Below are 56,577 nucleotides of genomic sequence, written 5' to 3'. Positions count from 1 at the left end.
ACGCGAGAACGCGCCCTGGAACTCGCCCAGGCCCGGGGCCCACGCCAGGAAGCCTTCGCGGAACGGCTGCTCACCGACCCGACCGGCGTACGGGCGCGGGTGCGCGGGACCCTCGAACAGTGCGCCGTGGCCTTCTTCGACGCGGCCTGGGCGGACATCGCCCTGCGGCTCGCCACCGATCTGCGCCTCAAGAACGACCTGTTGCGGCGGCAGGGCCTCGGCCCCGCACTCGCCTCCGTCTCGGGCGCGATCACCCTGGCGCCCGACGGCGACCATATCGTCGTCGACAAGCTCCAGGACAAGGCGACCACCGCCCAGGGCTCCGGGGTCACCTTTGTCCCCAGCGTCTTCGGCCGCCCCCATCTGGTGGTGGTCCACGCCCCCGGATGGCAGCCCGTGGTGCAGTACCCCGTGGCGGAACCGGACCCGTCCCCACCGGTACCGCTGGACACCGTCACCCTCCGGCTGGACGCCCTCGCCCACCCGTTGCGGCTGCGACTGCTGCGCACCCTCGCCCGTGGCCCGCACACCACCGGCGAACTGGCCCACGCCTGGGAACTCACACCCCCCGAGGTGTCCCGCCATCTCGCCGTCCTGCGCCGATCGGGACTGCTCACGACCCGACGGGACGGGCGTTATGTCCGCTACACCCTCAACGTCCCCGATCTGACGGCGCTGGGCACCGACCTGCTGGCCGCCATCCTGCGCTGACCGACCGGCGTCCCGTTCAGCAACCGGCCGTCTGCCAACCGGCCGTTACTCCGCGCCGGTCGCCGCCTCGATCACCTGGTCAAGAACCTCCCGACTGGTCTCCAACTCGGCGATCAGCCGGTCGAGTCGGGCCCGGTGCTCGGTCAGGTCCGACATCAGCAGCGGCGTAGCCCGGCCGGACGGACCCCCGTCCTCGTCCCTGAGGCAGGGCAGCACCTGCTCGATCTTCGAACTGCACATCCCGGCGGCGAACAGCTCCTGGATGCGGATGACCCGATGCACCGCGCGCTCCGGATAGCGCCGATGCCCACCGGGGGAACGTTCGGCCGTCAACAGACCCTGCTGTTCGTAGTAGCGCAGCGAGCGCTCGCTCACCCCGGTATGACGCGCCAACGCCCCGATGGTGAGCCGGGGTTCGACGCGCTCCCCGCCGTCGGGCGGGACCTCGTCGACCGTGGTCTTGTCGGCCGTGGTCTTGTCGGGTGTGGCCTCGTCGGGTGTGGTCCTGCCTGGTGTGGCCGGCGGCGGGGTTGGGGTTGAATCTGACACCGGTGTCACCTCCTACCGTTCCGGCATGACCAACACCACGCTTTTCACCCCGTATTCCCTTGGCCCGCTGACCCTCCCGAACCGGCTGGTCATGGCCCCGATGACCCGCTACCGGGGAACGGAGGACGGCGAGCCGACCCCGATCGTCGCCACCTACTACCGGCAGCGCGCCAGCGCCGGACTGATCATCACCGAGGGGCTCTGGCCCAGCGTCCGTGGACAGAGCGGATGGCGCATCCCCGGCCTGGAGACCCCGGCCCACGCCGCCGCCTGGCGCCGCGTCACCGACGAGGTGCACGCGGCCGGCGGCCGGATCTTCGCCCAACTGATGCACGGCGGACGGCTCGGCCACCCAGGGGGACGGATCGACGGCTCACCACCGGCCGGCCCCTCCGCCGTCGCCGCGCCGGAACGTGTCACCCTGCGCGGCGGCGAACGGGAACTCGCGCCGGTGCCACGGGAGATGACGGAGGACGATCTCGACATCGCGGTCGCCGACTATGTCAACTCGGCCCGACTCGCCGTCGGCCCCGCCGGATTCGACGGGATCGAACTCCACGGCGCCAACAGCTATCTGCTGCACCAGTTCCTCGCCGACAACACCAATCTGCGCACCGGGGCCTATGGCGGCTCCCCGAAGAACCGGACGCGGTTCCCGCTGCGGGTGGTCCGCGCGGTGGCGGACGCGGTGGGCGGCGACCGCGTCGCGCTGCGCATCTCGCCGGGAAACCCGCAGTTCGGAATGGTGGAGGCCGACCCGGCGCCGGTCTACCGGCTGCTGGTCGACGAACTGCGGGAGATCGGCCTCGCCTATCTGCATCTGACCGACAACGACCGCTATCCGGCCCTCGACGACCTGGGCCCGCGCTGGTCCGGCACGCTGATCGCCAACGTGGGGGAGAACGGGCCGGCCACCACCAGGGAACAGGGCGACCGGCTGCTGGCCGCCGGCCGGGCCGACCTGGTCTCCTACGGGCGCGCGTTCCTGGCCAACCCGGACCTGCCGGCCCGCTTCGCCGCCGGTGCCGAACTGAACGCGATCGACACCGAGCGGCTTTACACCCGGGGGGCCGAGGGCTACACCGACTACCCCTCGTTGACGGATGCGGGCGCGGGCGCGGGTGCGGAGGCCGGTGCCGGGATCGACGCCGACCGGGAGGCGACGCCGGCCGGTTGAGGCGAGGACCCGGCCGTGGGCCCGGTGGCCGGCGGGGTCACAGGCGGGGGAGGGACGGAAGGGCGGGGCGGCGCCGGGGGGTGTAACGGCAGCGGCGGGAACGCCGGCGGGGGCGGGAAGCGTATCGCCCCGTCGCCGCCACCGGGCCCGGCCTCCCCGGCCCCGGCTCCGGCCCCACCGGAGGCCGACGGCGGCGCCTGCCCCTGGGACGGGTTGCCATCCGCCGGGCTGCCGCTGGCCGGGCTGCCGTTGGCCGGCGGCGCCTTGGGTACGAAACGGTTTCGTTCCGGTCCATCTGGCTCGGTGTCGTTGGCCGGGGGCGGCGTTCCGGGTACGAAACCGTTTCGTTCCGGTTCGTCCGAGGGCGGACTGCCCATCTCCGACGCTCCGCCGGCCTCCGGCAACTGCGATACGAAACCGTTTCGTTCGGCTTCCCCGTTCGGGGGCTGGCCCACCGCCGGCGGCCCGGTCGGTACGAAACCGTTTCGTTCCGGTTCGCTCGGTTCGGTGCCGCTGGTCGGGGGCGCCGCCTCGGATACGAAACCGTTTCGTTTCGCTCCTTCCGGCGACGGCGACGGCGACGGCGACGGCGACGGTGACGGTGATGGCGACGGTGGCCCGCCCGGCGCCTCCGACGGCTCCCCCGCCTCCGACGCGCCGCCCGCCGCTTCCAGGGAAGCGGCGGAACGCGGTCGCCGGGTCACCTTGGCCAGTTCCGCGTTGAACTGGGCGCCCGAGAGCAGCGCCAGGTTCGACACCCAGAGCCAGACCAGGAAGACCACGATGCCGGCCAGCGAGCCATAGAGCCGGTTGTAGGTGGTGACCTGCGAGGCGTAGAGCGCGAAGCCAGCCGAGGCAACCAGCCACAGGAACACCGCCAGCGCGCCGCCGGGCAGTCCCCGGTACGGCGGTCTGGCCCGGTCGGGGCCGGTGAGGAAGAGCATCAGCACCAGGGTCGCCACCAGGACCACCAGCAGTGGCCATTTGAGGACCGTCCACGCCGTGGTGCCGCCCTCGCCCATGCCCAGTATCCGGCCGATGGCCCGGACCGCGCCGCTGGTCAGGATCAGTGCGGCCGCGCTGGCCACCAGCAGGCCCAGCAGCCCGAGGGCGGTCAGCGTGGTGCGCGGGATCGCCCGCAGCGGGGGGCGCCGGTCGGCGACGCCGTGCATCGCGTGCAGGACCCGGCGGAAGATGCTCAGATAGTTGTACGCCGCGAGCACCGCGCTGGCCGCGCCGATCACCGTCAACAGCCAGACGCCCGAACCCGGTTCGGCCACATCGGTCAGGGCGTTGTAGACGTCCTCCCGAGAGTTGGCCGGAACCAGCGCGCTGACATGTCCGATCAGTTCGGGTCCTGCCGCTGGATGAGCGAAGTTGAGCAGTGAGAGCGCGACAAAGAGCGTGGGAAAGATCGCCAGCACCGAGTAGTAGGTGAGAGCGGCCGCCCAGTGGTCGATATCGTCCCGCCAGAGCGAGACCGGGGTGCGGCGGAGCGCCAGCCACCAACGGCGGCTCCCGCCCCGCGCGCCGTCCCGGTCGTGCGGATCGGCGTCCGGCCGGTCACGCGGATCGGCGTCCGCCCGGTCACGCGGATCGGCGCCGTCCCGGTCGTGCGGATCGGCGTCCGGCCGGTCCGGGGTGCGTGCCTCGGTCACCTGCCGGCCGCCTGGACCATCTGGACCAGCCAGATCGCGAGCCCGGCGGACACCACGATCAGCGCGGGGAGGCGGCGTTGCGACCAGTGGTCCTGGTGCGGTCCGCCGCTGCCGTCGGCGGAGCGGTGCGCCGCGTCGCCGCCGGGACAAACGCCGTGACCACCACCGCCGTGACCACCACCGCCATGACCGCCGCCGCCATGATCACCGTGACCCGGGGCGCCACGCCCCCCGCCCGGCCCGGCACGCCCGCCCAGGCCGCCGTCGCCGTGCCCGCTCAAGCGGCCACCGTGCTCATCCCAGCTGTGCATCCTTGCCCCTTACCGGTCCGCACCACTCCGCATCGGTTCCCACAGGCCCGTTGTCACTGCACCCGAGGCTCGTCGTCGTGAAGGTCGTCGTCCGGCAGTCGGACATCAACGATCGCGATGTTGACTTCGATCACCTCAAGGCCGGTCATGCGTTCAACGGCCACGATCACGTTCTCTCGCACCTCGCGGGCGAGATCGGCGATCGGCACGCCGTACTCCACCATGACATCGAGGTCGATGGCGGTCTGCCGTTGGCCGACCTCCACCTTGACACCACGGCTGACCTGGGCCCGGCCGCCCGGAACCCGGTCGCGGACGGCGCCCAGGGTGCGCGAGAGGGTGCCGCCGAGGGCGTGCACGCCGGGCACCTCGCGGGCCGCCATTCCGGCGATCTTCTCCACGACCCCGCCGGCGATCGAGGTGCGGCCCCGCGTCTCGGCCGGCTCCTGCGCACCGGACGAGCCCTCGCTGACGGTGGTCTCGCTCTCGCGCCCGGCGCCCTGTTGGGGGAGACGGCCCGCCTCGCTCTGCGCCTCCCCGCTCTTTCCCGCCCCGCTCTTCCCTCCAGGCCGATCCTCCGTGCGGTCGGTGGCGCTGTGGGAGGCTGTCTTGGTTGCCATGGCCTGCCTTTCGTTGCGTTGGCCCGCGACCAGGCGCGGTCGCGCTGACACCTGGTAGGACACCGGAGTACCGGAAACGTCACGCATGATCCGGAATCCCGTTGTCTTTCGGCCAAGGAGTCTGGCCAAGGAGCCTGGCCAAGGGGCTTTGGTCAGGCGCTGTGGACATGGTGCGCCCCGGGAGGCGATGGGTAAAGCCGGGACGGGAAGAGGTCCGGCGGCGTCAGGCAGCATGGAGGACGAGCAATGACCACCGAAGACGACTGAACAGACGACTGGGAGACGGTAAGGGTCATCGTGGACCACAAAGGAGCCATGGGTGACGGTTGAGGCCGATGACGCACTGTTGGCGGTGCGCGCCGGTGAGGGCGACGAGGCCGCGTTCGAGGTGTTGGTGCGGCGGCATGGGCCGCCGTTGCTGCGGCTGGCCGGGCAGTTGTTGGGCGGCCAGGAGGAGGCCGAGGACGCCGTGCAGGACGCGCTGGTCAGCGCGTGGCGGCGGCTGCCCGAGTTCCGTGGGGACGCGGCGTTCCGCAGTTGGATGTATCGGATCGTCACCAACCGCTGTCTCAATCTGTTGCGTTCCCGTCGGCCGGTCGCCCCGCTGGAGGCCGTTCCCGAGCCGGCCGCACCGGCCGCGCAGGCATCCCCGGAACGCACGGTGGAGAACCTCGCGGCTGTGCGGGCGCTGCGTGAGGCGCTGAGCGGGCTGTCGCCCGAGCAGCGTGCCTGTTGGGTGCTGCGGGAGTTCCACGGGCTGTCCTATGACGAGATAGCCGATGCGGTCGGCATCACTCGACAAGCCGTCCGGGGCCGGCTCTTCAGAGCCAGGCGCTACCTGATGGAGGCGATGGAAGCATGGCGCTAGACGGAGACGGCGCCTGGGACGAGGAGGACGGCGACCCGCCGCGACGCCGCCGCGACGGCGAGGACGGCCAGGACGGCCAACACGGCCAGGGCCGCCGCGACAGCCAGAACGGCCGCGACGGCCGGGAGGCGGCGCTGCATGAGGCCGGTCTCTGGCCGGATGCCGTGCCCGCCGATGACGAGGAACTGTTGGCCTGCGGGCGGTCCCTGATCGAGCTGTGGGAGGCATGGGACGAGGGCCGCGCCGCCCGGGACCCGCATGTGGTGGGCTGCCCCTACTGCGGCGCCGCGCTGGCCGAACTGCGCGCCCTGGGCGAGTTGGTGGCGCGGAGCCGCGCGGTGGAGGAACGGACGCCGGAGCCGCCGGGGCTGGCGTCGCGGGTGACCGCCCGGGTGATGGAGATCGTCCGCCTCGAACTGCGCCCGGGCCGGACGTTGCCGCTGGGCGAGCCCAACGAGGACGCCTGGATCGTGGAGGCGGCGGTCTCCCGGGTGTTCCGTTCCGCCGTCGAGGAGTTGGACGGGGTGCGGGCCGGGAGCTGTCGGATCGCCCCGATCAGCCGGACGCCGGTGGGCGACGGGCCGCCGCGTGGGCCGGTCGCGGTGCGGATCGAGGTGGTGGCCTCGCTGGCCTGGTCGGTGCCCGCGTTGGCCGAGGCGATCCGCCGCCGACTGGGCGTGGCGGCGGACGAGGAACTTGGCCTGGATGTGCGCACCATCGATGTTCATGTGCTGGATCTCACGGACGAACCGCCGCGTGGCGACAGGAGGTTGCGGTGACCCGCAACGGGTGGACAGAACGGCCGGGGCGCGTGCGCGCGCCGGGCACCGCTCGGGAGGTGACGTGATGAGCCGTGGCGAGACGGAGGCTCGGCTGCGGGAGGTGGTGGTGGCGGCGGTGCGGCGGGTGCCGGGGGTGGCGTTCCCGGCGTCGGGCATCGGCGGGTTGCTGCGCGGCGGGCGGCGACCGGTGGGCGAGGGTTCATCAGGCAGGGGTCCGTCGGGCAGGGGTTCGTCGGGCGGGGTGCGGGTCAGCGCGCTGCCGGGCGGTGGTTTCGCGATCAGGGTGGCGATCGCGGTGCACGGCGGCCATCGGGCGCTGGAGGTGACCCGCGCGGTGCGGCGCGCGGTGACGGCCGCGGTGGGGGACGAGTTCCCCGGCGGCCCGCTGGGCGTCACCGTCACGGTGACCAGCGTCGGTTGAGCCCTTCCATGGTCGGGGTCCGCGGTCACCGGGGCATCTCTCCTGACCGCTTTCGGCGGGGACGTCCGGCCGATGGCCGAGGTCCGAACGCACGCGGCTGGGGCGGCCACCACCGGTGAACGTGCCCGTTCGATAAACCGATCGGGCGTCGAATGAGACACGTATCACGCCACCCCGTTCGCGGCGGCGGCGGGCGTCGCGGGGGCGTCCGCCGCCGGCGCGCGGTTCCGGAGCGAACGCCGGCGCGGGCCGCTGGCCAGCGGGAACGGTGGACGGGACGCATGCCGCCGCCGTTCCGGAAGGGCCCTGAGCGGCGGTCATCGGACGGGCTAAACCCAGAGGCGCGGGGAGCGGGTCATGGGATGATTGGATCGTCCTAACGATTCCCGGAGAGGTGCATGACTCAGCTCGGCCAGCCCCCAACGGCCGTACCAGGTTCCGACGTTCGCCCGCCCAACGCATCCGAGATATCCACCGGAATCACCCCCGGGGTATCCACCGCCGCTCTCACCACCCCGCCCGCGCCCGCCGCTCAACTCTCCCGGCGCCGGCGAGCCGGACTGCTGATCGTTCTCATCCTCGGCAGCCTCTCCGCCCTCCCTCCGCTCTCCATCGACATGTACCTGCCGGCGCTCCCCGAGGTCGGCAACGCGCTGGGCACCGGCGCGGCCACCGTGCAACTCACGCTCACCGCCTGCCTGCTGGGCCTCGGGCTCGGGCAGTTGGTGGTCGGCCCGATGAGTGACCAGCTCGGCCGCCGCTGGCCGCTGATCGGCGGCATGAGCTGCTATGTCATCGCGTCCCTGGCCTGCGCCTTCGCGCCCAACGTCGAATCGTTGACGGCGTTCAGGTTTCTCCAGGGACTGGCCGGCTCGGCCGGTGTGGTGATCGCGCGCGCCGTGGTCCGCGACCTCTACTCGGGTGTCGCGATGGCCAGGTTCTTCTCCACCCTGATGCTGGTCTCCGGGGTGGCGCCCATCCTCGCGCCGGTCTTCGGCGGCCAGCTGATGCGGGTGACCGACTGGCGCGGGATCTTCCTCGTGCTCTCCGGCACCGGCCTGGTGCTGATCCTGGTGGTGCTCCGCTGGCTGCCCGAGACGCTGCCGCCCGAGCGGCGTCACAGCGGTGGCGTGCCGGCCGCGCTGCGCGCCATGGGCGGGCTCTTCAGGGACCGCGTCTTCATCGGCCATCTGCTGGTCGGCAGCCTGGTCTTCGCCGCGCTGTTCGCCTATGTGGCGGCCTCGCCCTTCGTGGTGCAGGAGATCTACGGTGCCTCGCCGCAGACCTACAGCATGCTCTTCATGGCCAACTCCATCTCGCTGGTGCTGATGAGCCAGGTCAACGGCAAGATCCTGGTCGGCCGGGTGCCCGTGCACCGCATCATGTCCACCGGGCTCGTCCTGGTCCTCCTCTCCGCGATCGCGCTGCTCGTCATGACCACCGGGCTGTTCGGCGAGGCGAGTCTGGTAGCGATCTCCATCGGCCTGTTCTGCCTGATGGGCGCGATGCCGCTGGTGCTGCCCAACGCCAACTCCGAGGGACTGGACCGCACTCCGCACGCGGCCGGCGCCGCCTCGGCGCTGCTCGGCGCCTCGCAGTTCTTCATCGGCGCCATCGCCTCCCCGCTGGTGGGCATCGCCGGCGAGGAGACGGCCGTTCCGATGGCCGTGGTGCAGGTCACCTCCGTGCTGCTGGCCATCGGCTGCTACCTGGCGCTCTGCCGGCCGAGGCGTTCCCCCGTCGGGCCTACACTTCCCGGGTGACCAGCACGTCCGACCAGTTGCGCGCCGCTCTCGACGGTCTGCTCGACGGCCTGCCGCCCAGCCGGGCGGCGGGCGCCGTCGAGCGGCTGATGGCCGGCTACCGAGGCACGACCCCCGGTCCCGCCCCCGTGCTCAGGGACCGCGCCGACGCGGCGGCCTACGCCGCCTACCGGATGCCGGCCACCTTCGAAGCGGTCTCGGCCGCCCTGGCCGAGCTGGCCGCCCGGCTGCCCGACTGGGCGCCGAGCGATCAGCTCGACCTCGGCGGCGGCACCGGGTCGGCGGTCTGGGCCGGCGCCGGCGTCTGGCCGGGGGAGCGGCCCGTCCAGGTCCTGGACCGGGCCGGGCCCGCGCTCGACCTCGGCCGCGAACTGGCCGGCGCGGCCGGCTCGCCGCCGCCGGTGCGCGGCGCCGACTGGCGACAGCACCGGATCGGCGAGGCCCTGCCCACCGCCGAGTTGATCACCGTCTCCTATGTGCTGGGCGAACTGCCCGCGGCGGAACGCACGGCCACGGTCGACGCGGTGGCCGCCGCCGGCCGCGCGGTGGTGCTCGTCGAGCCGGGCACCCCGGACGGGTATCTGCGCATCAGGGCCGCCAGGGACCAGCTGCTCGCCGCCGGCCTCACCGTGCTGGCGCCCTGTCCGCACGGCGCGACCTGTCCGATCGCCGTCGGCGACGACTGGTGCCATTTCGCCGCCCGGGTCAGCCGCTCGGCGCTCCACCGGCGCGTCAAGGGCGGGCAACTGCCCTACGAGGACGAGAAGTTCAGCTATGTCGCGGCGTTCAGGGATCCGCCGCCCCCGGCTTCGCCCGCCCCCCGGGTGGTGCGTCGCCCGCGCCTGCGCAAGGGGCAGGTCCTGCTGGACCTCTGCCGCCCGGACGGCGCCCTGACCGACGAGGTGATCACCAAACGGCGCGGACCGGCGGTCTACCGTCAGGCCCGCGACACCGCCTGGGGCGGCTCCTTCCCCGAGGCGTAGGGCCGGGCGCCGCCGTCCCGCCCGTGGCGGGGGTGCGGACGAGCCCGGCGAACACCGCCCGTCCGCACCCCGGCACGCCGTCAACGTGCCGTAGAACGTTGCGTCAATGTGCCGTCAACGTGTCGTCAGCATGACGTCAACGTTCCGTCAACGCAGCTCGGCCGTACAGCATTTGACGCTGCCGCCGCCCTTCAACAGCTCGCTGAGGTCGATCGGGATGGGCTCGTACCCCCGGGCGCGCAGAGGTTCGAGGAGGGACTGCGCGGCCTGGGGCAGCACCACATGGTGGCCGTCCGAGACCGCGTTGAGGCCCAGTGCCAGGGCGTCCGCCTCCTCGGCGAGGATCGCGTCGGGGAAGAGCCGCGCCAGCACCGCGCGGCTGCCGGCGGAGAACGCCCCCGGGTAGTACATGACGGCGTCGTCCCTTCGGTCGTCCAGCACGCACAGCGCCGTGTCGAGGTGGTAGAACCTCGGGTCGACCAGATCGAGCCCGATGACCGGGCGGCCGAAGTACTCCTGGGCCTCCTGCTGCGCCAGCGGGCTGCTGCGGAAGCCGTGCCCGGCCAGCAACCAGCTGGCCGTCACCGTGAAGTCGCCCTCTCCCTCGTTGGTGTGTTGAGCGCGTTGAAACTCTCCGTCGCCCCGGGCGCGATGCCAGTCCTCATGCACCCTGGCCTCGCCGAACCGCTCGGGGTGGGCGAATCGCGCGCCCAACACCCGGCCGTCCAGCACCAGCGCGCCGTTGGCGGCGAAGACCAGGTCCGGCAGTTCGGGGCGCGGCTCCAGCTCCGCCACCGAGTGGCCGAGCGAACGATAGAGGTCGCGCAGATCGCTCCACTGGGCCATGGCCAGTCGGGAATCGACCGGCTTGGTCAGATCCATCCATGGATTGATCGAATACGTGACACGGAAGTGCTCCGGCGGGCACATCAGATAGCGACGAGCTGTATACACCGAGGCTCCTTGAGGGTGTAAGGGGCGGTGCGCGGATGCGGTGTGCACAGTGTGCCCAGTCCCGGGGCGCGATCACCAGCGTTCCCCCGATTACCCATCCAGGGATGTGACAGGGCAGGATGAGCGCCAACCCGGTGGAATAAGACCGGGCCCCCGAGCGCTGGTGTGCATACGGGACGGAAGTGAGGCGGTAGGCACCTGATGACACGCGAGAGCAGATTTCCCCGCTGGATGCGTCGTGGTGGACGAGGTGCCGGCGATGGGGCCGCTGCCGCGCTGGCCCGTGAGGAGTCGCTGCTCGCCGTCGCCGAGGCGGGACTGCCGGTCGCCCCGGCCGCGCATCCGGAGGGGTTCGGCTGTTCCTGTGCCCGGATCGGCTGTCCGACGCCGGCGCGCCACCCCGTCTCGCTCACCTGGAACAACGAGGCGACCACCGACCGTGAACAGGTGCTGCGCTGGCTGCGGTCCGCCCCCGAGGCGAACTTCGTCACCGCGACCGGGCGGGTCCACGACGTGTTGGACGTACCGGTCCCCGCCGGTCAGGCCGCGCTGGAACGTTTGGCCGCCGAGGGCGTGGAGGTCGGGCCCGTGGCCGTGGCCGACCCCGATCGGATGCTCTTCTTCACCGCCACCCGGGGCACCCCGGACGACGAGGACGAGTGGTGGCCCTGCGAGCTGGACTGCCACCCCGAGACGATGGACGAGCACCCGGGGCTCCGCTGGCACTGTCGCGGCAGCTATGTGCTGCTGCCGCCCTCCCGGTTGAGCGAGGACGGCGCGGACGGCGTGCGCTGGCTGCGCGGCCCGGAGTATCCGCTGCCCGACCCGCTGGCCCTGCTGGAGACCCTCACCGACGCCTGCGCCAACCACCGCGAACCCGCCTGGCCCGCCGGCTGACCGACGCCCCGCACGGGACGGCCCCGGGCCCCGCACGGGACGAGGGCGGCGCCCCGGGGAGCACCACCCTCGTTCCTCCTGAAGCCGGCGTGAAGCCGGCGGATCCGGTGGCGGACCGGCCGGTTGTCCGGCTACTCGCCCAGCGCGTTGAAGACGCCCATATGCCGGGCCCGCAGGTCCACCGGGTCCTCGCCCGCGGGAACGTAGGCCGTGAAGTTGGCGTACCGCTGGAGCGTGACCGCGCGGTCGGCCGTGCCCTGCATCAGCGGCTTGACCATATCGTCCACCACCGGCGTCTCCCCCTCGGCCCAGGTCCGCTTCTCGTCCATCCGCATGGCGAACAGCACCAGCGCGCCGCCGTCCTCGGTGCGCACCGCGACCGTGGGGTACTCGTCCTCGGATGTCGTGGTGTCCGCGTAGTCGGTGTTCGACGCCACGCTCGCGTTGGCCTCCTCCCGGGCCGTCACCACGTCCGTGGTGTAACGGCCGCCGAGGAAGGGGCCGTTGGCGGTGTTCAGATAGTCCACGTAGGCGTCGCCCAGCTCGATGGGCGTCACGGAGAGCCCCGTCGACTCGCTGGCCACCTGGATGTCCTCCAGATAGCCGTCGTTGTCCGTCGCGAACTCCGGGATGGCGGACGGTTCGAGCGCCGACACATAGCGCACGTTCCAGGGCTCGTCGACGCTGTGCCGGGTGAAGGTGAGCAGCCAGTGGATCCCGCTGTCCACGATCTCGGTGTCCACGATGAAGAACTTGGGCCAGCCCGACTGCTGCGGGATGTGGTAGCGCGGATTCGCGTACTCGAACGGGACGAACGCGTCCTCGTCCTCCTCCTCGGGCGCCTCGGCGCCCTCCTCGGACTCCGTGCCCTCTTCGCCTTCTTCGCCCTCTTCCGGCTCCTCGCCCTCGGCGGTCTCCTCCTCGGCGGCCGACTCCTCCTCTTCCTGCCTGAGGGCCCCCTGGGCGATCAGCACGGCGCCGTTGATGTCGTCGAGCGCGCCGGTTTCCACCGTGGCGTTCAGCTCGGCGTCATAGGTCCTTCTGGCCTCGTTGCGGACCTCGAAGTAGTGCTCCAGGGCTTGTTCGGCCTCCGTCTCGGTGGCCGCCGGCACCACGGCTGTCTCGCCGCGCACCGTCATGCAGCCCGACAGGGACGTGACCGTCGCCAGGGCCACCAACAGCCCCGTCGTGGTCGTCGTCAGTCGTGCGCGCAGCCGCATTCTGGGCCCTCCCCGTCGTTTTTCGCTCCGGCCCACGCATCGTATCCGTGTGACGGGTCCGGCGGAGCAGCGGATGCGGGGGCGCGGCCCGTGGAAAGCCGGGGGGCGCCGTGGAAGGATGCCACCCATGGTGGGGACGGGGCGGACAGAGGGTTACCGGGCGGCGCTGGCGCGGTTGCGCGAGGCGCAGAAATCCGCCAAGGGGGTGTCGCTCTACTCCCGTTACGTCAACCGGCCGGTCGGCCGGCGGCTGGCGGCGGCGGCCTATCGGCTCGGCCTCACGCCCAACCAGGTCACCCTGCTCAGCGCGTTGAGCAGCGGCGCCGCGCTGGCCGCCGTGGCGCTGTGCGCGCCGTCCTGGACGCTTGGCGTCGCCGTCTGGGCGGGGCTCTTCCTGGGCTTCGCGCTGGACTCGGCCGACGGCCAACTGGCCAGGCTGCGGGGGGTGTCCAGCCCGGCCGGCGAATGGCTCGACCATGTGGTGGACTGCGCCAAGATCACCGCGCTGCACGGCGTGGTGCTGATCTCGTTCCACCGGTTCTTCGAACTCCCGGGCGACGGCTGGCTGTTGCTGCCGCTCGGGTTCCAACTGGCGGCCGTGGTGATCTTCTTCGGCGGTCTGCTGACCGACCAGCTCAAGCGCCGCGCCCCGCGCCCGGACGGGCCGCAGGCGCCGGTCTCCCGGGTGCGTGCGGTGGCGCTGCTGCCGGTCGACTACGGGGCGCTCTGCCTGCTGTTCCTGCTGCTCGGCGACGAACGGGCGTTCCGCCTCGGGTATGCCGCGTTCGCCCTGGCCTACGGCCTGTTCTGCGCGGCGTTCTCGGTGAAGTGGTTCCGCGAGCTGTCGGCGCTCAGCGCGTCCAGCGCGCCGCGCAGCTGAGTGCTGGAGGTGTGCACGGTGTAGGGGAAGTAGACGACGCGGACCCCGACCTCGGCGAAGTCGCGTTCCAACTTCTCGCCCTTGGCGGTGCCGCGCCAGTCGTCGCCCTTGAACAGCACGTCGAACCGGACCTGTTGCCAGGTGTCCAGCTTGTCGGGCACGGTCTCCACGAACGCCGCGTCCACATAGCGGATGCTGCGCACGATCTCCAGCCGCTCCACCAGCGGGATCACCGGCGGCCTGCCCTTGGCCAGCCGCGCCATCTCGTCGGAGACCACGCCGGCGACCAGGTAGTCGCAGTGGCCGCGCGCATGGCGAAGGATGTTGAGATGCCCCACATGGAAGAGGTCGTAGACCCCCGGTGCATAGCCAACGGTCTGCATACGCCCGAACCCCCCATGGCCGGTCGTGAAGCGGAACTCGCCTGTCGTTCCCCGTACTTGTGCCACTCGCCCTGTCCGTCCCCCGCCCCGCAGCCTAACCCGGACGGTCGGCCGGCCGGACCGGAATGGCGATACCCGCCGGCGATGGTCCAGGATGGCGGGCAACGCGGCCCGCGCGTCCGGGTCCTGACGCACAGTAGTGTTCTCCCTTGAGGCGCGGATAGGCTGGGCGCCACCGCTGCCGGGGGAGTTCTCCGCTGCCAGGGGAGGGCCCAGAGGGAGGACAGTCGTGCGCAATCCGCCGGGCTCTGGCGGCGAACGTCTGCTGCTGGTATCCACCAACTACGCGCCCGAGCAGGCCGGGATCGGGCCCTACGCCACCCAGCTCGCCGAGCACTGGGCGCACGAGCGGGGCGCCGAGGTCCATGTGCTCGCCGGCCTCCCGCACTATCCGGCCTGGCGCACCGACCCGGACTACCGGGGCCGTTGGCGGCTGGTCGACGATCACGCCGGGGTGCTGGTGCACCGCCGAAGACACTATGTGCCGGCGCGGCAGAGCGCGTTGCGGCGGGCCGCCTACGAGGGCACCATCCTGGGCCACGGGCTGCTGGCCCCGCCCCGGATCGCCCGCCCCGACGCCGTCGTCGCCCAGGTGCCCAGCCTCGCCGGCGGGTTGCTCGCCGCCCGCCTCGCCCGCCGCTACGGCGTCCCGTTCCTGCCCGTGGTGCAGGATCTGATGGGCGCGGCCGCCGCGCAGAGCGGTATCAGCGGCGGCGGGCGGGTGGCCGCCCTCGCCTCCTCCGTCGAGCGGCGGATGCTGGCCGGCGCCACCCTGGTCGGCGTGATCCACGAGAGCTTCCGCGAGCGGGTGCGCGCCCTCGGCGTGCCGGCGCACCGCATCCGGCTCACCCCCAACTGGTCGCATGTGCGCCCCCCTTCGCGCCCGCGCGCGGAGACCAGGGCGGCCCTCGGCTGGCCCGAGGGGCGGACGGTGCTGCTGCACTCCGGCAACATGGGCCTCAAACAGGGCCTCGACGTGCTGATCGAGGCCGCCGGGCTGGCGCCCGAACTGCTGGTGGTGCTGATGGGCGACGGCAGCGTCCGCGACCATCTCGAACGGTTGGCCGCGCCGCTGCCCAATGTGCGGCTGCTGGATCCGGCGCCGGCCGACGAGTTCCCCGAGATCCTGGCCGCCGCCGACGCGCTGCTGGTCACCCAGCGGGCCAGCGTCCTCGACATGAGCGTGCCGTCCAAGCTGACCTCCTACTTCGTGGCCGCCCGCCCCGTGATCGCCTCCGTGGCCGGCAACGGCGGCACCGCCCAGGAGCTGCGCAGATCGGCCGCCGGACGGCTGGTCCCACCCGAGGACCCCGCTCGACTGGTGGCCGCCGCACGGGAGTTGGCCGCCGATCCGGTGGCGGCCGACGCGCTGGGCGCGCGCGGCGCGGCCTATGCCGCCGGCCATCTCTCCCGCGCCGCCGGCCTGGGCCGGCTCTCCGCGCTGCTGGACGAGGCGCTGGCCGTCGGGGCGGCCGGCGTGGGCGCCGCGCGCCGGGCCGCGCCGCCGAAGGGAGCGCCGGCGTGAGCGCCGTCGGCGGCCAGGAGCCGCGTGCCGGCGCCCCGCACCAGCCGCACGACGAGCCCGATCTGCTGCGCGACCAGTTCCGCCAACTGCTGCGCTACCGCACGCTGATCATCTGCGGCATCCTCATCGGCCTGGCCGGCGGCGCCTGGCTCGGGCTGGCCGCCAACGAGAGCTACGTCGCCACCAGCGAGGTCACCGTCCGCACCCCGACGGCCGACCCGTTCGCCGCCGCCGCCATGGACCGGGTCGCCATGGGCTCCGAACGCCGCACCGCCGTCAGCGATATCGTCGCCGAGCGCGCCGCCCTGGCGTTGAACACCTCGGAGAGCCTGGGCCGGCTCAAACGCGGCCTCCAGGTCACCAACCCGCCCAACACCGAGGTGCTGCGCTTCGCCTACACCGCGAGCGACCCCGAGGTCGCCGCCCAGCGCGCCAACGCCTTTGTCGCCGCCTACCTCGCCAACCGGCAGGCCGACGCCGAGGACACCATCGCGCGCAACGTCGCCTCCCTCGAAGGCCAGCGGGAGCCCCTGCTGGAACGCCGCGACCAGCTCCAGGCCGAGTTGGAGACCCTGGTCGAGGGCGGCTCCGCCTACGATCTGGCCGTCGCCGACCTCTCCCAGGTGGTCGGCCGGATCTCCGAACTCAACTCCGACATCTCCGCCGCCCGCGCCCTGGACACCAGCGGCGGCCGGGTCATCACCGAGGCCACCCCGCCGGGCAGCCCGGCCGGCCCGGGGCTGCCGCTGCTGCTCGGCCTCGGCTATGTCGTCGGCATCGGCCTCGGCCTGCTCGCCGCCTGGGTGCGGCTGGTCTTCGACCCCACCGTCCGCTCCGCGGGCGATGTCACCCGCGCGCTGCGCGCCCCCGTCCTCGGCGTCCTGCCGCGCGCCGGGCGCGGCGACCCCGAACAGCTCCTCGCCGAGGGCCGCCTCGCCGAGGAGTACCGCTCCATCGCCTTCCGCCTCGCCTACGACGAGACGTTCGCCGGCCGCCGCCGGCTGCTGGTGCTGGCCCCGCGCGGCGGCATCGAGACGCCGCTCGCCGCCGCCGTCAACATCACAGCGGCCTTCGCCGAGATGGGCATGGACGCGCTGCTGGTCGAGGCCGATCTGCGCACCCCGACGCTGATCAACCAGCTCCGGCACGCCGACGGAGTCCGTCCCGGCTGGGCCCGCACCCCCGCGCGGCTGGACGGCGGCGGCTGGCCCGCCGGGCTGCGCGTCCCCATCGACGCCGGCGAGTCCGGCATCTTCGACCTGGTCCCCGGGCGGCGGGTGCGCAACGTGCCGCGCGCCCTGACCTCGCGCGCCGCCACCGATCTCATCAAGCACGCCGACGCCAAGGGCTCGGTCGTCGTGGTGCTCGCCCCGCCCGTCCTCTCCTACGCCGACGCCATCGCGCTCACCGACCGCGTCGACGGCGTGCTGGTCGTCTGCGACCCCAGCGAGGTGCGCCGCGAGGATCTGGCCCGGGTCCGTGAACTGGTCGTCGGCGCCGGCGGGTTGCTGCTCGGCGCGGTGCTCCACTCGTGGGGCAACGGCTCGGAGAACCCGCGCGGCCAGGCCGCCTCCCCCGATCTGCCGCCCCCCGCCCCCCAGCCGAGGTCCGGGGGCCCCACCGGCTCCCCCCGGGCCACCGGGCCCGACCACCATCGCGACCCCAACTCGGAGACCATGGGCCTGCGTGTCCTCGACCCCGCCGACCTGGAGGACGGCTCCTCCCGGTAGCGAGCCGCCCGCCGCGCCGCCGTCCCCTCCGCCGGCCGGGGCGGCGCGGCCATGCGGTGCCCGGAGAACACACCAGAAAGTGCCAAGAGAAAACAGACAGTGACCAGAGAAACCGGCGCGACCACCCCTTCGTCCGCGACCCCGCCCCCCGGACCCCCGAGAACCCCGAGAACGTCCTTCGCCTCCCTGGCGGCCGTGGCCGACCAGGGCGTCTCCGCGCTCACCAACATCGTCGTGGTGATCTTTGTCGCCCGCCAGTCGACGGCCGACGACTTCGCCTCCTTCGCCGTCGTCTACACCGTCATCGCGCTGCTGCTGGGCGCCACCGGCGCCTATGTCGGACAGCCGTTGGTGCTCCGCAAGGGCGCCGACTTCACCCTGCACCGGCACTGCCGCGAGGCCGCCGCCTTCACCCTCGTCGGCGCGGCCGCGCTCGGCGCCCCGCTCGCCCTGATCACCTTCGCCCTGCCGGGCGAGACGGCGGCCGGCTTCACCTCCGTCGCCCTGGTGCTGCCCGTCGTCCTCACCCAGGACGCGCTCCGTTACGCCTGCTCCCTGCTGTTGCTGCCGCAGCTCGCGCTCGCCGGCGACCTGCTGCGGCTGGCCGTCGTGGTGCCGGTCCTGGCCGCCCAGCCCTATGGCACCAGCCCGGGTCAACTCGTGCTGCTCTGGGGCCTGTCGGCGCTGCCGGCGCTGCTGCTGTGCGGCGGGGTGCTCGCCTGGCGCACCCGGGGCGTGCGGGGCGTGCGCCCCACCCGGCTGCTCGGCCACCGCCATCTGGGCCGCCGCTTCGTCATCGAGTTCGGCGTCGGCAACGCCGGCTCCCAACTGGCCATCGTCGGCCTCGGGTTGCTGGCCAACCCCCTCGCGGTCGGCGCGTTGCGCGGGGCCAGCACGCTCTTCGGACCGCTCAACGTGCTGCTCAACTCGGTCACCGCGTTCGGCCCGCCGCTGCTCAACCGCAAGCCGGGCGCGCACCGGCAGGCCCGCGCCGCGCTGGCCACCGGCGGGGTCCTGGCCGCCGTCGCCGTCTGCTGGGCGCTGCTGCTCACCGTGCTGCCGGCCGGCGTCGGTCGTGAACTCCTCGGCGACACCTGGGACTCCGTCTCCGGACTCCTCACCGCCACCGGCAGCCAGTACGCGTTCATAGCGCTGGGCACCTGTGCCCTGCTCCTGCTGCGGGTCCTCACCCCGCGCGCCACCCTGCCCATCCAGCTGATCTTCTCCGCGGTCTCGGTGCTCGCCCTGCTCATCGGCTATGCCGTCGGCGGCATCCTGGGCGCCGCCTGGGGCCTGGCCATCGGCTCGGCGGCCAAGGCCACCGCCTCCTGGCTGCGCGCGGCACTGGAACTGCGCACCGTGGTCAGGGCCTGATCCGCCCACCGGGGCACGTCCGCCGGCGGTCTGCGCGGCCGGGGGTGCGAGGCTGGGGGTGAACGGAGGTGGCCGCCATGCCTTCCCGAGAGCCCGACGCGACGCCGGACATCGAGGTCCCCGCTTCGCTGGTCGCCGCCCACGGCACCTACTTCGGGGACGCGGGCCTGGCCTGGCTGGCCGGGCTGCCGGCGCTGGCCCGCCGCTGCCTGCACCGCTGGGAGCTGCGGCTCGAAGGACCGGTCGGCAGCGGCGCGGTCGCGCTGGTGCTGCCGGTGCGGCGGCACGACGGAACGCCCGCCGTGCTCAAGCTCCAACCGGTCGACGAGGAGACCGTGGGCGAGCCGGGCGCCCTGCGGGTCTGGGACGGCGCGGGCGCGGTGCGGCTGCTCGCGCACGACCAGGACTCCGGCTCGATGCTGCTGGAACGACTCGACGCCGGCCGCTCGTTGGGCGGTGTCGCCGATGTGGACGCCGCCCTCACCGCCCTCGCCGAGCTGCTGCTGCGGCTCAACGCGCGTCCGGCGCCGGCCGGCACCCGGCGGCTCGCCGATATCGCGGCCGATCTGCTCGACCGGGCCGCGCGCGTCGGCCCGTCCGCGCTGATCGCGCGCTGTGCCGGGGCGTTGGCCGAGGTGGCGGCGGACGGCGCCGGCGACCGGCTGCTCCACTGGGACCTGCACTACGACAATGTGCTCGCGCCCCTTCCGGACGGTGACCACCGGGCTCCCTGGCTGGCCATCGACCCCAAACCGCTCGCCGGCGACCCGGCGTTCGAACTGCTGCCGGCCCTCCACAACCGCTGGGACGAGGCGCTGGCGGGCGGCGATGTCGACCGGGCGGTGCTGCGGCGGTTCGACCTGATGACCGAGGTGCTGGGGCTCGACCGGCCACGGGCCGTCGCCTGGACCCTGGCCCGCGTGCTGGAGAACCTGCTCTGGTCGGCGGAACGCGGCGAACGCGGCGCGCACGACGCCCCCGACGCCCGGGTCGCCGAGGTGCTGCTGAGGCATCGGGCCGGCATTGTCAGACCCCTGTCGTAGGGTCCGGCACATGAACAACTTCGTACTGGTGGCCGGCGCCTGGCTGGGCGCCTGGGCCTGGGACGACGTGGCGGCCGAGCTGCGGGCCGCCGGGCAGGAAGCGCATCCGTTGACGCTGCCGGGTCTCGCCGAGCGGCGCGCCGAGCCGGCCGGCCAGCAGGCGCATGTGCGGGCCGTCGTCGACGAGATCGAGCGCCGCGATCTGCGGAACGTCGTGCTCGTCGGCCACAGTTACTCGGGCGTCCCGGTGGGCCAGGCCGCCCGGCGGATCGGCGACCGGCTGTCCCGTGTCGTCTTTGTGGACGCCGATGTGCCGGTCGACGGCGTGCCGTTCGCCGACCCCGCCCGCGGCTTCGCCGCCGCCGTGCTCGACGCCGTCGCCGACAACGACGGCTGGTGGCCCCCGCCACCGCCGGAGGAGTTCGCCGGCCAGGGCCTCGGCGACGAGCGGATCTCCCGTCTCCTGGCCGGCGCCACCCCGCACCCGGGCGCCAGCCTCACCGAGCCGGCCGTCCTGGACGGCCCGTTGGCCGAGCTGCCCGCCAGCTATGCCAAATGCCTGCTCGACGGCGAGGAGCCACCTCCGGAGGTCGCCAGGCTGGTCGCCGACCGGCGCTGGCGGCTGGTCCGGATGGACACGGGCCACTGGCCGATGTTCTCCCGGCCACGCGAGTTGGCCCGCGTCCTGCTCGACGAGGCGGCCGTCGGCCGTGGCTAGGTGTTCTGGCCACGGCCGGCCCGGCTCAGGCTTCGTTCCCGCTGGTCGACGGGGGAGCGTCGGTCAACAGGGCGGCGAACTCCTCCGGGGCGGTGGCCCGATGCAGATCGCTGACCTGGGCATCCCCCACCTCGACCACCCGCCAGACGCCGTCGTCCCGCCGGGCGACATCCGTGGTGACAAAGCGGACGCCCAGGTCCCGCACCGGGCCCCTGAGCTGGTCGAGATCCGGGGTGACCATGGCATGGGCGTCGCTGTCCGGGTGCGGCGTCAGCAGACGCGGCTCGCCGTCCAGCCACCACACCCGCGCCTCCTCGCCGACGAACCGCTCGAACGCCCTGACCACCACCCCACCGGCCAGAAACTCCTCCTGCAGCTCCACCAGCCGGGCCACCACCCGCCGCAGCCCGGCCACATCCGTCAGCTCCGGCACAAAGCACGCCTCGTCCCACTCGTGCTTCCTGGACTTGACATAGTCCTTCACGATGCCGGGCCCGGCGGGCAGCGCCCTCGCCACCCGGGCCAGTTCCGCCGCCTCCGGCACGACGCCCGGCGCCGTCGGCAGCCAGCCGCTGGCCGGCGTCACGGCGGCGAACGTCCCGTACCAGCCGGGGAGTTGGTGCGCCGCGCGATAGTGCTCCGGCGGGACGAGCAGCCGGGCGTCGCGCGCCGCGAGGGCCAGGTCCAGCGCGGCATAGCCGTCGGTCGGGATCATCCAGCCGCGATACCAGGCCGCGCCGAGTCCGCGCGGCACCCGGGCGACGGCCCGCTCGGCGTCCCCGGCCAGCAGCGCGTCATGGTCGATCAGCGCGACCGTTCCGCCCGACGCGCGCACCTGACGGGCCTCGGGCGCGAAGTGCCCGTCCACCGCACGGGGGTTGAGCGGGTCAGCACAGAAGAGCACCGGTGTCGAAGACATGCCCCCACGCTACGCGGCCCGGGTCGCCCCCGCTGGCTCAGCGCAGTTCGGCGCGAGGATGGTGGCGGAAGGTGGTGACCAGCGCCAGACAGAGCACGGCGATGCCGATCCGTCCCGACGCCTGCAGCAGCGAACCGCGCAGCAGGATAAAGCTGTAGCCGGCGAGCACCGGCACCACCACCGCCAGCACATTGCCCGGCGACGGGTCGTCCAGCGTGCGGCGCACATAGCGGCGGTCGGTGCGGGCGGCCAGGTAGCCGATCCCGGCGAAGATCAGCGTCATGCCCAACGGGCCGAAGTCCAGCCAGAGTTCGGCCCACAGCGGGGAGGACAGGTTGGCGCTGTCGGTGCCCATCCAGCCGCCGACGAGGAAGCCGGTGTCCTCCGGCTTGTCGCCCCACACGCCGCGCGGCACGAAGAACAGCGCCGCGCCCGCCGACTGTTCGCCATAGGAGTGGCCATGGCCGTCCCCGGCGAAGGTGATGGTGTTGGCGAACATGTTGAGCTGGTCGTAGTCCTTGACCACCAGCGGCTCCAACACCGAGTCCGTCTCCAGCGGCCGGCGCCCCTCCTCGTCGTAACGGAAGCGGTCGGTGAACGGGAAGACCAGCAGCGCCACCGTCAGCCCCAGCGCCAACGCCGCCCGGTACATCACCGAACTGCGCGGAAAGACGGTGAACAGCAGCGCGAACAGCACCGTGAGGAACCAGTAACGCGGATTGGAGATCGGGTTGTTGACGATCGCGTTGACCACCAGCAGCCCCGCCCAGGGCAGCAGCACGGCCGGCCGGCGGCGCGCCGCCCGGGAGGTGACCAGCCAGCGGGTCAGGAACAGCAACGCCAACATCGCCGGCACCGTCCCGAAGCCGCGCAGCAAGGCGCTGCCCGCCTCCCCGCCGCCCTCGGCGCCGGCGCCGCCGGCGCCGCCCGTCGCCTCCGCCAGGCTGGCGCTGATCTCCTGCCGGCTGCTGAAGAAGACGGCGGGCCCGCCGAGTTGCACGATCAGCAGCCCGCTGGCCGCATAGGCGAACACCACCAGAAAGGCCAGCCGGCCCCGGTGGACCGTCGCCGGGCGCCGCCGCTCCCGCCCCGGCGGGCGCTGCCGCGCCAGCAGCGCGCCCAGGTCGAAGGCCACCATGCCGCAGAGCACCAGCGCCGTCGCCAGCTGGGTGTCCTCACGCGGCCCGAGCACCGGCGTCGGATCCCGCCCCAGTACGCTCTGCGCCAACGGCGCGATGCCCATGGCCAGATACCCGAAGAGCCAGAACGCGCCCTGCACCAGGCGCCGCCGCCCGGAGAGCACCATCGCGCACAGCCGCACACCGGCGTAGCAGGCCACCACCAGCTGCAGCCAGAACGTCGTGTCCCGTAGCCCGGGGCCCGGCTGCGCCGCCACGGCCAGGGGTAACGCGCCGACCACCGTGGCGATCAACGGAACCGAAAGCGGCCGGGAGAGCACCGCCCGCTGGGGCACCTCGATCGCCACCCGTCCCCCCTCCACCCGGGCCGCCCAGTCTATGCGGAGCCCGCTCCCCGGCCCCGGCCCGGCCATGGCGGCGGGGGATCACCCCATAGGAGACTGAAGACCCACCTTCCCACGGAATCGCACACAACCAGACGAGGTGTCGACGACCGCCATGACCGAACCGCACCGCCCCGAGCCGTTCGAGGAACCGACCGCCGAGCCGTCGGACCACGCCGAGCCGTTGGACCACGCCGCGCCCGACGACCCCCGACTCCCCGACGACCCCCGACTCCTGGACTACAACGGCTGGTTGTTCTGGCAGCGGGCCGACGAGGAGCGGAAGGCAGCCCAACTCGCCCGCCAACAGGCCATCCTCGCCGGCTGCCCCGGGGGCCGTATCGGGCCGCGCGCCTTCGTCTCCGAACTGGCCATGGTCAGCCCGACCAGCCTGCGCCTGGGCGCCGACTCCTATATCGCCGCCCACGCCTATGTGACGGGCACCATCCACGCCGGGGACGACTGCACCGTCAATCCGTTCACCGTGCTGCGCGGCACGGTCACCCTGGGCAACGGGGTGCGGATCGGGGCGCACAGCTCGATCCTCGGCTTCAACCACTCCATGGCCCCCGACCGGCCCGTCCATCGCCAGCCGACCAGCGAACGCGGCATCACCATCGGCGACGACGTGTGGATCGGCTCCAACGCCGTGCTGGTGGACGGGATCACCGTCGGCTCGCACGCCGTGATCGGCGCCGGCGCCGTGGTCACCAGGGACGTGCCGGACTGGGCCGTGGTCGGCGGCAACCCGGCCCGGTTCATCCGCGACCGCCGCACCCCCAGGGGCGCCCCGGCGCGCGACCGGCGCGCGAAGCTGGCCGGGCGCCTCGCCGAACTCGCCGACCGGGCCAGGGAACAGAGCGACGCCCTGATCGCCAGGAACTGGGAGCCGGCCGGGATCGCGCCCGACGGCACCCCGACCGGCCGCTACCTCGACGCCCCCGACGCGCCGCCGACCCTGCGGGCCCACGCCGACGCCGTGGAGATCTCCTTTCTGCTCCACGGCCGCCCCCCGGCCCAGCTGCCGGCCGGCGAGCACACGCGCCGCCTCCGGCAGGGCCAGGACCCGACGAGCGGGCTCACCCCGCCGCTCGACCACGAGGGCCGCCTCGGCCGTCCGGTCGCCGGACTCGGCTCGGACGGCGACGCCGACTACCACCTGCTGAGCCTCGGCTACGCCCTGGACCTGCTCGGCTCCCGATTCGCCCACCCGATCGGCGCACTCGCCGCGCTCGGCCCCGACGAACTCGCCGACGTGCTCGCCGCGTTGCCCTGGCGCGACGCCGGCTGGGCGGCCGGCGCCGGCGTCGACACCCTCGGCACGGCGCTGCTGTGGAACCGGGACCGGCCCGGGGCGCGACGCCAACTCGACGTCTACTTCGGCTGGTTGGTCACCCGCTGCCGCGTCGACAGCGGTCTCTGGAGCCCGCCGGGCGCGGCCGAGGGGCTGCTGCAACCGGTCAACGGCTACTACCGCGCCACCCGTGGCTCGTTCGCCCAGTTCGGCCTGCCCGTGCCGCACCCCGAGCGGGTGATCGACACGGTGCTCCGCCACGCCGCCGACCAGCGCCACTTCGGCCCGGGGCGCACCACGGCCTGCAACGACCTCGACGTGGCCCACCCGCTGTGGCTGGCCGGCCGCCAACTCCCCGACCACCGAAGGGAGGAGATCACCGGCTGGGCCGAGGAGCAGATCCACCAACTGTGCGCCCACTGGGTCGACGGCGAGGGCTTCCCGTTCCGCTTCCCCCCGCTGGCCGGCCCGCGCGACCGCTCCCAGCGCCCCGGCGCCCAGGGCACCGAGATGTGGCTGGCCACCCTCTGGTACCTCGCCGACCTGCTGAACCTCGCCGAATCCCTCGGCTACCGCCCCCGCGGCGTCCACCGCCCCGAGCCCGCGGTCACCCTGGACTGAGCCACCCGCCGGCCACCCTAGACCTGCTCCTGGCGGCGGCGGGCCTCCAGGACGGCCGGCATCTGGGATTCGAGGTGGTCGATAAAGGCCAGCAGGTGGTCGGCGGTGCTCTCGCCCATGGGGGTGAGGGAGTAGTTCACCTTGGGCGGCAGCACGGCCAGCACCTCGCGGTGTACGAAACCGTCTCGTTCCAGGGACTGGAGGGTCTGGGCGAGCATCTTCTCGCTGACTCCGTCGACCCGGCGGCGCAGGCTGTTGAAGCGGGCGGGGCCCTTGCGGAGACCGGCGAGGACGAGGGCGCCCCAGCGGCCGGTGACATGCTCCAGCACGCTCCGGGACGGGCACTCGCGGGCGAAGACGTCGAACGCGAAAGCCGCCGCCCGGCGCTCGTCCTCCGCCGCGTTCGGTTCCGTCATGCGCGTCTACCTCCCTGGACCCGTCCTGGACCCGTCCCCGCGTTCCCTGGCACCAGCCTACCGCCGGGCTGCACTGTGGAAAAGTTTGTGCTTTCTTTTGGTGCGTGTACTTTGGGGTGGCAACCAGAACCGGGCAACCAGAACCGGGCAGGCAGAACCGGATGACCAGGAAGAAGGACGTGGGCATGTTCGTTGTCACCGGAGCCACCGGCGGGCTCGGCCGCGCGACCGTCGAGGCGCTGTTGGCGCGCGGGGTGCCGGCCGAGCGGATCGCCGCCGTGGTGCGGAAGCCCGAGCGCGCGGCGGATCTCGCGGCCAGGGGCGTCCAGCTGCGGCAGGCCGACTACGACCGCCCCGAGACGCTGGCGCCGGCCTTCGCCGACGCGGAGCGGCTGCTGTTCGTCTCCTCGACCGGACCCGACGAGGCACGCGTCGCCCAGCACCGCGCCGTGGTGGCCGCCGCGACGGAGGCCGGGGTCGGCCTGCTCGCCTACACGTCCGTGCTCGCCGCCGACACCAGCCCGCTGGTGCTGGCCGAGGTGCACCGGATCACCGAACGGGTCATCGCCGAGAGCGGGTTGCCCTCGGTGCTGCTGCGCAACGGCTGGTACACGGAGAACCACGCCGCCGGCCTGCCACGGGCCGTGGAGAGCGGCGTGCTGGTCGGCAGCGCCGGCAAGGGCCGCGCCGCGTTCGCCGCCAGGGCGGACTTCGCCGAGGCCGCCGCCACCGTCCTGACCGGCGAGGACCAGGCGGGGAAGGTCTACGAACTCACCGGCGACACCGCCCACAGCCTGGCCGACCTGGCCGCCGAGGCGTCCGCCGCCGCCGGCCGGCCCGTCCGCTACGAGGACCTGACCCCCGAGCGGTACACCGAATTCCTCGGCTCCTTCGGGCTGCCCGACTTCGCCGTCGAGCTGGTCGTGGACGCCGATGTGCGCATCTCGGAGGGCGCCCTCGAAACCGTGACCGGGGACCTCGCCGAACTGCTGGGACGCCCCACCACGCCGCCGTCCGCCACCATCGCCGGGATACTGGCCGCGGCGGCCTGAGCCGGTCCCCCCGAAGACGACCCGACCAACCGACCGACCAACCGACCAGCTGAGGAGCCGAGACGTGGAGACGACCATGCGGATCGACATCTGGGGGGACGTCGTCTGCCCCTGGTGCTATATCGGCACCGCCCGCTTCGAGCGAGCCCTGGCCGGGTTCGAGCATCGGGAACGCGTCACGGTCGCCCACCGCTCCTTCGAACTGGACCCCACCCGGGTGCCGGGCGAGGTCGAGCCGAACGAGCGGATGCTGGCCCGGAAGTTCGGCCCCAGGGCCGCCGAAATGGAGGGCCAGGTCGCCGAGTTGGCGCGCGGCGAGGGGCTCGACTACCAGACCGACCGGTTGGTCGGCGGCACCAGGGACGTCCACCGGCTGCTGCACTTCGCCGACGAGCACGGGGCGCGCCACCAACTGCTCACCCTGCTCTACGAGGCCAACTTCGGCCGGGGCGAGAGCGTCTTCACCCCGGACGCGCTGGTGGCCGTCGCCGAGCGCGCCGGCCTGGACGCCGACGCGGCGCGCGCCGTCCTCGCCGACCCCGAGCGGTACCGGGACGCGGTCCTCGCCGACCAGCGGGAGGCGGCCCGACTCGGCGCGAACGGCGTGCCGTTCTTCGTGCTCGACGGGCGCTTCGCGGTCTCCGGCGGCCAGTCGGTCGCCACCTTCGAACAGGCGCTGCGCCGCGCCTGGGGCGACCGTCCCCTGGACACCCTCGGCGACACAGACGGCCCCCGCCGGCGGCGTCGCTCCGCCGCCGAGAGCTGACCCCCGCCCGCGCGTCCGTCGGCCGGGCGCGGCTACCGTGGGCGGTGCGGCGCCCGCCGTCAGGTTGGTGACCAGGGAGGGACGGTGGCCATGCCCCGGATCAGCGCGTTGTTCAGCTACCCGGTCAAGGGCTGCGCCGGGGTGCCGCTGAGCACCGCCGCGCTCACCCCGGCCGGAGTGCCGCACGACAGGTCCTGGATGGTGATCGACCCGTCCGGCACCTTCCGCAGCCAGCGCGCCGACCCCCGACTCGCCCTGGCCCGCCCCTCGGTGACCGCCGACGGCGCCCGGCTCACGCTCGGCGCCGACGGTCTTGAGCCGGTCACCCTCGATGTCGACGCCACCGGCCCGAGCCGACCGGTCTCGCTCTTCGGCCAGCCGTTCACCGGCATCGACCAGGGCTCGGACGCGGCCGACTGGTTCACCGAACTCCTCGGCCGCCCCAGCCGGTTGGTGCGGGTCCCGCCCGACCACCGGCGGGTCACCGACGGACGCACCCCCGGCACCTGCGGCTACGCCGACAGCGGCGCGGTGCTGGTGGCGAGCCTCGCCTCGCTCGCCGAGCTGAACGAGCGGATCGCCGCCGACGGCGGCCGACCGCTGCCGATGGACCGGTTCCGACCCAATGTGGTGCTCGACGGCCTGGACCGGCCGCACGACGAGGACGGCTACGGGGCGCTGGAGACGGAGACGGCCCGACTGGAGTTCGCCAAACCGGCGATCCGCTGCGCCGTCACGCTCGTCGACCAGCGCGCCGGCGTGCGCGCCGGCCCCGAGCCGCTGCGCACCCTCGCCCACTACCGGCGCGCGCCGGAGGGCGGCGTCGCGTTCGGCGTCAAGTTCTCCGTCACCCGGTGCGGCACCCTCGCCGTGGGGGACCGGCCCCGGATCACCGCGCTCGACGCCGCCGAGGTCTGAACCCGGCGAGGTCCGAACCCGGCGAGCCACGAAGCCGCGCCCGCTGCGATCATGGCCGGATGAGCGGAGCGAACAGGGACCGGCGGCTGGCCGAGGCGATCAGCGTCCGGGGGGCCGGCCGGCACGAGCTGGCGCGGGAACAACTGATCGCGCTGGCCGACGAGTTCCCCGACGATGTCGAGGTGGCCTTCCACACGGCGTGGGCGCATGACCTGCTGGGCCTGGAGGCAGCGGCGGTGCCCTTCTACGAACGTGCGCTCGGCCAGGAGGGACTGTCCCCGGCCGATCGTCAGGGCGCGTTGCTCGGCCTCGGCAGCACCTACCGGGTCCTCGGCCGGTACGAGACGGCCGTGGCCACCCTGCGGCGCGGCGTCGACGAGTTTCCCGACCACGCGGCGCTGCGCACGTTTCTCGCGATGGCCCTCTACAACACCGGCGAGCACCGGGAGGCCACCGGCCTGCTGCTCCATCTCCTCGCCGACACCAGCCAGGACCCGACGATCACCGACTACCGGCCGGCCATCGACTACTACGCCGACCACCTCGACGAGACCGGCGACTGAACCCCGGGGACCACCGTCCGACCGGCTCGTTAGGGTGGCCGGATGTCCGCCCCAGCGCCCGTGCTCCGCCCCGCCACCGCCGACGACCTGCCGGCCGTCGCCGAGATCTACGCCCACTACGTCGCCCATACCGTGGCCACCTTCGACGAGCGGCCGCCGCCCCTCGACACCTGGGGCACCCGGCTGACCCAGGCCGGCGAACGGGGGCTCCCGTTCCTGGTGGCCGACGCCGCGGGCGAGATCGCCGGCTATGCCCACGCGGGGCCCTGGCGGCCCAAGCCGGCCTATCGGCACACCGTCGAGGACAGCCTCTACCTCGCCCCGGGGCACACCGGGAACGGTCTGGGTAGTCTGCTGCTGGCGGCCCTGATCGACGGCGCGGCCCGGGCCGGGGCCCGGCAGATGGTGGCCGTGATCGCCGACACCGGCGGGCGGACCTCCGTCGGCCTGCACCGCCGCGCCGGGTTCGCCGACGCCGGCCGGCTGGTCGGCGTCGGTCACAAACACGGCCGCTGGGTCGACACCCTGTTGATGCAGCGCCCGCTCGCCGCCGACCGACCGGCACCCGGGCTCGACTGATCCGGTGCGTGCCACCGGGACGCGCCTGCCATGCTAGAGGGGCACAGTCGCACGCGAGGTGCGCATCGACTCCCCGGGGAAGAAGTACACGAGACATGGTGGAACAGGTTCGGCCACTGGCCGACGAGGTGGCCGCGGCGGTCTCCGCCGCGATGGAGAAGACCCTGCCGGCCGAGCTGGCCACGGCGGACCCGCTGGTGCGACCCTCCGACCGCGCGGACTTCCAGGCCAACGTCGCGCTGTCCATGGCCAAGCGCCTGGGGCAGAACCCACGTGAACTCGCCGGCGCGCTCCGTGACCATCTGCTCGCCAACGGTCAGGGCATCGCCTCGGTCGAGGTGTCGGGGCCCGGCTTCCTCAATATCGACCTCACCGACGCGGCCCTGCTGGAGCGGCTGGCCGTCCGGCTGACCGCGCCCCGCCTCGGCGTTCCCGCGTCACAGTCCGGCGAGTGCGCCGTGGTCGACTACTCGGCGCCCAACGTCGCCAAGGAGATGCACGTCGGGCATCTGCGGTCCACCCTGATCGGCGACGCGCTGGTGCGGGTCCTCGGCTATCTCGGCGCCCGGGTGGTGCGGCAGAACCACATCGGCGACTGGGGCACCCAGTTCGGCATGCTGATCGAGTACATCTTCGAGCACCCCGAGGCCAGTTGGCGCAGCCAGGACGCCGGCGTGGCCGAGTCCGGCACCGGCGGCGCGGTCTCCGCGCTGGACGCGCTCTACCGCGCCTCGCGTCAGGAGTTCGACACTGACCCGGACTTCAAGGAGCGGGCCCAACGGCGGGTCGTCGCCCTCCAGTCCGGCGACGAGGAGACGGTCGCCGCGTGGCAGGAGATCGTCGCCGAGTCCGCCAGGGCGTTCCAGCAGGTCTACGAACGGCTCGGGGTGCTGCTCACCCCGGACGACAACGCCGGCGAGTCGTTCTACAACCCCTGGCTGGACGAGGTCGTCGACGAGCTGGCCGACAAGGGCATCCTGGAGGACAGCGAGGGCGCCAAGGTCGTCTTCTTCGACGACATCAGGGGCCCCGAGGACAAGCCGGTGCCGATGCTGGTCCGCAAGCGGGACGGCGGCTACGGCTACGCCGCCACCGATCTGGCCACCCTCCGGCACAGCATCAGGGAGCACCACGCCACCCGCCTCATCTATGTGGTGGACTCCCGGCAGTCCCAGCACTTCGACATGCTGTTCCGCGTCTCCCGGCGGGCCGGCTGGCTCACCGACGAGGTCCAGGCCGTGCACGCCGCCAACGGCACCATCAACGGCCCGGACGGGCGCCCGTTCAAGACCCGCTCCGGCGGCACCGTCCGGCTGGCGGACCTGCTGGACGACGCGCTGGCCCAGGCCCGTCAGGTCGTCGCCGAGAAGGATCCGGGACTGACCCAGGAGGAGCTGGACGAGGTCGCCCAGCTGGCCAGCGTCGGCGCCGTCAAGTACGCCGAGCTGTCCACCTCACGCGTCAAGGACTACTCCTTCGACGTCTCCCGGATGGTGTCCTTCAACGGCCAGACCGGCGTGTACCTCCAGTACACCCACACCCGGATCGCCTCCATCCTGCGCAAGGCGGAGAGCGTCGAGGGCCCGTCGGCCGCGTTCCACCCGGAGCTGACGCTGGAGCCGGCGGAACACTCCCTGGGCCTGGCCCTGGACGCCTTCGGCCGCGCGCTCACCGAGGTCGCCGACACGCTGGAGCCGCACCAACTCGCCGGCTACCTCTACAACCTGGCGAAGTCGTTCACCACCTTCTACGAGTCCTGCCCGGTGCTGAAGGGCGTGGCGCCCGAGGTGCGGGCCAACCGGCTGGCGCTCTGCGAGCTGACCCGGGCCACCCTGGCGCAGGGCCTGGGCCTGCTGGGCATCGCCGCGCCCGACCGGATGTGAGGCGCGGGTGCGGGTCCTGCACGCGGTGACGTTGCACACCCCGAGCCACGCGTTCGGCGGGCCCACCAGGGTCGCCCTCGGCCTCTGCCGTGGGCTCGCCGAACGCGGGGACGACGCCGTCCTGTTGGCGCTCGGGGACGAGTTCCCCGCCGGTCCGCTGCCGCGCGTCGTCGAGGGCGCGCGGGTCCGGCTCCACCGGGCGCGGCATCTGCTGCCCCGGTTCGAGGTCAGCGGGATCACCTCCGCCGTGCTGCTGGCCGACGCGGCGCGCGCGGTCCGCTCCGCCGACCTGGTGCACGTCCATCTGATGCGGGACCTGGTGACCCTGCCGGTGGCGCTGCTCGCGCTGCGCGCCGGCACCCCGTTGGTGTTACAGACCCACGGGATGATCGACCCGACGGAGAACCGGGTGGCGCGGCTGGTCGACGGCCTCGGCGTGCGGCGGGTGCTGCGCCGCGCGGACGCGGTGCTGTACCTCACCGAACGGGAACGGCGCGAGACGGCGGCCGTGGTGGCGCCGGCGCCCATCGCGCCGGCCCGCCGCCTGGTCAACGGGGTGCCCGCGCGGGAACGCGCGGCCCCGCCGCAGGGGCCGCCCCGACTGCTCTACCTGGCCAGGGTGCAGGAGGGAAAACGACCCCGCGACTTCGTCGGCGCGATGCCGACGGTGCTCGCCGAACACCCCGACGCGCGTTTCGTGCTGGCCGGCCCCGACACCGGGGCGCTGGCCGAAACCCTCGCCCACGCCGACGAGTTGGGGGTGCGGCACGCGCTGGACGTGGTGGGCGCGCTGGACGGGCCCGAGGTGCTGGCCGCGCTGCGCGGCGCGAGCGCCCTGGTGCTGCCTTCGGTGCAGGACGCCTTTCCGCTGTCCGTGCTGGAGGCGATGTCGGTGGGCACGCCGGTGGTGGTCACCGACACGACGGGGCTCGCGCCCGACGTGGCACGGGCCGGCGCCGGCCGCGTGGTCCCGGCCCGCCCGCACGACGACAACGGCCCGGCCGTCGGCCGCGCGATACTGGACCTGCTGCCGCCGCCCGCCAGGGAACAGGCGTCACGGGCGGCCTGGGACCTGGCCCGCACCGAGTTCACCCTGGACACGGTCCTCGACCGACTGACCCAGATCTACACAGAAGTCCTCACCCACCGAGCCACCGCCACCCCCACCTGACCCGCCCCCCGCCCCCGGGCGGGGCATTGGGCCGACGGCTGGCGCGGCCGGTGGCCGGCCGGGCCGGGGGCGGACCTGACCTTCCCGGGCGGAGGAGGCGGCGGCCGTGTATCGGCCGGGCCACTCAAGGGCCTTGGCCTGCGGCAAGGCCCTCCCCCTCGGGTGCATTCACGACGGCCGGGCCCCTTGTGCAGATCCCCGACCGAGGGCCGGCCCTCACGGGCATCTCGCTCCTGGGCGTCACCCCGACCGTGCCCGACCGGGGCCACCCCTCGGGGGCCTCAGGGCAAGACAGCCGCCCGGCGGTTACCCGCCCGTGCACTACCGGTCGAGTCCCCCTCGGGGGCATCCGCTCAGGACAGCCGCTCAGCGGCTGGTCCCCCGGGACGGCGGTTGGCCGGGGTACTACCGGTCGGGTCCCCATCGGGGGGCATCCGCTCAAGACAGCCGCTCGGCGGCATCGTTCAGTTCGCGGGTTTTGAGGCCGATCTGCCAGCGGTAGAAGCTCATCGCCAGGGCGTAGTCGAGGCCGGCGCGGCCGTCGAGGAAGCCTCGGCGGTAGAAGTAGGCGTAGCCGAAGGAGACCAGCGGCTTCAGCGGGGCCCGGTGGAACAGCTGGCCCTGTCGGGTCTTGGCGACCCTGATCTCCTCCCGCACCTCGGGGTGCCGCTCCAGCCACGCCTCCCAGTCCGAGTAGCGGTTGTGCCGTTCGAACCAGGTGCGGACCGGATCCAGGTCGTTGTGCTCGATGGTGGCCCGCAGCCGATGGACCGGATCGGCCAACGGCTGGTAGTGGCCCTCCTGTTCGCCCATGCCGGGCGCGTCCAGATCGGCCGGCTCGGGGAAACGGGCGCGGGTGCGGTCGAGCAGCGCGCGTTTGACGATGGTGTGGCCGTGTCGCAGCCGGCGGCCGGCGAACCAGTACCCGAGCGGGATGTCGAAGGCGGCCGGGCGCACCCCACGACCCGCCAGGAAGATCCGGCGCAGTTCGGCCAGCAGCTCACCGCTGGGCGTCTCGTCGCCGTCCAGGAAGAGCACCCAGTCGATGTCGGTCCGCACCCGGTTCAGGCACCACTGCTTCTTCTTCGGGTAACGCCCGTCCCAGGTATAGGAGATGACCTCGGCGCCCTCCGCCTTGGCCAGCGCCCTGGTGTCGTCCTCGCTGTCGGAGTCCACCACGATCACGGCCGTGAAGTGGCCTATGACGGAGCGCACCGTGGAGACGATATTGGCCGCCTCGTTCTTGGTGGGGATCACGACCGCTATCGGTAGTCGGGTCACGCTTCTCCTAGCTGAACTCGGTGGCTCGGGCGGGCTCGGGCGGCTCGGGCGGGTCAGGGCAGCAACTCGGCGTGCTCGGGGCAGAGATGTTCGACGGCGCCCTCGGCCCCCGGGATCTCGCCGGCCTCGACGGCGGGCGCGGCGGCGGCCGGATCGTGGCGGGAGAGATAGCCGAGGCGATCGCATGCCTCCATGCCCAGATCCAGGATGGCGCCTGGATCGACCCCTACGGGCACCCGCTCGGCGAGGTAGTCGCTCTGCTCCTCGGTGAACTCGCCCTCGGGCGGCGCTATTTCGTCCGCCGGGAGAGTCGCCTCCGGCAGGCCATCCACGCCATCCACGCCGTCCACGCCGTCCGGCCGCCGATCGGAGTCGGCGTCGTCCGGCGGCGAGGCGGTGGCCTCGCTCGCCCCGGCCGAGGCGTCCCCGGCCGGGACTTCGTCAACCGAGGCGTCGTCCGACGAGCCACCGCAGGCGGTCAGCGCCGCGAGCAGCAGCGCCGCCACCGGCAGCAGGGCGCGGCGGCGCCCGCCGTGCGTCCTGGCCTTCATCAGGGCGCTCCAAAGGTCAGCAACAACTGGGGTCGCGCGGCCGTCTGTTGGCTCTCCCGGGCGCGGAGCCACAGACTGTCCGTGCCCTCGCCGGTGAGCGCGAGGCTCAGCTCCTGGCCGAGGGCGTCGGCTATCTCCTCGGTGTCGAGCGACGCCGTATAGGAGCCGCCCACGGCTTCCGGGGCGCTGAGCGTGCCCAGCACCTCGTCCGCCAGGGCCGGCCGGCTGGCCCAGGTGGTCTCGGCCTCCGACCAGGCCCCGACGGTGCGCCGCACGGTGAAGTCGTCGGCCGAGCCGGCCGCCGCGTCGTCGCTGACCCGCACGCGCAGCGCCGCGTTCTTGAGCACCGTCCCGGCCGGCGCGTCCGGCAGGGTGAAGGAGAGATAGCTCTCGTAGGGGCTGGAGCCGCGCACGGCGAGCTGTTGGTGGGTGCCGTGGTTGGCGTTGGCCGCGGCGCCGTTGACATAGGTGTCGGCGTCCGGGGTGAGCTGGGTGAGGGTGTCGGTTGGCTGGGAGGCCGCCGCGTAGTGCGCGGCGATCCTGGCGGCCGGCAGCTGCGGGGCGTAGACGGCCGTCTCGTCCAACAGGCCCTGGTAGAAGTCGCTGCTGGGGCGGTTGGGCCAGCTCTGCAGGCTGTCGCCGCCGGTGCGCCAGTATCCCTGGACCTCGCGGCTGGCGGTGATCGAGGTGTTCACCGCGACCTGCTCGCCGTCCAGATAGAGCCGCATCCCGGCCGGTCCGACGGAGGCCGCCGCATGGTGCCAGTCGCCGTCGTTGTAGCTGTTCTGGCTGATCACGGTGTGGTAGCGGCCGTCATAGACGCCGAAGGCCACCCGGCCGTCGTTGAGCAGATAGATGTTGTTGTCCCGGTTGGCGCTGAGCTGGAGCGTGCGGTCGCCGAGGCCGATCAGCTTGCCGCCCCTGGTGGTCGTGGTGTTGAACCAGGTCTCCAGGGTGAACTCGCTCAGCCCGCCGTATCGGACGTCCCCGTAGGTGTAGTCGTCGGTGCCGTCGTAGCCGATGGCGGCGGCACCAGGCCCCGGCACCGCCGGGGGAGTGGCGCCCCGCTGGGGGCCGCCCCGGTGCACGCCGCCCGAGTCGTTGCCCGAGGTGTCGGAGGCGAAGTTGTTCGCCGACTCGTCGAAGCGCCAGTAGAGCAGTGGATCGTCCGCCAACACCTCCTCCACATAGGGCTGTTCGCCGCTGGCCACGGTCACGGAGGCCGGCGCGGAGAGCGCGCTGGTGTTGCCGGCGCCGTCCGTGGCCGTGACGCGGTAGCTGTGGGTCAGGCCCGGGCTGGTGTCCGTGTCGGTGAAGCGGATCTGGGGGCGGCGCCAGGGCACCGACGACTCCCGCACGGTGTGGACGGGTGTGCTCTGGCCGTCCCGGTAGACCCGGTAGGTGAGCAGGCTGTCGTCGAGATCGACGCTGGCGCGCCAGCGCAGCTCCACCTCCCCGGCCGCCGTGGACGCCACATGGGTCTCCGGGACGCTGGGCGCGCCGATGTCCGGCTCGGAGGCGAATCTCGTCAGCCCCCACTGCGGCTGGCCGTTGACCGTGGTGAAGCCGCCGCCCACCCAGAGGAAGTTCCGCTCGTCCGCCGGATGGTCGGTGACCACGGCGAGGGCACGCGGCCCCAGCTGCTCGCCGAGGCCGTCGTTGGTGTTGGGGAACCAGCCGAGCAGCGTGGGATCGTCCACCCCCTGCCCGAAGAGGTGATAGCGCTCCTGGTTGGGGAACTCGCCCATGCTGGAGCAGTCGTGCGCGTGGTGGGCGCTGTAGAGGACCTCCTGATGGACGGCCACGGCCTGGGTGGCGCCCAGGCAGGTGTCCCGCCAGCGTTCCTCGAAGGTGTCCAGATCGAGGGCGATACGACCGTCGAAGACGCCGCCGCCGGTGCCCTCGTTGCCGGTGTAGAAGCCGCTGTCGTCCACCTCGATGGCCTGCACCGTGGAGCGCGGGTCGATAAAGCCGTCCGGGTAGGCGTGCGCGATGGCGCCGGTGGCCGCGTCGACCACGGCGAGGGCGTGCGAGCCGGTGCCGTTGACGGTGAAGAAGTCCCCGCCGAGCAGCACATGCTCGCCGTCGGGGGTGACCCGGACGGCCTTGCCCGCCTCGTCTGCGTCGGCGCGCCAGCCGAGCACCTGGCCGGCGAGGTCGACCGCGCCGAACTTCGCCCGTGGCTGACCGCTCAACTGGCCGAAGTCCCCGCCGAGATAGACCGTGTCGTCGGTGGCGGTGAGCGCCCGGACGATGCCGTTGGCGGCCACCGGGAACGGCTTGCGCGCGCAGCCGGGAAGCTCGAACGCGGCGACGCTCGACGCACCGGAGCCGGCCACCGAGCCGAAGGTGCCGCCGGCGTAGAGGGTGGAGCCGTCGGGGGAGACGGCCAGGGCGCGCACCGTGGCGCTGCCCGAGCCGACCGTGAACGCCAGGGAGCAGTCGGCGACGGGCGCGCCGGTGGCGGCGTCCAGCGCCACGAAGTTGACCGCCGGCTGCTCCTGGGTGCCGGACGCGGCGCCCGGCGGCCGGACGGTGGAGAAGGTGCCGCCGACATAGACCACGCCGTCGGACTCGGCCAGCGCGTAGACGATGCCGTTGGTCTGCCAGGTGGGCAGCTCGTCGGCCGTTATCCCGACCGGGGGCGTGACGGCGCCGGCGCCGCCGGAGACGGCGCCCTGCGTCAACAGGCCGGCGCCCAGCGCCAGTGCGGCCCCCACCGCCACGGCCCGGCGCGAGCGGCGCCGGCGATGCCGGGCGGGCTCGCCTCCCCGACGGCCCGATGTGCGCGCGAACCACGCGATGCGCGACGGCCGCGAACGACGCGTCAACCGACGCCAACCACCCCTGAGACTCACCTGGGTCCCCCTTTCACAACCACGTCCCCCATACTCCTTCACGGCACTGACACTCGACACCCGGAAGTCGCCATCTCCGGGTGCTGGACCGTCGGAAGAGGGCGCACGTTGTCGGCGCACGGTGGTGCGAAGGGCGCATTCGGCCCCGTGCGCCCCGCCTTTCGCGCCCCGGGGCCCGCCTCCTGAAGGGCCGTCACCGGTCGACCCGCACTCTGCTGCCGCTCAACTCGGCCTCCAGCGCCTCGATATCGGCGGCGACCATCAGCCCGGCCAGCTCCCGCCAGTGGGTTCTGGGCCGCCAGCCGAGGAGTTCGGCCGCCTTGCCCGGGTCGCCGATGAGCGCGTCGACCTCGCTCGGCCGCTCGTACTTGGGGTCGAAGCGGACGTGTTCCTCCCAGTCCAGGCCGCCGGCCGCGAACGCCGCGTGGAGGAAGTCCCGCACGCTGGCCGCCACTCCGGTGGCCACCACATAGTCGTCCGGCGTGTCCCGCTGGAGCATCAGCCACATCGCCTCGACATACTCCGGGGCATAGCCCCAGTCCCTGACCGCGTCCAGATTGCCCAGATAGAGGCGGTCCTGGAGGCCCGCCCTGATTCGCGCGACCGCGCGGGTGATCTTGCGGGTGACAAAGGTCTCGCCCCGGCGCGGTGACTCGTGGTTGAAGAGAATGCCGTTGACCGCGAACAGTCCGTACGCCTCGCGGTAGTTGACGGTCGACCAGTAGCCGTAGACCTTGGCGCAGCCGTAGGGGCTGCGCGGGTGGAACGGGGTGCCCTCGTGCTGGGGCGGCGGCGCCGCGCCGAACATCTCCGACGAGGACGCCTGGTAGAGCCGGGTGTCGATGCCGCTGGCCCGGACCGCCTCCAGCAGCCGCAGGGTGCCGAGCCCGGTGGCGTCGGCGGTGTACAGCGGCGCGTCGAAGGAGACCCTGACATGCGACTGGGCACCCAGGTTGTACATCTCGTCCGGGCGGATCTCCCGCAGCAGGTTGACGAGGGCGACGCCGTCCGTCAGATCCGCGTGGTGCAGCACCAGGGTGCGCTCCGGGTGCTGTGGGCCCTGGTAGATATGGTCGATCCGCTCGGTGTTGAACGATGACGAGCGGCGCAACAGGCCGTGCACCGTGTACCCCTTGGCCAGCAGCAGCTCGGCCAGATACGAGCCGTCCTGACCGGTGATTCCGCTGATCAACGCCGTTTTGGGCATGGTGCGCCCTCCCTCGTTCTGGTCTTCTGTCGGGGTGTCGACCGGCCGTGCCGGTCCCGTCGACCGCTGTGACCGCCCCGGCACTGTCAGTGCGGCCTGGCACAATCCGGAGGCATGGAAACGCTGTTGCCGCCGGACGCGCGGATCTTCGTCGCCGGGCACCGCGGGTTGGCCGGCTCCGCCATCGCCGCCGAGTTGACACGCGCCGGCCACGAGGTGATCACCAGGACCAGGAGCGAGCTCGATCTCCGGGACGCCGAGGCGACCGGGAGGTTCCTGCGCGCCACCCGGCCGGACGCGGTGGTGCTGGCCGCCGCCCGGGTGGGCGGCATCATGGCCAACGCCACGGAGCCGGTGCCCTTCATCGAGGACAATCTCCGCATCCAGCTGAGCGTCATCGCCGGCGCCCACGCGGCGGATGTCAACCGGCTGCTGTTCCTCGGCTCCTCCTGTATCTACCCGAGGCTGGCGCCCCAGCCGATCCGCGAGGAGGCGCTGCTCACCGGCCCGTTGGAGCCGACCAACGAGCCCTACGCCCTGGCCAAGATCGCCGGCATATCGCAACTGCGCTCCTACCGCCGGCAGTACGGCCGCTCCTATGTGGCCGCCATGCCCACCAACCTCTACGGCCCGGGGGACAACTTCGACCCGCGCACCGCGCATGTGCTGCCGGCCCTGCTGCGTCGGCTGGACGAGGCCGCACGGGAGGGGCGGGCGGAGGTGACGCTCTGGGGCAGCGGCACCCCGCGCCGCGAGTTCCTGCACAGCCGCGATCTGGCCCGCGCCTGCCTGCTGATGCTGCGGTCCTACGACGAGGAGCTGCCGCTCAACGTGGGCTGTGGCGTCGATCTGCCGATCGCGGAGCTGGCCGAAGCCATCGCCTCGGTGGTCGGCTTCCGGGGGCGGATCGGCTGGGACACCAGCAAACCGGACGGCACCCCGCGCAAGCTGCTGGACATATCGCGGCTGCGCGCGCTGGGCTTCGAGCCCGGCGTCCCGCTGGCCGACGGGCTCGCCGACACCTACGCCTGGTGGCGGGAGCGGCGCGCCGAGTGAACGTTCCATCAGTAGGCGCCCCGGCCGTTGACCACCGCGCGGACGGTGCGGGCCAGCACGTCGAGATCGCCGGTCAGCGTCCAGTTGTCGGTATAGGCCAGATCCAGCGCCAGGCCCTCGTCCCAGGACAGCTCGGAGCGCCCGCCGACCTGCCAGGGCCCGGTCAGCCCGGGTTTGACGCGCAGCCGCCGCAGTTCGACCGCGCTGTAGCGGGCCACCTCGTCCGGCAGCGGCGGCCGGGGCCCGACAAGCGCCATCTCGCCGCGCACCACATTGACGAGCTGGGGCAGTTCGTCCAACGAGGTGCGGCGCAGCAGGCGGCCCACCCGGGTGATTCTGGGGTCGGCGCGGATCTTGAAGAGCGGTGTCGCGGCGTGCTCGTTGGCCGCTTCGAGCGCCGGCCTGCGGCGCTCGGCGTCCGGCACCATGGTGCGGAACTTCCACAGCGTGAACGGTGTGCCCCGGTGGCCGATGCGGGTCTGCCGATAGAGCACGGGCCCCTTGGAGTCCCACCGCACGGCCACCGCCAACAGCGCCAGCAGCGGGGCGAGCAGCACCAGCGCGGCGGCCGCCACCACCCGGTCCGTGGCCGCCTTGACGGCCGTTCTGGTGCCGGGGCGCGGCGGCGGGGCGACATGCAGCAGATTGAGCCCCGCCGCGCTGGTCAGTGTCAGCCGGTGGCGCGCCACCTCGGTCAGCCCCGAGGCCACGACCAGGCTGAGCCCGGTGTCCTGCACGGACCAGCTGAGCCGCCGCAGCCGCTCGCCGGCCAGCCGGGCGCCCGGCACCAGCAGCACCAGGTCGGCGCACTGCTGACGGGCGGCGGCGAGCACCACGGAGCCGTCGGTGCCGGCCGGGATGAGATCGGGAACGGCCGGGTTCGGCGTCGGCCCGTCCAGCGGCAGTCGGGCCAACGGCGGTACGCCGCTGCTGAGTTCGCCCGGGCCGAGCAGCACGGTGCCGACCGCCACATAGGCATGGTCGGTCCTCGCGGCCAGCCGCGCGGTCACCAGCTCGACCGCGTCCGGCTCGCCCACCACCAGCACCCGGCGCACGGCCTGGGCCTGATGGCGCTGCCCGGTCAGATGCCGGTGCAGCCCGGCGGCCGTGAGCCCCGTCACCAACGGGGCCCAGACCAGCGCCAGCACGGCGGCCGACACCTCCGAGCTCTCCCCGGTCAGGGCCCGGGCCACGGCCAACAGCCCGAGCAGCGAAAGCCAGTCGCGGGCCGAGGCGAGAAGCCCCCTGCTCTCGCCCAGCCCATGGCGTCGATAGCGGTGGCGCGCCGTGCGTAACCCCACCCACGCCAGCGCCGCGACCAGCGCCGAGGCCAACGGACGCGGTTGGGCGGTGAGCTGATGGACCAGCAGGACGGGCACGAGGACGCCGAGCGTGTCGGCGGTCAGCGCCACCGGGGCGTACCAGCGGGCCGTGCCCGGCGGCAGCGCCGCGCGGCCCGCGGCGACCCGCGGTCTTCGCACGGCTCCGGAGCGTGAGATGTCTGGATGGCGCATATCCCCCCCGAACGGTGATGTGAACGTCGCCGAGCGCCGTGGCGCGGCAAGACCGAGCAACCGGGAACAACCGGGAACAACCCGAAACAAGCGAGGTAACCGAGACGGACGAAGCGAACGAGACGACGGCCGGACGACGGGACCGGCCGGTGGGCAGGACCGGCGAACGACGGGTCCTGGCGATCGAGGTGAGTGGGACGAGAACCGAGCGGACGAGCGGATGAACGGATGGCGCGGACGAGCGAACAGCGGGCTACAGCGCGAAGGCGCGTCCTCATCTCCCCGTGAGTGCGCGCCCTTGCCGCAGAAAAGGCTAGGGCATCGCACCGCTGTTTGCCCGCGGTTCGCCGGAACTTTCCACCGACTACAGCGCGCGCCGGCCGCCGTTCAGCTGGGCTGGTCGTGCGCGGGAGGGCCGGGGCGCGCGGGGCGCTCGGGGACGATCAGCGGGGCGTCGGTGTCCGGATCGACCAGCACCCGCACCGGGTGCTGGTACACCTCGGTCAACAGCCCCTCGGTGAACACCTCGTCGGGGGTGCCGGTGGCGGCGAGCAGCCCGTCGTGCAGCACAGCGGTGCGGTCGGCCCAGGCCGCGGCGAGCCCCAGATCGTGCAGGACCACCACCACCCCACGGCCGGCGGCCGCCCGCTCCCGGCAGATCCGCAGCACCTGCTCCTGGTGGCGCAGGTCGAGCGCCGCCGTCGGCTCGTCGAGCAGCAGCAGCGCGGTGCGCTGCGCCAACACCCGGGCCAGCGCGACCCGCGCGCGCTCCCCGCCGGAGAGCGCGGCGAACGGCCGGCCGGCGAACGGCAGTATCTCCGTCAGGGCCATCGCCTCGGCGACGGCCTCGTCGTCCTCGTCCTCCGCCTCGGTGCCCACCCAGGGCGCCCGGCCCATCCGCACCACCTCGGTCACGGTGAACGGGAAGGAGAGCGTGGCGGCCTGCGGCAACACGGCACGGCGCAGCGCCAGTTCGCGCGCGGTCCAGTCGGCCGCCGGCCGTCCGTCGATCAACAGCTCGCCGTCGGTCGGCGCCAGATCGGCCGCCAGGGCGGCCAGCAGGGTGGACTTGCCGGCGCCGTTCGGCCCGACCAGGGCCAGCACCTCGCCGGCCCGCACGGTCAGGTCGATCTCGCGCAGCACCCGGCGCTCGCCCAGCGAAACGGCCAGCCCCAGCACCTCGGCCAACACCGCCCCCGCCGGCGGCTCGACGGGCCGGCTGACCACTCGGGAACGGAACCTGATCATGCCCAACCTCCCTGGCGACGGCGGGTTCTGCGGAGCAGCCAGAAGAAGAAGGGGCTGCCGATCAGCGCGGTCAGCACCCCGAGCGGCAACTCGGCCGGCGCCGCCGCGGTGCGGGCCACCAGGTCGGCGGCGAGCAGCACCAGGGCGCCGCCCAGCGCACTGCCGGGCAGCAGGAAACGATGCCCCGGGCCGGCGACCATACGCAGCAGATGAGGAACCAACAGGCCGACAAAGGTGATGATGCCGGCCATGGACACGGCCGCCGCCGTCAACAGCGCGGTGACCAGGATCAGCGTCACCCGCAGCCGTTCCACGTCAACGCCCAGATGACGGGCCGGCCGTTCGCCCAGCGCCAGCAGGTCGAGACGGCGCGCGTACCAGGGGGCGACCACCAGCCCGACGAGCGCGCAGGGCAGCACCGCCAGCACCTTGGGCCAGGTGGCCTGGGCCAGTGAACCCAGCTGCCAGAAGGTGATCTCGGAGATCTGCGCGTTGTCGGCGAAGAAGATGAACAGACCGATCAGGGCGCCGGCGAAGGCGTTCACCGCGATCCCGGTGAGGATCAGGGTGACCACCTCCGTGCGGCCATCCGATCGGGAGAGGACATAGACCAACATCACCGTGCCAAGACCGGCGACAAAGGCGAACACGGTGATCGTCCAATTGCCAAGAAAGTCAAGGCCGAAGGCGATCGCCGCCACCGCGCCCACCGCCGCGCCCGAGGAGATCCCGATCACTCCCGGCTCGGCCAGCGGGTTGCCGAAGACGCCCTGCATCAGCGCCCCGGCGCACCCCAGCGAGGCGCCCACCAGCAGCGCCAACACCACCCGCGGCACCCGGGCGTTCCACAGCACGCTCTCGCCGACCCGGTCCAGCGGCTCCCCGCCGAGGCCGAAACGGTGCAGCACGGAGTCGATCACATCGCCCAGCGGGATGGCATAGGCGCCGGTGGCCACCGCGACCAGCGCGAGCACCACCAGGGCGCCGCTCAACCCCAGGGTCAGCGCGGCGATCCGCCCCGCGCCCCGGGAGCGCGGCACCTCGGGACGCTCGCCCGGCCCGGCGGGTTCGGACGGCAGCCCCCGTTCGACGGCGGTCGGCGCGGTCACTCGCCCTGGCCTTCGGCGTGGATCTACTCGGCCAGCGAGGCGAGCACCTGGTCGGTGCGCGGCCCGTAGTTCAGCAGCACCCCGTCCTCGATGGAGGCCACCCGGCGGTTCATCCCGGCCGGGGTCTGCGCGATCCCCGGGATCTCGACCAACCCGTCGATGCCGCCGACCGATTCGAGGCCCTTGGTCATCACCAGGATCACATCGGGCGCGGCGGCGGCCAGCGCCTCGCTGGTGATCGGCGTGAAGTCCTTGTCCAGGCCCGACTCCTGGCCCGCGTCCACGCCACCGGCCGCCTCGATCAGCGAGACCGCGCCGGACTCGGCGCCGCCCAGCAGATAGACCGAGGCGCTGCCCCGCAGATAGAGGAACGCGACGCGCGGCCGGTCCCCCTCCGTCGGCAGTTCGGCGCGGACCGCCTCGATCCGCTCGTCGGTGCGGGCGGCCAGCGCCTCGCCCGCCTCGGGGACGCCCAACACCTCGGCCACCGCGTGGATCCGGCGGTTGACGTCGTCCAGTTCGAGGGCGGGCTCCAGGACCACCAGCGGGACGCCGGCGGCGCGGATCTGGTCGATGGCCTCGTCGGGCCCGGTGGTGGATTCGGCGAGCACCAGATCGGGGCGCATGGAGAGCACGCCCTCGGCCGAGACGTCGTGCCCCCTGGTCACCACCGGAAGGTCCTCGGCCTGCTCGAAGGTGGCCGAGACATCGCGGGCCACGACCCGGTCGCCCTGCCCCAGGCTGAAGATCAGCTCGGCCAGCGAGCCGGAGAGCGGCACCACCTTGTCGACCGCCGTCACGGTGACCTCGTCGCCGTCGGCGGACTCCACCGTGACCGGCAACACGGGCTCGGCCGGCGGCCCTTCGAGCGGTTCGACCCGGTCCTGGGTCGTCGCCGCCGCGTTGTCCGCGTCGTCTCCTCCGCCCTTCGCGTCGCCGCCGCAGCCGGTGACGGCCAGGGCCAGTGCCAGCAGGGTCGCCCCTGTGCCGAGCAGTCGTCCGGATCGAAGGGCCACGGTGCGTCCCGCCTTTCTGACTGAAGTGGTGAGCGAGTTGAGCGGAGGGGGTACCACCCGAGCCCGGGAGTAGCTTAGGTTAGCCTAACCTGGCCGTTTGCTCCCGGGGTGCCCCATAGGAGGACCTTCGATGCTGCCCACAAGGCCGCGCAAAGCCGCGTTCACGCTGCTGGCCGTCCTCCTCTCGCTGCTCCTGCTGCCCGGTATCGCCCATGCCGCGCACGGCGCGGCGGAACGTCCGGTGGCCGGCGGCCGGTTGGACTGGGGGATCAAGACCTCGTTCCAGACCTACATCACCGGCCCGATAGCGAACGGGAGTTTCAGCCTGTCCGGCGGCGCCGCCACGGTGGGGCAGAACCAGTTCCGGTTCCACTCGGCCAGCGGGGGCTACGACCCCGACAGCGGCACGCTCGACGCCGCCTACGGTGGCGGCGTCCGCTTCGTCGGCCACCAGAAGGACGACGGCAGCTATGAACTGGACCTCACCATCAGCAATCCGTCGCTGTCGATATCGGGGCAGAGCGGAACACTCTTCGCCGATATGCGCTCAACGGAACGCGGCACGGGCCGGGTCACCGAGAGCGCCCAGGTGCCGCTGGCCTCGCTGAACCTGAGCGGCATCGACCTGCGCGGCGGCACCCAGATCGCGGTCTCCGGGGTGCCGGCCACCCTCACCGCCGAGGGCGCCACCGCCTTCGCCGGCTACTACCAGCCCGGCGACCCGCTCGACCCGGTGTCCTTCACCGCCGACAGCCAGGAGCCCAGCGAACCGGAGCCCGACCCCGAGCCCACGCCCGACGAGGACGACAACCAGAACGACGACCAGGGCGAGGACGAGGACGAGAACCCGGAGGCCACGGCCGAACTCGCCGACGGAGCCGTGGACTGGGGCGTGCGGCGCACCTTCCGCGAGTACGTCACCGGGCCGATCGCCGAGGGCGCCTGGGAGTTGACCGACGGCGCCGAGGACGGTGGCGCGCTCTTCCGCTTCGGCGCCGGCGAGGGCACCGTCGACCCCGAGGCCGGCACGGCGGAGGCCGCGTTCGCCGGCGCCGTCCGGTTCACCGGCACCGATCTCGATCTGAGCCTCGGCGCCGTCCGGGTCACCGTCGCCGACGGCGTGGGCACCCTCCACGCGGATGTCGGCAACGCCGGGGAGACCGCCGAGGACCAGCCGTTGGTCACCTTCGCCGCCGAGGACCTCACCCCGGAGGACGGCCTGGTGCTGCTCGCCGAGGTGCCCGCCGAGCTGACCGAGGAGGGCTCGGCCGCCTTCGGGGGCCTCTACCCGGCCGGCACCGCCATGGATCCGCTGACCCTGGCGCTGGCCGTGACCGAGGACGCCGAACTGCCGCCGCTGCCCGACCTGGGCGCCGAGCCCGTCGCGCCCGCCGAGCCGGCGGCCGACCCCGAGCCGACCGCCGACCCCGAGGCCACCTCGTCGGGGGACGGCGGGTCCAACACCCCCACGCTGATCGCGACCGGGGTGGGCGCCCTGCTGGTGCTCGCCGTCGCCGCATATCTGATCAAGCGCCGCAACCGCCGCGCCGCCCCCACAGCCGACCCGGCTGATTCGTCAGCCCCATCCGAGAACTCCGAGGAGACACCCCGCTCATGACCTCGCTCATGACCAACCGAACCAAGAGAGCCCGCGCGGCGCGCGGGGGCGCGACCCTGCTCACCGTGGCCTGCGCGACGGTGCTCGGCGTCACCGCCTTCGCCGGTCCGGCGGTGGCCGACGACACCCGCCCGGCGCAGGTCATCGACCTGGTCGACGGCACCCTCGACTGGGGTGTGAAGGAGTCCTTCCGCCGCTACATCACCGGTCCCATCGCCGGCGGTTCCATCGACCTGGCCGACGGTGCCGAGAGCACCGACACCGGTTTCCGTTTCACCGGCGGCACCGGCAGCTACGACCTGTCCACGCACGGCGTCGACACCGCGTTCGACGGCAGCGTGCACTTCACCGGGCACCACGGTGAACTCGACCTGAAGCTGGCCGATCTGAAGGTGGTCACCGAGGGCACCACCGGCGCCATCGTCGCCGATGTCACCGTGGCCGGCGAGACCACGGAGGACGTCGAGTTCGCCGCGCTCGACCTCAGCGGCGCGACGCGTGGTTCCGGCGAGGACGGCGCGATGGTGTTCACCGACATCCCCGCCACCCTCACCGCCGACGGCGCCACCGCCTTCGAGTACAACGGCACGCCGATGTACGCCGAGGGCACCGAACTGGACCCGGCGACGCTCAGCGTCACCCCCGACTCCACCGACCCGGGCACGGATCCCGGCACGGACCCGGGCACGGATCCCGGTACCGACCCGGGCACCGATCCCGGCACGGACCCGGGAACCGATCCGGGCACCGACCCGGGAGAGGTCCCCGGCACCGTGGTGGACGGCCAGCTCGACTGGGGCGTCAAGGAGTCCTTCCGCAACTACGTGACCGGCCCCATCGCCGGCGGTGACGTCGAACTCTCCGGCGGCGCCACCGAGTTGGTCGACGGCTACCGCTTCCCCGACGGCAGCGGCCAGCTGGACGCCGAGGCCGAGACGCTGGACACCTCCTTCGCCGGCGGCGTCCGCTTCACCGGCCACGACGGCGCGCTCGACCTCCAGTTCAGCGACTTCGGCGTGCAGATCAACGGCACCGAGGGCGAGTTGATCGCCGATGTGTCCTCCAAGGACCGGGAGACCGGTGAGGTCAGCGAGTACGACGACGTCGCCATCGCCGAGTTCGAGGTGCCGGCCGACGCGCTGAACCCCGAGGACGACGTGCTGACGCTCGACGGGCTCCCCACCACCCTCACCGCCGACGGCGCCCTGGCGTTCGCCGGCTTCTACGAGGAGGGTGACGAACTCGACCCGGTCAACTTCTCGTTGGCGCTCAGCGACGACGCCCAACTCCCCGGCGGCAACAGCCCCGGCGGCGGTGACGGCAACGGCTCGGGCGGTGGCCCCGGCCCGCAGGGCGGTGCCTCGGGCGGCGCCCTGGCCGCGACCGGCGCGGGCGAGGGGCAGTTCGCGCTCATCGCGGGCGCCGGCGCACTCCTGCTGACGGGCGCCGCCGCCGTGCGCGTCTCCCGCAACCGGCTGCGTCACCAGATCTGACGCGGCGGACTGACGTCAGCGGCTGGGCCCGACTTCGGGGGGAGGGTCCAGCCGCTGACGTCCGGTCACGGAACTCCGGTCACGGAGCGGACCGGTCGTTCCGACGGGCGAGATGAACGGTGAGGTCCGCGTCCACCTCGACCGTCGCGGGCAGCACCCGCAGGATCTCCTCGAAGGCCCGCTTCCGCTCGGCCGGCGGCAGCACCAGATAGGCCGAAACGGTCGAGAGATGGCCGATCCAGTCGTCGGCGCTCATCGTCAATCGCCGTTCGATCAGTGACTGTTGCACATCGGAGAACCACGGCGACCGGCTCAGCTCGGTGCCCGGCCACTGCATCGCCTCCTCCGGAGGTGTGCCGTCCGGCGACGGCACCTCGTCCGTCGCCAGAAACGGCGCCCGCGCGGCCCGCACCGCCTCCTCGACGGCGGGATCGGCCAGCCGAACGGGCCCGCCGAACGAAGCGAACACGCCGCCGGCGTCCAACAACGCGGCCATCCGGGACCACCGCCCCGCCGGCCTCGTCCAGTGCAGCGCCGCCGCCGCGTAGACCAGCCCGTACCGCTCGCCGGGCGGCAGCTCCTCGAACGCGGCCCGCACCGTCCGGACATCCGCCGGCACCTGTCTGCGCAGCTCGGCGAGCATCGCCCCGTCCGGCTCGGTCGCCGTGACCGCGACCCCACGCCCGGCGAACACCCGGGTCGCCTTCCCCGTCCCCGCGCCGATCTCCAACGCGGTCACCACCGGCCGGCCCGCGTACCCCAACACCGCATCCGCCAACTCCGCCGGATACCCCGGCCGGAACCGCTCATACGCTTGCGCCATCACACCGAAACTCAACGCGCGACCAGGCATGCCGTGCATCCTGACACGCGGTCCCTCCGCCCGTCAGTCCGGTTCCGCCCAGGGGCGTTCGGTGACCGTCTCCGTCAGGACCGCGCCGAACGCCGCGACCGGCTCGGCCGGCGGGGAGGTGCCGTAGACGGCGAGGGAGACGCAGCGGGTCTCGTCCGACAGGCGTTCCACCCGCACCCGTTCGTCCCGGTGCGCCGCCAGCGCCAGGCCCGGCAGCACGCTCACCCCGAGACCGGCCGCCACCAGCGACTGGACCGCCACATAATCGTCCGTCTCGAAGGTGATCCGAGGAGTGAACCCCGCCCGCTCGCATATCGAGACCAGATGGGCCCGGCACCGCTCACAGCCGGCGATCCAGCTCCTGTCGGCGTGCCGGGCCAACTCCCCTGGCGCCGCCGACGGTTCGCAGTCGGCCGGGGTCACCAGAAATAGCGGCTCCCGCATCAGCGGCAGCAGCGTCGTGTTCCGCTGGTCGCCCGCCGGCGGCTCGTCGTGCGCGAAGACCAGCGCCGCGTCCACGTCCGCGTTGCGCAGCGCGGTCAACGCCGCCGGCGGCTCCGCCTCCGTCAACGCCAGCTCGACGCCCGGGTGTTCGGCCGCCAGCCGGGCCACGGCCGGCGGCACCAGGGTGGCCAGCGACGAGGGGAACGCGGCCAGCCGCACCCGCCCCGTGCGCAGCCCGGCGTGCGCGGCCACCTCGGCCCGCGCCGACTCCACCCGTCCCAGGATCTCCTCCGCCCTGGCCACCAGCAGCCGGCCCGCGTCCGTCAGCAGCACCCCACGCCCCGCCCGGCGCACCAGCACCACGCCCACCTCGGCCTCCAGCCGCGCCAGGTGGTGGCTCACCGAGGGCTGGGCATAGTGCAGCGCCTCGGCCGCCCCGGTGACCGAGCCCTCCCTGGCCACCGCGACCAGCACCCGCAGCCGGGTCAGATTCCACATAACCGCAGGGTAGGCCGAATCCATAGATCAGATCTATGGAAGCAGAGAAATTCAGCATTGGAGCTATGTGTCCGCTCGTGGGACAGTGCCAGCATGCGCCCGCCGACCATCTCCGACGCGCTGGCCGCCCGCCACGCCCTTGCCGGTCAGCTGCCCCCGACGCCCATGTGGAACTATCCGGCCCTCGACGCGAGCGTCGGAGCCGAGGTCCTGGTCAAGCACGAGAACGTGCAGCCCACCGGCGCCTTCAAGGTGCGCGGCGGACTGACCCTGCTCGCCGGACTGGACGCGGACGAACGCGCGGCCGGCATCGTCGGCTACTCCACGGGCAACCATGCCCAGTCACTGGCCTACGCGGCCAAGCGGCACGGGGTGCCCTGCACCATCGTGATGCCCGTCGATCCCAACCCCACCAAGGCCGCGGCGGTGCGCGCGCTGGGCGCGGAGCTGATCGAGGCCGGCCGGGACATGACCGAGGCCGCCGAACGGGCCCGGGAGATCGCCGAGGAACGCGGCGGCCGGCTGGTCAGCGCCGCCGACGAGCCGGCCCTGGTCGCCGGCGTCGCCACCGCCTATCTGGAGATCTTCGAACAGGCGCCTGACCTGGACGCGGTCGTGGTGCCCGTCGGCGGCGGCAGCGGTGCGGCGGCGGCCTGTCTGGTCGCGGCGGCGCTGGCGCCCCGATGTCGGGTGATCGCCGTCCAGTCCGCCGCCTCGCCCGCCGCCCACGACTCCTGGCGCGCCGGCACCCTGCTCAGCCGCCCCAACCGCACCCGCGCCGAGGGCCTGGCCGTCGGCAGCGGCTTCGCCCTCACCCAGGGCCTCCTCCGTGCCCACCTCGCGGACTTCCTGCTGGTCGACGACGCGACCATCGGCAAGGCCCAGTGGCTCTACCTGCGCGACGCCCACACCCTCGCCGAGGGCGCCGGCGCGGCGGCGCTCGCCGCCCTGATCGCCCACCCCGCCGTCTTCGCCGGCCAACGCGTCGCCGTCGTCTGCACCGGTGCCAACGCGAGCGAACACGAACTCCGCACCCACCTCCCCCTGGCCACCGCGGCCTGACCGCTCTCGGCCAAGCGGCACGCCCGCCAACGCGCCCCCGGCCGGTGGGTGTGTGCGGCTCTCCGTGGTCGACCACGGTCACCTCGCCGTGGACCAACGTCTCCCGCGAGCCGCTTCCGGACGGGAACGGTCGCCGCCGGCCCCGCGCGGTCGACGAGGCGGATCGTGGGACGCCGCACGCCCGGCGCGGCCAGCCCCACGTCGCCGTCAACACCCCCGCGCGGGACGCGAACGGGTGGGCGCGATCGTCGTCGTCCTCGGCCGACGGCCAGTGGCTCGCACGGGCGTCCCACGGACGGGCCGTCGCGTTCACCACGTCGTCCAACGCCGGGCGCGGGCGGGCGGCTTGGCGCCGCAGGCTAGTAGCGGCGGAGGCGGGCTGCGGCGAAGTTGCCGACGAGGGCGTAGACCACGGCCGCCAGGCCGTAGCCGCCGACGACGCGGGCCCATTCCCGGTCGAAGGTGAAGAGGTCGTGTGACCAGGTGGCCAGCCAACGCGACGCGTCGTGGCTGAAGTTGACCAGGTGGTTCTCCGGGTTGGCGTCGATGAGGTAGAGCAGTATCCACAGGCCGATGATGGAAGCCACCACATTGGCGACAACCGAGATCACCGTTGCCAGCGGTCCGAGCTTCACTTTTGATGTGGCCATGACCGTCACCTAGCCGCTTCCGGCTGGCTCAAACGCAACGGTGCGGAACGCGCCGGTCAGAGCGCCTGTCCGCGCAGGCGGGTGTGGCCGAGGAAGGCCACGGTGCCGGTGGCGGCCGCCGCCAGGCCCATGGGGACCGCGAGGTGGAGGCGGAGCAGCAGCGCGCCCGCCACGGCGCCGAGGAAGATGGCGAGGATCGCGGCCGTTCTGCGGTTGACCAGCGCCGCCCGGCCGCCGCGCGGGAAGGACTCGCTGGCCAGCGTCGTCAATGTGGAGGTGACGACCACCGTGGTCATCTCGGCCACCCCCACCTTGCGGGCCACCGCCGCCTGGCTGCCCATCGGCGCTGCCGTGCCGGCGGCGACGGCGAGTTGGGCCAGGGTGCCGGGGTGCTCGTCCAGCAGCAGCAACGCCAGGGTCAGGGCCGCCAGCATGGCGGTCCCCGCCGCCAACAGAACGGTGACGCGGTCCGACCAGCCGGCGGGGCTCGCCCGGAGCAGCAGGCCGGCCGCCGACGCGCCGGCGGCGAACGCCACCAGGGCCACCGAGGGGCCCAGCACCGGCAGCGCGTCGGCGCCGGCCAGGCCCATGCCGAGGATGACGATATTGCCGGTCATATTGCCGGTGAAGACCCGGTCCAGGCCCAGGAAGCCCACCGCGTCCACCACTCCGGTGACAAAGGTGAGCACCACCATCAACAGCAGCGCCAGCCGGGCCGGTCGCGTCGAACTCACTGCGGACTCCTCAATCAGAACACGTCAGGACACCGGCGCGGCCAGCGCCGCCCGGGTCAACAGGCCGTCGGGGGAGGACAGTTCCCGCAGCACGGTGAAATGGTCGCGGTCGCGAATCTCCAGCAGTTCGCCAGGCGCGCCCGAGGCGGCCCGCAGCCGCGCCAGCGCCTTCGCGTCGGCGACCAGGGCCGGCAGCTCCCGGCTGCCGTAGGCGATGGTCAGCGGCTTGCGGACGGGCGGCAGCCGCAGCGGGGAGAGTCGCGCCAGCTCCTCGTCGGTCAGCGCCAGGGCGTCGTCGAGCGTGGTGTCCCGCAGCGGGCCGAGCTCGTAGACGCCGGAGACCGCGAGTCCGGCGCGCACCGCCGGATGGTCGAGGGCCAGCGCGGCGAGCTGCGCGCCGGCCGACCAGCCGGCCAGCAGCAGCGGGCCCGCGATGCCATGGGCGGGGCCGTGCGCGGCCAGCCAGTCCAGCGCCAGCCGGACCTCGGCGACGATCCCGGTCAACGAGGCGGCCGGCGCCAGGGTGTAGCCCGGCAGCGCGGCCGACCAGCCGTGGTGACGGACGCCGGCGGCCACGGCGGCGAAGTCCTCCCGCCCGTTGCGCTGCCAGTAGCCGCCGTGCAGAAAGACCAGACAGGGCGTCTCGGGACGGTCGCCTGGATAGAGGTCGACGCGGTTCCGTTCCCGTTCGCCATAGGGAACGTCCAGGCCGTGGGGATGCGCCGAACGGTAGACGGCCGAAGCCGCGTTGCGCTCCCGCACCAGGGCGGCGCTGTCCGCGACCGCCGCGTTGTTGTCATAGGCCGCCGTCCGCGCCGCCCGGTCCGGCGCCTCGGGGCCGCTCACGCCGGCACGGGTTCGGGCGTCGGCAGCAGCGGCGAGTCCGCGTCGAACCGTTCCCCGGCGCGCAGGCAGAACGCGGGGCGCAGCAGCCGGTCCGTCGCCACCTCGGTGCCCTCGTTGTCGCGCAGCAGGAAAGCGCCGCGTTCGTCGTCGAGCACGGTGACATCGGCGATCCGGCCCGGGGCCAGGGAGCCCAACTCGTCCTGGAGGCCCAGCATTCGTGCCGGGTTGGTCGTCACCATGGGCACCACCTCGTTCAGTGTCAGGCCCAGCGCCAGCATCGAACTCATCGCCTGCACCAGGCTGAAGCGGGCCTGTCCGAGGAACGGGTGGTTCTCGTCGTCCGGATGCTCCTCCGGCGTTCCCGGGGGAGCGGGCACATGGGTGTTGTAACCGTGCATATCGGCGCCCAGTGTGTCAGGGATGACGCCGGCCCCGAGCGCGGTGCGGGCCAGCCGGTAGGAGAAGTGGCTGCCATGGCCGACGTCCACCTTGAGCCCCCGGTCCAGCGCGGCCCTGATCACCGTGTGCACCTGGCCCTCGCGGTTGACGAAGCCGCCCGGGTGCCGGGTGAAGGGGTGCGCCAGCACATCGCCCTCGTCGAGCAGGGGGATGACCCGCTCGATGATGGTGTCCGCGTCCTCGCCGTTGTTGCCGCTCTCCGGCAGGCCCCAGAGCTGCCCGAAGTGCACATAGAGGGGGAGTTCGGCCCGGTGGGCGATGTCGGCGGCCAGCTCGATGACCCGGATGCCCCAGCGGGCGAAGCCGCCGATCTCGGCGTGCGCCTTGATGCCGCGCACCAGATCGGGGTTGGCGCGGGCGGAGGCCACGGTCGCCGCGACATCGACGCCGTCGGGGCTGTAGAGCTGGCTGTAGAGGTGCCCTTCGAGTCCGCCGACCAGATAGGCGGAGAGAAACGCCAGGCAGCGGGTCGCCGAGGACTCGGCGACATGGTGGCGGTAGCCGGGCAGCGTCATACAGGACGGGCCGCCCTGGTCCACCACCGTGGTCACGCCCGAACGGACCCCGACCAGATCGGCGTTGAGGCCGAAGCGGCCGGTGACATGCTGGTAGATATGGCCATGGGTGTCGATCAGCCCGGGCAGCACCAGCCGGCCGCCGACCTCGACGACCTCCCGGGCGTCGGCGGGGGAGATGTCGGGGGCGACGGCGGCGATCCGTCCGTCGCCGATCGCGATATCGCGCACGGCGTCGATGCCGGCGGCCGGATCGACGACCCGTCCGCCCTTCAGCAGCAGGTCGAACGGTTCCCTGGGGTCGTGGGGCACGGTCATGGTGGTGGCTCTCGTTCCTGAGGAGTGACGGGGGTGTGGGTCAGGCCGCCGCGGCCTCGTTGCCCTGGTGGACCAGGGCGTCGATGCGGCGCTTGAGCGCGTTGAACTCGGGCGAGGTGGTGTCGCGTCCGGCCGGCAGGTCGATGCCGACGATCTCCCGCACATAGCCGGAGTTGCCGTGCGCGGAGCCGCCGGCCATCACCACCACCCGGTCGGCGAGGTAGACGGCCTCCTCGATGCTGTGGGTGACGAAGACGACGGTCACCCCGGCCTCGCGGTGGATGCGCTGGAGTTCGGCCTGCATGGCCGAGCGGGTCAGCGCGTCCAGCGCGCCGAACGGCTCGTCCATCAGCAGAACCGCCGGGTTGTTGGCCAACACCCGGGCGATGGCGACGCGTTGCTGCATCCCGCCGGAGAGCTGGTGCGGGAACGACCGCTCCACCCTGGCGAGGCCGACGGCCTCCAGCGCCCGCGCGGTGCGCTCGCGCACGGTCGCCCTGGGCAGCCTGGCCTGTTTGGGGCCGTAGGCGATGTTCTCGGCGACGGTCAGCCAGGGGAAGAGGCCGTAGTCCTGGAAGACGACGGCCCGGTCGGGCCCGGGGCCGTTCACCGGGGCGCCGCCGACCCGGACGGTGCCCCTGGTCGCGGTCTCGAAACCGGCCAGGATGCGCAGCAGCGTTGACTTTCCGCACCCGCTGGCGCCGACCACGCAGATGAACTCGCCCTCGGCGATATCGATGCTCACGCCGTCCATGGCGAAGGACGCCGAACCGGGGTAGCGCTTGCCCAGCTCGTCGATCTCGATGCCGGCCGGCTCGGCCCGCTGGGTGGATGGGGACGTTCGCACGGTGACGCGCTCCTTCGCTGATGGTCGTCCAGGACTGGCGGTGCCAGGGGAACGGGGGGCCTTCGGGGGTCCTTCGGGGCCTTCGGGCGTCAGTTGATCAATGGACGTCGGCCGCCGATCAGGCGGACGAGCAGCATCAGAAGCCGGTCGGCCAGGAAGCCGGCCAGACCGATCACGATCATTACGGCCACGATCAGATCCGTGCGGGACTGCTCCCTGGCCTGGGTGATCATCGCGCCGAGACCGGTGCTGATCCCCACGGTCTCGCCGACCACCAGGATCACCCAGGCCAGTCCGAGCGCGATCCGCAGCCCGCCGATGATGCTGGGGACGGCGGCCGGCAGCACCACCTTGTAGAGGGCCCGCGCCGGCCGGGTGCCCAGCATCGCCGCCGCCTCGATCAGCCGTTCGGGCACCTCACGGACCCCGGCGATGGTGTTCAGCAGAATCGCGAACACCGAGGCCAGGAAGACCAGGAAGATCGTCGACTGGTCGCCGAAGCCGATGATCAGCAGGGACAGCGGGGCCCAGGCGGTCACCGGAATGGGCCGGACCAGGTTGATCGTCGGCTCCAACAGGCGGAAGACCGTGCGCGATCGGCCCATCACGATGCCCAGGGGAATGGCCACCGCCGCCGCCAGGGCGAACCCCTGGAGCACCCGCTTGGTGCTGGCCCACAGGTGCTCCCAGAGCGTTCCGCTGTAGGAGTCGTCGATGATGCCGCCGACGGCCAGGTCGGCGAACCGGCGGGCCACCTCGTACGGCGTGGGCAGATGCTCCATCTGGATGCCGAACGGCAGCAGCCAGGCGCCCTCCACGCCCCGGTCCCAGAGGATCACCAGCAGCACGGGGACGGGCAACGCGTACAGGGTGGAGACCAGCGCGGAGCGGAGGCGGCCGGCGCGGCGGGCCGAAGTCCTGGCGGGGCCGGGCGGTTCGGCGGGTTCGGCGGGCGGCGGCGCGGCCGGCGCCACCGGCGCGGTTTCGAGGGATCCGGTCGAGGTGGTCAAGGGAACTCCTTCGGGTCGCGGCGGCTGGTTCAGTCGGCGAAGCTGCTCGCCTCGACGAAGGTGCTGTCGAAGACGGTCTCCAGATCCGGTTCGCCGGAGATCTGGTCGAAGGCCACCATCTGCTCGGCGAGCGAGGCGGCCTGCGCCCGGTACTCCTCGTCGAGCGCGTACCTGGGCGTGATGTTCTCCACCGATCTGGCCGTCACCTCCGGGTCGAGCCCGAAGGTCTCCACCACGCCGTCGACCCAGGCCTGCGGGTCCTCGTTCATCAGGCCGATCGCCTGGATGAAGGAGTCGGTGACGTCCTGGACCAGCTCGGGATCGTCCTCGATGGTGTCGGCGCCGGTGGCGAAGACGATGTTCACGCCGCCGATGGCCGTGTCATAGGGCGAGAGGATCTCGTGCGCGCCCGCGTGGAGCGCGATGGAGACGCCGGTCTCGGCGCCGAGGAAGGCGTCGATCTGCCCCGACTCATAGGCCGGCGCCATGTCCGGGTAGGGCAGGTTGACCAACTCGACGTCCGTTTCCGGGTCGATCCCGTTGGCCTCCAGGGTGAGCTTCAGCAGGATCTCCTGGGAGGAGCCGGCCGGGAAACCGATCTTGGCGCCCACCAGGTCCTCGGGGCCGGTGATGTCGGGGCTGCCGACAAAGCCGGAACCGCCGTTGGCGGCCGAGCCGATGATCCGGATGTCCTCGCCGGCCGCCGAGCCGGCCAGCATCGAGGGGGCGCCCAGCACGGCGAAGTCGATGGCCCCGCTGGAGAGGGCGTTCTTGATGTCGGGGGAGTTGTCGAAGGTGGCGATCTCGTAGGTGATGCCGTCCTCGGCGAACTGCTGCATGAAATAGGGCGAGTAGAGATGGGGCTGGCTGCGCAGCGTGCCGATCTTGACGGTGCCGCCGCCGCCCGCGTCGCCGTCGTCACCCGACGATGTTCCACAGCCGGCGAGGCCGGCGGCGAGGGAGAGGCCGAGCACGGCGGTCGCGCCGGTCCTGAGCAGTCGGTGGTGTCGGTGGTTCACGGGTGTTCCTCCTGTGCATGGGGCGAGCGGCCGGCCGCCG

53 protein-coding genes and 1 pseudogene (2 of these 54 running past the window's edge) are annotated in these 56,577 nt (G+C 73.0%); 26 read left to right on the top strand and 28 right to left on the bottom strand.

Annotated elements, in window-relative coordinates:
• Positions 1-711, top strand: partial view of a helix-turn-helix domain-containing protein gene (locus AOM46_RS16510; protein ID WP_062212054.1) — the 3' portion only. 375 nt of this gene lie to the left of the window's left edge; 711 of the gene's 1,086 nt are visible here — the last part of the coding sequence; its start codon lies off the left edge, out of view; its stop codon occupies positions 709-711.
• A gap of 45 nt (positions 712-756) precedes the next feature.
• On the opposite strand, the gene AOM46_RS16505 is transcribed toward AOM46_RS16510, so the two are convergent.
• Entirely contained in the window at positions 757-1,113 is a 357-nt protein-coding gene (locus tag AOM46_RS16505; RefSeq protein ID WP_062212757.1) for a MerR family transcriptional regulator, read from the bottom strand.
• A 172-nt stretch (positions 1,114-1,285) separates the two neighbouring features.
• Between AOM46_RS16505 and AOM46_RS16500 the strand changes: the two genes are divergently transcribed.
• On the top strand, positions 1,286-2,437 hold the full coding sequence (locus AOM46_RS16500) for an alkene reductase (RefSeq protein ID WP_062212051.1): 1,152 nt from the start codon (positions 1,286-1,288) through the stop codon (positions 2,435-2,437).
• Here the strand turns inward: AOM46_RS16500 and AOM46_RS32020 are convergent.
• From AOM46_RS32020 to AOM46_RS16485, 3 genes are all read right to left on the bottom strand, one after another.
• Complete coding sequence (locus tag AOM46_RS32020; protein ID WP_062212048.1) at positions 2,347-4,095, bottom strand: YihY/virulence factor BrkB family protein; 1,749 nt, start codon at positions 4,093-4,095, stop codon at positions 2,347-2,349. The genes AOM46_RS16500 and AOM46_RS32020 overlap by 91 nt on opposite strands.
• Positions 4,092-4,376: a hypothetical protein gene (locus AOM46_RS33210; RefSeq protein WP_199823981.1), complete on the bottom strand. Its 285-nt coding sequence runs from the start codon at positions 4,374-4,376 to the stop codon at positions 4,092-4,094. The genes AOM46_RS32020 and AOM46_RS33210 overlap by 4 nt, the downstream gene beginning before the upstream one ends.
• 83 nt (positions 4,377-4,459) lie before the next feature.
• On the bottom strand, positions 4,460-5,026 hold the full coding sequence (locus tag AOM46_RS16485) for an Asp23/Gls24 family envelope stress response protein (protein ID WP_062212043.1): 567 nt from the start codon (positions 5,024-5,026) through the stop codon (positions 4,460-4,462).
• Positions 5,027-5,345: 319 nt separating this feature from the next.
• Here AOM46_RS16485 and AOM46_RS16480 point away from each other — a divergent pair, with 319 nt between their 5' ends.
• The 5 genes from AOM46_RS16480 to AOM46_RS16460 all read left to right on the top strand — a co-directional run bounded on the left by AOM46_RS16480 (position 5,346) and on the right by AOM46_RS16460 (position 9,843).
• A complete protein-coding gene (locus tag AOM46_RS16480; RefSeq protein WP_062212040.1) occupies positions 5,346-5,894 on the top strand; it encodes an RNA polymerase sigma factor in 549 nt (182 codons plus the stop codon).
• Complete coding sequence (locus tag AOM46_RS16475; RefSeq protein WP_067226283.1) at positions 5,885-6,673, top strand: hypothetical protein; 789 nt, start codon at positions 5,885-5,887, stop codon at positions 6,671-6,673. Before AOM46_RS16480 ends, AOM46_RS16475 begins: the two co-directional genes overlap by 10 nt.
• A 67-nt stretch (positions 6,674-6,740) precedes the next feature.
• Positions 6,741-7,097: a hypothetical protein gene (locus AOM46_RS33205; RefSeq protein ID WP_062212037.1), complete on the top strand. Its 357-nt coding sequence runs from the start codon at positions 6,741-6,743 to the stop codon at positions 7,095-7,097.
• A gap of 398 nt (positions 7,098-7,495) precedes the next feature.
• Complete coding sequence (locus AOM46_RS16465; RefSeq protein WP_078856878.1) at positions 7,496-8,860, top strand: Bcr/CflA family multidrug efflux MFS transporter; 1,365 nt, start codon at positions 7,496-7,498, stop codon at positions 8,858-8,860.
• Positions 8,857-9,843 (top strand): small ribosomal subunit Rsm22 family protein, encoded by a 987-nt coding sequence (locus AOM46_RS16460; protein WP_062212034.1) that lies wholly within the window; start codon positions 8,857-8,859, stop codon positions 9,841-9,843. Before AOM46_RS16465 ends, AOM46_RS16460 begins: the two co-directional genes overlap by 4 nt.
• Before the next feature lie 147 nt (positions 9,844-9,990).
• On the opposite strand, the gene ddaH is transcribed toward AOM46_RS16460, so the two are convergent.
• Positions 9,991-10,845, bottom strand: a complete 855-nt coding sequence (gene ddaH, locus AOM46_RS16455; protein ID WP_370592728.1) for a dimethylargininase — start codon at positions 10,843-10,845, stop codon at positions 9,991-9,993.
• A gap of 153 nt (positions 10,846-10,998) precedes the next feature.
• Here ddaH and AOM46_RS16450 point away from each other — a divergent pair, with 153 nt between their 5' ends.
• Entirely contained in the window at positions 10,999-11,694 is a 696-nt protein-coding gene (locus tag AOM46_RS16450; protein ID WP_078856877.1) for a bifunctional DNA primase/polymerase, read from the top strand.
• A 131-nt stretch (positions 11,695-11,825) separates the two neighbouring features.
• Here AOM46_RS16450 and AOM46_RS16445 read toward each other — a convergent pair whose 3' ends face one another.
• Positions 11,826-12,914 (bottom strand): hypothetical protein, encoded by a 1,089-nt coding sequence (locus tag AOM46_RS16445; RefSeq protein WP_062212025.1) that lies wholly within the window; start codon positions 12,912-12,914, stop codon positions 11,826-11,828.
• 127 nt (positions 12,915-13,041) lie between these two features.
• Between AOM46_RS16445 and AOM46_RS16440 the strand changes: the two genes are divergently transcribed.
• Entirely contained in the window at positions 13,042-13,794 is a 753-nt protein-coding gene (locus tag AOM46_RS16440) for a CDP-alcohol phosphatidyltransferase family protein (protein ID WP_062212017.1), read from the top strand.
• Here AOM46_RS16440 and AOM46_RS16435 read toward each other — a convergent pair.
• Positions 13,710-14,177, bottom strand: coding sequence for an adenylyltransferase/cytidyltransferase family protein (locus AOM46_RS16435; protein WP_062212014.1), 468 nt, complete (start codon positions 14,175-14,177; stop codon positions 13,710-13,712). The genes AOM46_RS16440 and AOM46_RS16435 overlap by 85 nt on opposite strands.
• A gap of 289 nt (positions 14,178-14,466) precedes the next feature.
• Here AOM46_RS16435 and AOM46_RS16430 point away from each other — a divergent pair, with 289 nt between their 5' ends.
• The 5 genes from AOM46_RS16430 to AOM46_RS16410 all read left to right on the top strand — a co-directional run bounded on the left by AOM46_RS16430 (position 14,467) and on the right by AOM46_RS16410 (position 20,627).
• Positions 14,467-15,762, top strand: a complete 1,296-nt coding sequence (locus AOM46_RS16430) for a glycosyltransferase family 4 protein (protein WP_234313808.1) — start codon at positions 14,467-14,469, stop codon at positions 15,760-15,762.
• Complete coding sequence (locus tag AOM46_RS16425) at positions 15,759-17,492, top strand: lipopolysaccharide biosynthesis protein (RefSeq protein ID WP_062212013.1); 1,734 nt, start codon at positions 15,759-15,761, stop codon at positions 17,490-17,492. Before AOM46_RS16430 ends, AOM46_RS16425 begins: the two co-directional genes overlap by 4 nt.
• A gap of 99 nt (positions 17,493-17,591) precedes the next feature.
• The gene (locus AOM46_RS16420; RefSeq protein WP_234313807.1) at positions 17,592-18,866 is read left to right on the top strand and encodes a hypothetical protein; all 1,275 of its coding nucleotides are present in this window, start codon (positions 17,592-17,594) and stop codon (positions 18,864-18,866) included.
• Between the two features lie 77 nt (positions 18,867-18,943).
• On the top strand, positions 18,944-19,909 hold the full coding sequence (locus AOM46_RS16415) for an aminoglycoside phosphotransferase family protein (RefSeq protein WP_062212010.1): 966 nt from the start codon (positions 18,944-18,946) through the stop codon (positions 19,907-19,909).
• A 10-nt stretch (positions 19,910-19,919) separates the two neighbouring features.
• The gene (locus AOM46_RS16410) at positions 19,920-20,627 is read left to right on the top strand and encodes an alpha/beta fold hydrolase (protein WP_062212004.1); all 708 of its coding nucleotides are present in this window, start codon (positions 19,920-19,922) and stop codon (positions 20,625-20,627) included.
• 25 nt (positions 20,628-20,652) lie between these two features.
• Here AOM46_RS16410 and AOM46_RS16405 read toward each other — a convergent pair whose 3' ends face one another.
• Positions 20,653-21,546, bottom strand: a complete 894-nt coding sequence (locus AOM46_RS16405; RefSeq protein ID WP_062212001.1) for an ATP-grasp domain-containing protein — start codon at positions 21,544-21,546, stop codon at positions 20,653-20,655.
• 37 nt (positions 21,547-21,583) lie between these two features.
• Positions 21,584-23,098: an O-antigen polymerase gene (locus AOM46_RS16400; protein ID WP_370592727.1), complete on the bottom strand. Its 1,515-nt coding sequence runs from the start codon at positions 23,096-23,098 to the stop codon at positions 21,584-21,586.
• 586 nt (positions 23,099-23,684) lie between these two features.
• On the opposite strand from AOM46_RS16400, the pseudogene AOM46_RS36080 reads away from it, so the two are divergent.
• Positions 23,685-23,840, top strand: a pseudogene (locus AOM46_RS36080) (DapH/DapD/GlmU-related protein); the annotation flags it as partial.
• Positions 23,841-25,000: 1,160 nt separating this feature from the next.
• Here AOM46_RS36080 and AOM46_RS16390 read toward each other — a convergent pair.
• On the bottom strand, positions 25,001-25,399 hold the full coding sequence (locus AOM46_RS16390; protein ID WP_062211998.1) for a helix-turn-helix domain-containing protein: 399 nt from the start codon (positions 25,397-25,399) through the stop codon (positions 25,001-25,003).
• A gap of 185 nt (positions 25,400-25,584) precedes the next feature.
• Between AOM46_RS16390 and AOM46_RS16385 the strand changes: the two genes are divergently transcribed.
• The 7 genes from AOM46_RS16385 to AOM46_RS16355 all read left to right on the top strand — a co-directional run bounded on the left by AOM46_RS16385 (position 25,585) and on the right by AOM46_RS16355 (position 32,331).
• Complete coding sequence (locus tag AOM46_RS16385) at positions 25,585-26,451, top strand: NAD(P)H-binding protein (RefSeq protein ID WP_062211995.1); 867 nt, start codon at positions 25,585-25,587, stop codon at positions 26,449-26,451.
• A 76-nt stretch (positions 26,452-26,527) separates the two neighbouring features.
• Positions 26,528-27,217: a DsbA family oxidoreductase gene (locus AOM46_RS16380; protein WP_062212738.1), complete on the top strand. Its 690-nt coding sequence runs from the start codon at positions 26,528-26,530 to the stop codon at positions 27,215-27,217.
• A gap of 90 nt (positions 27,218-27,307) precedes the next feature.
• Positions 27,308-28,135, top strand: a complete 828-nt coding sequence (locus tag AOM46_RS16375; protein WP_062212735.1) for an MOSC domain-containing protein — start codon at positions 27,308-27,310, stop codon at positions 28,133-28,135.
• Positions 28,136-28,194: 59 nt separating this feature from the next.
• Positions 28,195-28,698, top strand: coding sequence for a tetratricopeptide repeat protein (locus AOM46_RS16370; protein WP_062211991.1), 504 nt, complete (start codon positions 28,195-28,197; stop codon positions 28,696-28,698).
• A 42-nt stretch (positions 28,699-28,740) separates the two neighbouring features.
• On the top strand, positions 28,741-29,277 hold the full coding sequence (locus tag AOM46_RS16365) for a GNAT family N-acetyltransferase (RefSeq protein ID WP_062211988.1): 537 nt from the start codon (positions 28,741-28,743) through the stop codon (positions 29,275-29,277).
• Positions 29,278-29,375: 98 nt separating this feature from the next.
• On the top strand, positions 29,376-31,160 hold the full coding sequence (gene argS / locus AOM46_RS16360; protein WP_370592730.1) for an arginine--tRNA ligase: 1,785 nt from the start codon (positions 29,376-29,378) through the stop codon (positions 31,158-31,160).
• A gap of 7 nt (positions 31,161-31,167) precedes the next feature.
• Entirely contained in the window at positions 31,168-32,331 is a 1,164-nt protein-coding gene (locus AOM46_RS16355) for a glycosyltransferase (RefSeq protein WP_062211982.1), read from the top strand.
• 438 nt (positions 32,332-32,769) lie between these two features.
• Here AOM46_RS16355 and AOM46_RS16350 read toward each other — a convergent pair whose 3' ends face one another.
• The 4 genes from AOM46_RS16350 to gmd all read right to left on the bottom strand — a co-directional run bounded on the left by AOM46_RS16350 (position 32,770) and on the right by gmd (position 38,228).
• Positions 32,770-33,612 carry a glycosyltransferase family 2 protein gene (locus AOM46_RS16350; protein WP_062211979.1) on the bottom strand — a complete coding sequence of 281 codons (843 nt, stop codon included), beginning with the start codon at positions 33,610-33,612 and terminating at the stop codon, positions 32,770-32,772.
• Positions 33,613-33,665: 53 nt separating this feature from the next.
• Positions 33,666-34,163 carry a hypothetical protein gene (locus AOM46_RS16345; protein ID WP_062211976.1) on the bottom strand — a complete coding sequence of 166 codons (498 nt, stop codon included), beginning with the start codon at positions 34,161-34,163 and terminating at the stop codon, positions 33,666-33,668.
• On the bottom strand, positions 34,163-36,889 hold the full coding sequence (locus AOM46_RS16340; RefSeq protein ID WP_078856875.1) for a DNRLRE domain-containing protein: 2,727 nt from the start codon (positions 36,887-36,889) through the stop codon (positions 34,163-34,165). The genes AOM46_RS16345 and AOM46_RS16340 overlap by 1 nt, the downstream gene beginning before the upstream one ends.
• A 325-nt stretch (positions 36,890-37,214) precedes the next feature.
• Positions 37,215-38,228, bottom strand: coding sequence for a GDP-mannose 4,6-dehydratase (gene gmd, locus AOM46_RS16335; protein WP_062211973.1), 1,014 nt, complete (start codon positions 38,226-38,228; stop codon positions 37,215-37,217).
• A 114-nt stretch (positions 38,229-38,342) separates the two neighbouring features.
• Between gmd and AOM46_RS16330 the strand changes: the two genes are divergently transcribed.
• Positions 38,343-39,284, top strand: coding sequence for a GDP-L-fucose synthase (locus AOM46_RS16330; protein ID WP_062211970.1), 942 nt, complete (start codon positions 38,343-38,345; stop codon positions 39,282-39,284).
• A gap of 8 nt (positions 39,285-39,292) precedes the next feature.
• Here AOM46_RS16330 and AOM46_RS16325 read toward each other — a convergent pair whose 3' ends face one another.
• From AOM46_RS16325 to AOM46_RS16310, 4 genes are all read right to left on the bottom strand, one after another.
• Complete coding sequence (locus AOM46_RS16325) at positions 39,293-40,765, bottom strand: exopolysaccharide biosynthesis polyprenyl glycosylphosphotransferase (RefSeq protein ID WP_234313804.1); 1,473 nt, start codon at positions 40,763-40,765, stop codon at positions 39,293-39,295.
• 420 nt (positions 40,766-41,185) lie between these two features.
• Positions 41,186-42,046 carry a heme ABC transporter ATP-binding protein gene (locus AOM46_RS16320; RefSeq protein ID WP_062211965.1) on the bottom strand — a complete coding sequence of 287 codons (861 nt, stop codon included), beginning with the start codon at positions 42,044-42,046 and terminating at the stop codon, positions 41,186-41,188.
• Positions 42,043-43,086 carry an iron ABC transporter permease gene (locus AOM46_RS16315; protein ID WP_234313830.1) on the bottom strand — a complete coding sequence of 348 codons (1,044 nt, stop codon included), beginning with the start codon at positions 43,084-43,086 and terminating at the stop codon, positions 42,043-42,045. The genes AOM46_RS16320 and AOM46_RS16315 overlap by 4 nt, the downstream gene beginning before the upstream one ends.
• Positions 43,087-43,178: 92 nt before the next feature.
• On the bottom strand, positions 43,179-44,171 hold the full coding sequence (locus tag AOM46_RS16310; RefSeq protein ID WP_107080082.1) for an ABC transporter substrate-binding protein: 993 nt from the start codon (positions 44,169-44,171) through the stop codon (positions 43,179-43,181).
• Positions 44,172-44,301: 130 nt separating this feature from the next.
• Between AOM46_RS16310 and AOM46_RS16305 the strand changes: the two genes are divergently transcribed.
• Complete coding sequence (locus tag AOM46_RS16305; protein WP_062211962.1) at positions 44,302-45,789, top strand: HtaA domain-containing protein; 1,488 nt, start codon at positions 44,302-44,304, stop codon at positions 45,787-45,789.
• The gene (locus AOM46_RS16300) at positions 45,786-47,282 is read left to right on the top strand and encodes an HtaA domain-containing protein (RefSeq protein WP_062211959.1); all 1,497 of its coding nucleotides are present in this window, start codon (positions 45,786-45,788) and stop codon (positions 47,280-47,282) included. Before AOM46_RS16305 ends, AOM46_RS16300 begins: the two co-directional genes overlap by 4 nt.
• Positions 47,283-47,361: 79 nt before the next feature.
• Here the strand turns inward: AOM46_RS16300 and AOM46_RS16295 are convergent, their stop codons facing one another.
• Together AOM46_RS16295 and AOM46_RS16290 are read right to left on the bottom strand one after the other, a co-directional pair.
• Positions 47,362-48,105 carry a trans-aconitate 2-methyltransferase gene (locus AOM46_RS16295; RefSeq protein ID WP_234313803.1) on the bottom strand — a complete coding sequence of 248 codons (744 nt, stop codon included), beginning with the start codon at positions 48,103-48,105 and terminating at the stop codon, positions 47,362-47,364.
• A 63-nt stretch (positions 48,106-48,168) separates the two neighbouring features.
• On the bottom strand, positions 48,169-49,077 hold the full coding sequence (locus tag AOM46_RS16290; RefSeq protein WP_062211953.1) for a LysR family transcriptional regulator: 909 nt from the start codon (positions 49,075-49,077) through the stop codon (positions 48,169-48,171).
• A 93-nt stretch (positions 49,078-49,170) separates the two neighbouring features.
• Between AOM46_RS16290 and AOM46_RS16285 the strand changes: the two genes are divergently transcribed.
• Positions 49,171-50,139, top strand: coding sequence for a threonine/serine dehydratase (locus tag AOM46_RS16285; RefSeq protein ID WP_062211950.1), 969 nt, complete (start codon positions 49,171-49,173; stop codon positions 50,137-50,139).
• Positions 50,140-50,498: 359 nt separating this feature from the next.
• Here AOM46_RS16285 and AOM46_RS16280 read toward each other — a convergent pair whose 3' ends face one another.
• The 8 genes from AOM46_RS16280 to AOM46_RS16245 form a co-directional block, all read right to left on the bottom strand.
• Positions 50,499-50,789 (bottom strand): hypothetical protein, encoded by a 291-nt coding sequence (locus AOM46_RS16280; protein ID WP_062212723.1) that lies wholly within the window; start codon positions 50,787-50,789, stop codon positions 50,499-50,501.
• Positions 50,790-50,845: 56 nt separating this feature from the next.
• A complete protein-coding gene (locus AOM46_RS16275) occupies positions 50,846-51,523 on the bottom strand; it encodes a YoaK family protein (protein WP_234313802.1) in 678 nt (225 codons plus the stop codon).
• Between the two features lie 24 nt (positions 51,524-51,547).
• Entirely contained in the window at positions 51,548-52,369 is an 822-nt protein-coding gene (locus AOM46_RS16270) for an alpha/beta hydrolase (RefSeq protein ID WP_062211948.1), read from the bottom strand.
• Complete coding sequence (locus tag AOM46_RS16265; RefSeq protein ID WP_062211946.1) at positions 52,366-53,661, bottom strand: amidohydrolase/deacetylase family metallohydrolase; 1,296 nt, start codon at positions 53,659-53,661, stop codon at positions 52,366-52,368. The genes AOM46_RS16270 and AOM46_RS16265 overlap by 4 nt, the downstream gene beginning before the upstream one ends.
• Before the next feature lie 40 nt (positions 53,662-53,701).
• The gene (locus tag AOM46_RS16260; protein ID WP_062211943.1) at positions 53,702-54,508 is read right to left on the bottom strand and encodes an ABC transporter ATP-binding protein; all 807 of its coding nucleotides are present in this window, start codon (positions 54,506-54,508) and stop codon (positions 53,702-53,704) included.
• A gap of 89 nt (positions 54,509-54,597) precedes the next feature.
• The gene (locus AOM46_RS16255; protein WP_078856873.1) at positions 54,598-55,518 is read right to left on the bottom strand and encodes an ABC transporter permease; all 921 of its coding nucleotides are present in this window, start codon (positions 55,516-55,518) and stop codon (positions 54,598-54,600) included.
• Positions 55,519-55,547: 29 nt separating this feature from the next.
• Positions 55,548-56,537, bottom strand: coding sequence for an ABC transporter substrate-binding protein (locus tag AOM46_RS16250; RefSeq protein WP_062211940.1), 990 nt, complete (start codon positions 56,535-56,537; stop codon positions 55,548-55,550).
• Positions 56,534-56,577, bottom strand: the end of a protein-coding gene (locus tag AOM46_RS16245) for an AtzH-like domain-containing protein (RefSeq protein ID WP_067226281.1). 1,588 nt of this gene lie beyond the right edge of the window; only the last 44 of its 1,632 coding nucleotides appear in the window; its start codon lies beyond the right edge, outside the window; it ends in the stop codon at positions 56,534-56,536. The genes AOM46_RS16250 and AOM46_RS16245 overlap by 4 nt, the downstream gene beginning before the upstream one ends.

Source organism: Streptomyces sp. NBRC 109706, assembly GCF_000974485.1.
Lineage (GTDB): Bacteria > Actinomycetota > Actinomycetes > Streptomycetales > Streptomycetaceae > Streptomyces.
This window is presented reverse-complemented; position numbering and strand designations above follow the sequence as displayed.

Excerpts from the sequence above, each read along its gene's own strand:
- AOM46_RS16500 (WP_062212051.1), top strand. The coding sequence starts at position 1,286 with ATGACCAACACCACGCTTTTCACCCCGTATTCCCTTGGCCCGCTGACC.
- AOM46_RS16485 (WP_062212043.1), bottom strand. The coding sequence starts at position 5,026 with ATGGCAACCAAGACAGCCTCCCACAGCGCCACCGACCGCACGGAGGAT.
- AOM46_RS16475 (WP_067226283.1), top strand. The coding sequence starts at position 5,885 with ATGGCGCTAGACGGAGACGGCGCCTGGGACGAGGAGGACGGCGACCCG.
- AOM46_RS33205 (WP_062212037.1), top strand. The coding sequence starts at position 6,741 with ATGAGCCGTGGCGAGACGGAGGCTCGGCTGCGGGAGGTGGTGGTGGCG.
- AOM46_RS16465 (WP_078856878.1), top strand. The coding sequence starts at position 7,496 with ATGACTCAGCTCGGCCAGCCCCCAACGGCCGTACCAGGTTCCGACGTT.
- AOM46_RS16450 (WP_078856877.1), top strand. The coding sequence starts at position 10,999 with ATGACACGCGAGAGCAGATTTCCCCGCTGGATGCGTCGTGGTGGACGA.
- AOM46_RS16445 (WP_062212025.1), bottom strand. The coding sequence starts at position 12,914 with ATGCGGCTGCGCGCACGACTGACGACGACCACGACGGGGCTGTTGGTG.
- AOM46_RS16440 (WP_062212017.1), top strand. The coding sequence starts at position 13,042 with ATGGTGGGGACGGGGCGGACAGAGGGTTACCGGGCGGCGCTGGCGCGG.
- AOM46_RS16435 (WP_062212014.1), bottom strand. The coding sequence starts at position 14,177 with ATGCAGACCGTTGGCTATGCACCGGGGGTCTACGACCTCTTCCATGTG.
- AOM46_RS16415 (WP_062212010.1), top strand. The coding sequence starts at position 18,944 with ATGCCTTCCCGAGAGCCCGACGCGACGCCGGACATCGAGGTCCCCGCT.
- AOM46_RS16410 (WP_062212004.1), top strand. The coding sequence starts at position 19,920 with ATGAACAACTTCGTACTGGTGGCCGGCGCCTGGCTGGGCGCCTGGGCC.
- AOM46_RS16405 (WP_062212001.1), bottom strand. The coding sequence starts at position 21,546 with ATGTCTTCGACACCGGTGCTCTTCTGTGCTGACCCGCTCAACCCCCGT.
- AOM46_RS16400 (WP_370592727.1), bottom strand. The coding sequence starts at position 23,098 with ATGGCCGGGCCGGGGCCGGGGAGCGGGCTCCGCATAGACTGGGCGGCC.
- AOM46_RS16390 (WP_062211998.1), bottom strand. The coding sequence starts at position 25,399 with ATGACGGAACCGAACGCGGCGGAGGACGAGCGCCGGGCGGCGGCTTTC.
- AOM46_RS16385 (WP_062211995.1), top strand. The coding sequence starts at position 25,585 with ATGTTCGTTGTCACCGGAGCCACCGGCGGGCTCGGCCGCGCGACCGTC.
- AOM46_RS16380 (WP_062212738.1), top strand. The coding sequence starts at position 26,528 with ATGCGGATCGACATCTGGGGGGACGTCGTCTGCCCCTGGTGCTATATC.
- AOM46_RS16375 (WP_062212735.1), top strand. The coding sequence starts at position 27,308 with ATGCCCCGGATCAGCGCGTTGTTCAGCTACCCGGTCAAGGGCTGCGCC.
- AOM46_RS16370 (WP_062211991.1), top strand. The coding sequence starts at position 28,195 with ATGAGCGGAGCGAACAGGGACCGGCGGCTGGCCGAGGCGATCAGCGTC.
- AOM46_RS16365 (WP_062211988.1), top strand. The coding sequence starts at position 28,741 with ATGTCCGCCCCAGCGCCCGTGCTCCGCCCCGCCACCGCCGACGACCTG.
- AOM46_RS16345 (WP_062211976.1), bottom strand. The coding sequence starts at position 34,163 with ATGAAGGCCAGGACGCACGGCGGGCGCCGCCGCGCCCTGCTGCCGGTG.
- gmd (WP_062211973.1), bottom strand. The coding sequence starts at position 38,228 with ATGCCCAAAACGGCGTTGATCAGCGGAATCACCGGTCAGGACGGCTCG.
- AOM46_RS16330 (WP_062211970.1), top strand. The coding sequence starts at position 38,343 with ATGGAAACGCTGTTGCCGCCGGACGCGCGGATCTTCGTCGCCGGGCAC.
- AOM46_RS16320 (WP_062211965.1), bottom strand. The coding sequence starts at position 42,046 with ATGATCAGGTTCCGTTCCCGAGTGGTCAGCCGGCCCGTCGAGCCGCCG.
- AOM46_RS16305 (WP_062211962.1), top strand. The coding sequence starts at position 44,302 with ATGCTGCCCACAAGGCCGCGCAAAGCCGCGTTCACGCTGCTGGCCGTC.
- AOM46_RS16300 (WP_062211959.1), top strand. The coding sequence starts at position 45,786 with ATGACCTCGCTCATGACCAACCGAACCAAGAGAGCCCGCGCGGCGCGC.
- AOM46_RS16295 (WP_234313803.1), bottom strand. The coding sequence starts at position 48,105 with ATGGCGCAAGCGTATGAGCGGTTCCGGCCGGGGTATCCGGCGGAGTTG.
- AOM46_RS16290 (WP_062211953.1), bottom strand. The coding sequence starts at position 49,077 with ATGTGGAATCTGACCCGGCTGCGGGTGCTGGTCGCGGTGGCCAGGGAG.
- AOM46_RS16285 (WP_062211950.1), top strand. The coding sequence starts at position 49,171 with ATGCGCCCGCCGACCATCTCCGACGCGCTGGCCGCCCGCCACGCCCTT.
- AOM46_RS16280 (WP_062212723.1), bottom strand. The coding sequence starts at position 50,789 with ATGGCCACATCAAAAGTGAAGCTCGGACCGCTGGCAACGGTGATCTCG.
- AOM46_RS16265 (WP_062211946.1), bottom strand. The coding sequence starts at position 53,661 with ATGACCGTGCCCCACGACCCCAGGGAACCGTTCGACCTGCTGCTGAAG.